This window comes from Streptomyces sp. NPDC101219 (genome assembly GCF_044767675.1).
In the GTDB taxonomy this organism is placed as follows: domain Bacteria; phylum Actinomycetota; class Actinomycetes; order Streptomycetales; family Streptomycetaceae; genus Streptomyces.
Genome location: NZ_JBIWOK010000003.1, coordinates 1 through 55,007 on the forward strand (window position 1 = coordinate 1; position 55,007 = coordinate 55,007).

At 72.9% G+C, this 55,007-nt stretch carries 56 protein-coding genes (1 of these 56 running past the window's edge); 32 read left to right on the forward strand and 24 right to left on the reverse strand.

Features of this window, described 5'->3' with window-relative positions; genetic code table 11:
* Window positions 1-203: 203 nt before the first annotated feature.
* Window positions 204-728 carry a GNAT family N-acetyltransferase gene (locus tag ACIRPP_RS06085; protein WP_403638370.1) on the forward strand — a complete coding sequence of 175 codons (525 nt, stop codon included), beginning with the start codon at window positions 204-206 and terminating at the stop codon, window positions 726-728.
* 16 nt (window positions 729-744) lie between these two features.
* Here ACIRPP_RS06085 and ACIRPP_RS06090 read toward each other — a convergent pair whose 3' ends face one another.
* The 6 genes from ACIRPP_RS06090 to ACIRPP_RS06115 form a co-directional block, all read right to left on the reverse strand.
* Complete coding sequence (locus ACIRPP_RS06090; RefSeq protein WP_403638372.1) at window positions 745-2,253, reverse strand: type VI secretion protein; 1,509 nt, start codon at window positions 2,251-2,253, stop codon at window positions 745-747.
* A 24-nt stretch (window positions 2,254-2,277) separates the two neighbouring features.
* Window positions 2,278-3,687, reverse strand: coding sequence for an ATP-binding protein (locus tag ACIRPP_RS06095; RefSeq protein WP_164344421.1), 1,410 nt, complete (start codon window positions 3,685-3,687; stop codon window positions 2,278-2,280).
* A gap of 12 nt (window positions 3,688-3,699) precedes the next feature.
* The gene (locus ACIRPP_RS06100) at window positions 3,700-5,256 is read right to left on the reverse strand and encodes an SCO6880 family protein (RefSeq protein ID WP_403638374.1); all 1,557 of its coding nucleotides are present in this window, start codon (window positions 5,254-5,256) and stop codon (window positions 3,700-3,702) included.
* Window positions 5,253-6,587, reverse strand: coding sequence for a hypothetical protein (locus tag ACIRPP_RS06105; protein ID WP_403638376.1), 1,335 nt, complete (start codon window positions 6,585-6,587; stop codon window positions 5,253-5,255). The genes ACIRPP_RS06100 and ACIRPP_RS06105 overlap by 4 nt, the downstream gene beginning before the upstream one ends.
* Complete coding sequence (locus tag ACIRPP_RS06110) at window positions 6,577-7,410, reverse strand: hypothetical protein (RefSeq protein WP_403638378.1); 834 nt, start codon at window positions 7,408-7,410, stop codon at window positions 6,577-6,579. The genes ACIRPP_RS06105 and ACIRPP_RS06110 overlap by 11 nt, the downstream gene beginning before the upstream one ends.
* 199 nt (window positions 7,411-7,609) lie before the next feature.
* On the reverse strand, window positions 7,610-7,918 hold the full coding sequence (locus ACIRPP_RS06115) for a hypothetical protein (RefSeq protein ID WP_006136301.1): 309 nt from the start codon (window positions 7,916-7,918) through the stop codon (window positions 7,610-7,612).
* Between the two features lie 344 nt (window positions 7,919-8,262).
* Here ACIRPP_RS06115 and ACIRPP_RS06120 point away from each other — a divergent pair, with 344 nt between their 5' ends.
* From ACIRPP_RS06120 to ygiD, 3 genes are all read left to right on the forward strand, one after another.
* A complete protein-coding gene (locus ACIRPP_RS06120; protein ID WP_403639149.1) occupies window positions 8,263-9,210 on the forward strand; it encodes an NlpC/P60 family protein in 948 nt (315 codons plus the stop codon).
* A gap of 205 nt (window positions 9,211-9,415) precedes the next feature.
* Complete coding sequence (locus ACIRPP_RS06125) at window positions 9,416-10,120, forward strand: phosphatase PAP2 family protein (RefSeq protein WP_403638379.1); 705 nt, start codon at window positions 9,416-9,418, stop codon at window positions 10,118-10,120.
* A gap of 140 nt (window positions 10,121-10,260) precedes the next feature.
* Entirely contained in the window at window positions 10,261-11,154 is an 894-nt protein-coding gene (ygiD, locus tag ACIRPP_RS06130) for a 4,5-DOPA dioxygenase extradiol (protein ID WP_403638381.1), read from the forward strand.
* 79 nt (window positions 11,155-11,233) lie between these two features.
* Here ygiD and ACIRPP_RS06135 read toward each other — a convergent pair whose 3' ends face one another.
* Window positions 11,234-11,404: a hypothetical protein gene (locus ACIRPP_RS06135; protein ID WP_203609718.1), complete on the reverse strand. Its 171-nt coding sequence runs from the start codon at window positions 11,402-11,404 to the stop codon at window positions 11,234-11,236.
* A 105-nt stretch (window positions 11,405-11,509) separates the two neighbouring features.
* On the opposite strand from ACIRPP_RS06135, the gene ACIRPP_RS06140 reads away from it, so the two are divergent.
* Together ACIRPP_RS06140 and ACIRPP_RS06145 are read left to right on the forward strand one after the other, a co-directional pair.
* Window positions 11,510-12,355: a hypothetical protein gene (locus tag ACIRPP_RS06140; protein ID WP_403638383.1), complete on the forward strand. Its 846-nt coding sequence runs from the start codon at window positions 11,510-11,512 to the stop codon at window positions 12,353-12,355.
* 103 nt (window positions 12,356-12,458) lie between these two features.
* The gene (locus ACIRPP_RS06145; RefSeq protein WP_403638384.1) at window positions 12,459-12,659 is read left to right on the forward strand and encodes a hypothetical protein; all 201 of its coding nucleotides are present in this window, start codon (window positions 12,459-12,461) and stop codon (window positions 12,657-12,659) included.
* Window positions 12,660-12,698: 39 nt separating this feature from the next.
* Here ACIRPP_RS06145 and ACIRPP_RS06150 read toward each other — a convergent pair whose 3' ends face one another.
* Entirely contained in the window at window positions 12,699-13,061 is a 363-nt protein-coding gene (locus tag ACIRPP_RS06150) for a metal-sensitive transcriptional regulator (protein ID WP_403638386.1), read from the reverse strand.
* A gap of 260 nt (window positions 13,062-13,321) precedes the next feature.
* Between ACIRPP_RS06150 and ACIRPP_RS06155 the strand changes: the two genes are divergently transcribed.
* Together ACIRPP_RS06155 and ACIRPP_RS06160 are read left to right on the forward strand one after the other, a co-directional pair.
* Window positions 13,322-13,942 carry a DUF47 domain-containing protein gene (locus tag ACIRPP_RS06155; RefSeq protein WP_164333498.1) on the forward strand — a complete coding sequence of 207 codons (621 nt, stop codon included), beginning with the start codon at window positions 13,322-13,324 and terminating at the stop codon, window positions 13,940-13,942.
* Between the two features lie 8 nt (window positions 13,943-13,950).
* Window positions 13,951-14,949, forward strand: coding sequence for an anion permease (locus tag ACIRPP_RS06160; protein ID WP_403638388.1), 999 nt, complete (start codon window positions 13,951-13,953; stop codon window positions 14,947-14,949).
* Window positions 14,950-15,074: 125 nt separating this feature from the next.
* Here the strand turns inward: ACIRPP_RS06160 and pstB are convergent, their stop codons facing one another.
* From pstB to ACIRPP_RS06195, 7 genes are all read right to left on the reverse strand, one after another.
* Window positions 15,075-15,851 carry a phosphate ABC transporter ATP-binding protein PstB gene (pstB, locus tag ACIRPP_RS06165; protein WP_403638390.1) on the reverse strand — a complete coding sequence of 259 codons (777 nt, stop codon included), beginning with the start codon at window positions 15,849-15,851 and terminating at the stop codon, window positions 15,075-15,077.
* Window positions 15,852-15,928: 77 nt separating this feature from the next.
* The gene (gene pstA / locus ACIRPP_RS06170; protein WP_403638392.1) at window positions 15,929-16,981 is read right to left on the reverse strand and encodes a phosphate ABC transporter permease PstA; all 1,053 of its coding nucleotides are present in this window, start codon (window positions 16,979-16,981) and stop codon (window positions 15,929-15,931) included.
* A complete protein-coding gene (pstC, locus tag ACIRPP_RS06175; protein WP_403638393.1) occupies window positions 16,978-17,985 on the reverse strand; it encodes a phosphate ABC transporter permease subunit PstC in 1,008 nt (335 codons plus the stop codon). Before pstC ends, pstA begins: the two co-directional genes overlap by 4 nt.
* A gap of 105 nt (window positions 17,986-18,090) precedes the next feature.
* Window positions 18,091-19,218, reverse strand: a complete 1,128-nt coding sequence (gene pstS, locus ACIRPP_RS06180; RefSeq protein ID WP_403638394.1) for a phosphate ABC transporter substrate-binding protein PstS — start codon at window positions 19,216-19,218, stop codon at window positions 18,091-18,093.
* Window positions 19,219-19,416: 198 nt separating this feature from the next.
* Entirely contained in the window at window positions 19,417-19,827 is a 411-nt protein-coding gene (locus ACIRPP_RS06185) for an NUDIX hydrolase (RefSeq protein ID WP_403638396.1), read from the reverse strand.
* A gap of 58 nt (window positions 19,828-19,885) precedes the next feature.
* A complete protein-coding gene (locus tag ACIRPP_RS06190) occupies window positions 19,886-21,094 on the reverse strand; it encodes a CHAD domain-containing protein (protein WP_403638398.1) in 1,209 nt (402 codons plus the stop codon).
* Window positions 21,075-23,309: an RNA degradosome polyphosphate kinase gene (locus ACIRPP_RS06195; RefSeq protein ID WP_403638400.1), complete on the reverse strand. Its 2,235-nt coding sequence runs from the start codon at window positions 23,307-23,309 to the stop codon at window positions 21,075-21,077. Before ACIRPP_RS06195 ends, ACIRPP_RS06190 begins: the two co-directional genes overlap by 20 nt.
* Before the next feature lie 723 nt (window positions 23,310-24,032).
* On the opposite strand from ACIRPP_RS06195, the gene ACIRPP_RS06200 reads away from it, so the two are divergent.
* From ACIRPP_RS06200 to ACIRPP_RS06220, 5 genes are all read left to right on the forward strand, one after another.
* The gene (locus tag ACIRPP_RS06200) at window positions 24,033-24,578 is read left to right on the forward strand and encodes an RNA polymerase sigma factor (RefSeq protein WP_164441745.1); all 546 of its coding nucleotides are present in this window, start codon (window positions 24,033-24,035) and stop codon (window positions 24,576-24,578) included.
* A 101-nt stretch (window positions 24,579-24,679) separates the two neighbouring features.
* Window positions 24,680-25,498: a zf-HC2 domain-containing protein gene (locus ACIRPP_RS06205; protein ID WP_403639151.1), complete on the forward strand. Its 819-nt coding sequence runs from the start codon at window positions 24,680-24,682 to the stop codon at window positions 25,496-25,498.
* A gap of 175 nt (window positions 25,499-25,673) precedes the next feature.
* Window positions 25,674-26,534, forward strand: coding sequence for an ABC transporter ATP-binding protein (locus ACIRPP_RS06210; RefSeq protein ID WP_164332723.1), 861 nt, complete (start codon window positions 25,674-25,676; stop codon window positions 26,532-26,534).
* Window positions 26,531-28,060 (forward strand): ABC transporter permease, encoded by a 1,530-nt coding sequence (locus tag ACIRPP_RS06215; RefSeq protein ID WP_403638402.1) that lies wholly within the window; start codon window positions 26,531-26,533, stop codon window positions 28,058-28,060. Before ACIRPP_RS06210 ends, ACIRPP_RS06215 begins: the two co-directional genes overlap by 4 nt.
* Window positions 28,051-28,803, forward strand: coding sequence for an ABC transporter (locus ACIRPP_RS06220; protein WP_403638404.1), 753 nt, complete (start codon window positions 28,051-28,053; stop codon window positions 28,801-28,803). The genes ACIRPP_RS06215 and ACIRPP_RS06220 overlap by 10 nt, the downstream gene beginning before the upstream one ends.
* Before the next feature lie 85 nt (window positions 28,804-28,888).
* On the opposite strand, the gene mshD is transcribed toward ACIRPP_RS06220, so the two are convergent.
* Window positions 28,889-29,815, reverse strand: coding sequence for a mycothiol synthase (mshD, locus tag ACIRPP_RS06225; RefSeq protein ID WP_403638405.1), 927 nt, complete (start codon window positions 29,813-29,815; stop codon window positions 28,889-28,891).
* Between the two features lie 227 nt (window positions 29,816-30,042).
* Between mshD and ACIRPP_RS06230 the strand changes: the two genes are divergently transcribed.
* Window positions 30,043-31,872: a bifunctional metallophosphatase/5'-nucleotidase gene (locus tag ACIRPP_RS06230; RefSeq protein ID WP_403638407.1), complete on the forward strand. Its 1,830-nt coding sequence runs from the start codon at window positions 30,043-30,045 to the stop codon at window positions 31,870-31,872.
* Window positions 31,873-32,006: 134 nt separating this feature from the next.
* On the opposite strand, the gene ACIRPP_RS06235 is transcribed toward ACIRPP_RS06230, so the two are convergent.
* The 5 genes from ACIRPP_RS06235 to ACIRPP_RS06255 form a co-directional block, all read right to left on the reverse strand.
* On the reverse strand, window positions 32,007-33,470 hold the full coding sequence (locus tag ACIRPP_RS06235) for a sensor histidine kinase (RefSeq protein WP_403638409.1): 1,464 nt from the start codon (window positions 33,468-33,470) through the stop codon (window positions 32,007-32,009).
* Entirely contained in the window at window positions 33,467-34,213 is a 747-nt protein-coding gene (locus ACIRPP_RS06240) for a response regulator transcription factor (protein ID WP_403638411.1), read from the reverse strand. Before ACIRPP_RS06240 ends, ACIRPP_RS06235 begins: the two co-directional genes overlap by 4 nt.
* A gap of 216 nt (window positions 34,214-34,429) precedes the next feature.
* Window positions 34,430-35,674 carry a trypsin-like peptidase domain-containing protein gene (locus tag ACIRPP_RS06245; RefSeq protein ID WP_403638413.1) on the reverse strand — a complete coding sequence of 415 codons (1,245 nt, stop codon included), beginning with the start codon at window positions 35,672-35,674 and terminating at the stop codon, window positions 34,430-34,432.
* 160 nt (window positions 35,675-35,834) lie between these two features.
* Window positions 35,835-36,857 carry a LacI family DNA-binding transcriptional regulator gene (locus tag ACIRPP_RS06250; RefSeq protein WP_164348447.1) on the reverse strand — a complete coding sequence of 341 codons (1,023 nt, stop codon included), beginning with the start codon at window positions 36,855-36,857 and terminating at the stop codon, window positions 35,835-35,837.
* 127 nt (window positions 36,858-36,984) lie between these two features.
* Window positions 36,985-37,773, reverse strand: coding sequence for a response regulator transcription factor (locus ACIRPP_RS06255; protein WP_403638415.1), 789 nt, complete (start codon window positions 37,771-37,773; stop codon window positions 36,985-36,987).
* Between the two features lie 256 nt (window positions 37,774-38,029).
* On the opposite strand from ACIRPP_RS06255, the gene ACIRPP_RS06260 reads away from it, so the two are divergent.
* The 8 genes from ACIRPP_RS06260 (at window position 38,030) to ACIRPP_RS06295 (ending at window position 44,092) form a co-directional block, all read left to right on the forward strand.
* Entirely contained in the window at window positions 38,030-38,935 is a 906-nt protein-coding gene (locus ACIRPP_RS06260; RefSeq protein ID WP_403638417.1) for an alpha/beta hydrolase, read from the forward strand.
* Window positions 38,936-38,974: 39 nt separating this feature from the next.
* Window positions 38,975-39,229, forward strand: a complete 255-nt coding sequence (locus tag ACIRPP_RS06265; protein WP_192234706.1) for a MoaD/ThiS family protein — start codon at window positions 38,975-38,977, stop codon at window positions 39,227-39,229.
* Window positions 39,230-39,232: 3 nt separating this feature from the next.
* Entirely contained in the window at window positions 39,233-40,510 is a 1,278-nt protein-coding gene (locus ACIRPP_RS06270; RefSeq protein ID WP_403638419.1) for a hypothetical protein, read from the forward strand.
* 721 nt (window positions 40,511-41,231) lie between these two features.
* Window positions 41,232-41,972: a DUF2993 domain-containing protein gene (locus tag ACIRPP_RS06275; protein WP_403638421.1), complete on the forward strand. Its 741-nt coding sequence runs from the start codon at window positions 41,232-41,234 to the stop codon at window positions 41,970-41,972.
* A 283-nt stretch (window positions 41,973-42,255) separates the two neighbouring features.
* Window positions 42,256-42,336: an Ms5788A family Cys-rich leader peptide gene (locus ACIRPP_RS06280; RefSeq protein ID WP_350751515.1), complete on the forward strand. Its 81-nt coding sequence runs from the start codon at window positions 42,256-42,258 to the stop codon at window positions 42,334-42,336.
* Between the two features lie 131 nt (window positions 42,337-42,467).
* Window positions 42,468-43,313 carry a sulfurtransferase gene (locus tag ACIRPP_RS06285; protein ID WP_192230258.1) on the forward strand — a complete coding sequence of 282 codons (846 nt, stop codon included), beginning with the start codon at window positions 42,468-42,470 and terminating at the stop codon, window positions 43,311-43,313.
* 44 nt (window positions 43,314-43,357) lie between these two features.
* Complete coding sequence (locus ACIRPP_RS06290; RefSeq protein WP_403638423.1) at window positions 43,358-43,645, forward strand: DUF1416 domain-containing protein; 288 nt, start codon at window positions 43,358-43,360, stop codon at window positions 43,643-43,645.
* 186 nt (window positions 43,646-43,831) lie between these two features.
* The gene (locus ACIRPP_RS06295; RefSeq protein ID WP_403638424.1) at window positions 43,832-44,092 is read left to right on the forward strand and encodes a DUF3099 domain-containing protein; all 261 of its coding nucleotides are present in this window, start codon (window positions 43,832-43,834) and stop codon (window positions 44,090-44,092) included.
* A gap of 27 nt (window positions 44,093-44,119) precedes the next feature.
* On the opposite strand, the gene ACIRPP_RS06300 is transcribed toward ACIRPP_RS06295, so the two are convergent.
* Window positions 44,120-44,482 carry a DsrE family protein gene (locus ACIRPP_RS06300; RefSeq protein WP_192230256.1) on the reverse strand — a complete coding sequence of 121 codons (363 nt, stop codon included), beginning with the start codon at window positions 44,480-44,482 and terminating at the stop codon, window positions 44,120-44,122.
* A gap of 101 nt (window positions 44,483-44,583) precedes the next feature.
* Here ACIRPP_RS06300 and ACIRPP_RS06305 point away from each other — a divergent pair, with 101 nt between their 5' ends.
* The 6 genes from ACIRPP_RS06305 (at window position 44,584) to ACIRPP_RS06330 (ending at window position 49,746) form a co-directional block, all read left to right on the forward strand.
* Complete coding sequence (locus ACIRPP_RS06305; RefSeq protein WP_403638426.1) at window positions 44,584-45,450, forward strand: hypothetical protein; 867 nt, start codon at window positions 44,584-44,586, stop codon at window positions 45,448-45,450.
* Window positions 45,447-46,292, forward strand: a complete 846-nt coding sequence (locus ACIRPP_RS06310; RefSeq protein WP_403638428.1) for a hypothetical protein — start codon at window positions 45,447-45,449, stop codon at window positions 46,290-46,292. The genes ACIRPP_RS06305 and ACIRPP_RS06310 overlap by 4 nt, the downstream gene beginning before the upstream one ends.
* Complete coding sequence (locus ACIRPP_RS06315) at window positions 46,289-47,449, forward strand: hypothetical protein (protein ID WP_403638429.1); 1,161 nt, start codon at window positions 46,289-46,291, stop codon at window positions 47,447-47,449. Before ACIRPP_RS06310 ends, ACIRPP_RS06315 begins: the two co-directional genes overlap by 4 nt.
* A gap of 231 nt (window positions 47,450-47,680) precedes the next feature.
* Window positions 47,681-48,256, forward strand: a complete 576-nt coding sequence (locus ACIRPP_RS06320; RefSeq protein ID WP_403638431.1) for an FABP family protein — start codon at window positions 47,681-47,683, stop codon at window positions 48,254-48,256.
* A gap of 77 nt (window positions 48,257-48,333) precedes the next feature.
* Complete coding sequence (locus ACIRPP_RS06325; RefSeq protein ID WP_403638433.1) at window positions 48,334-48,771, forward strand: Fur family transcriptional regulator; 438 nt, start codon at window positions 48,334-48,336, stop codon at window positions 48,769-48,771.
* 9 nt (window positions 48,772-48,780) lie between these two features.
* Entirely contained in the window at window positions 48,781-49,746 is a 966-nt protein-coding gene (locus ACIRPP_RS06330; protein ID WP_403638435.1) for a YgfZ/GcvT domain-containing protein, read from the forward strand.
* Window positions 49,747-49,887: 141 nt separating this feature from the next.
* Here ACIRPP_RS06330 and dtd read toward each other — a convergent pair whose 3' ends face one another.
* Window positions 49,888-50,313: a D-aminoacyl-tRNA deacylase gene (gene dtd, locus ACIRPP_RS06335; RefSeq protein WP_164338028.1), complete on the reverse strand. Its 426-nt coding sequence runs from the start codon at window positions 50,311-50,313 to the stop codon at window positions 49,888-49,890.
* A gap of 201 nt (window positions 50,314-50,514) precedes the next feature.
* Here dtd and ACIRPP_RS06340 point away from each other — a divergent pair, with 201 nt between their 5' ends.
* From ACIRPP_RS06340 to ACIRPP_RS06350, 3 genes are all read left to right on the forward strand, one after another.
* Window positions 50,515-51,156 carry an aerial mycelium formation protein gene (locus ACIRPP_RS06340; protein WP_403638437.1) on the forward strand — a complete coding sequence of 214 codons (642 nt, stop codon included), beginning with the start codon at window positions 50,515-50,517 and terminating at the stop codon, window positions 51,154-51,156.
* 73 nt (window positions 51,157-51,229) lie between these two features.
* Window positions 51,230-52,231 carry an asparaginase gene (locus ACIRPP_RS06345; RefSeq protein WP_403638439.1) on the forward strand — a complete coding sequence of 334 codons (1,002 nt, stop codon included), beginning with the start codon at window positions 51,230-51,232 and terminating at the stop codon, window positions 52,229-52,231.
* A 163-nt stretch (window positions 52,232-52,394) separates the two neighbouring features.
* A complete protein-coding gene (locus tag ACIRPP_RS06350; RefSeq protein WP_403638441.1) occupies window positions 52,395-53,651 on the forward strand; it encodes a GNAT family N-acetyltransferase in 1,257 nt (418 codons plus the stop codon).
* A 175-nt stretch (window positions 53,652-53,826) separates the two neighbouring features.
* Here ACIRPP_RS06350 and ACIRPP_RS06355 read toward each other — a convergent pair whose 3' ends face one another.
* Window positions 53,827-54,012 (reverse strand): hypothetical protein, encoded by a 186-nt coding sequence (locus ACIRPP_RS06355; protein ID WP_403638443.1) that lies wholly within the window; start codon window positions 54,010-54,012, stop codon window positions 53,827-53,829.
* A 173-nt stretch (window positions 54,013-54,185) separates the two neighbouring features.
* Between ACIRPP_RS06355 and ACIRPP_RS06360 the strand changes: the two genes are divergently transcribed.
* Window positions 54,186-55,007: the 5' portion of a winged helix-turn-helix domain-containing protein gene (locus ACIRPP_RS06360; protein WP_403638445.1), read on the forward strand. 90 nt of this gene lie beyond the right edge of the window; 822 of the gene's 912 nt are visible here — the first part of the coding sequence; its start codon is at window positions 54,186-54,188; its stop codon lies off the right edge, out of view.

Below are 55,007 nucleotides of genomic sequence, written 5' to 3' on the forward strand. Positions count from 1 at the left end.
TACAGCGCCGATGGTACTGCAGGGGGGACCCTGTGGGAGAGTAGGACGCCGCCGAACAAATTGTGGGGAAGCCCCCGTGTCTGATGACACGGGGGTTTTCTGCGTTGTGGTGGTTTACCGTGGCGGTCATGAATGCCTCGCCCGTCGAAGACCCTGAAGGCCCTGAAGGTTCTGAAGGTTCTGAAGACCCAGTCGTCCGCCCCGTGTTGGCCCACGAATGGTCCAAGGTGAGGGAGCTGCGGCTCACCGCGCTCCGCGACCCCGTGGCGCACCTCGCCTTCCTGGAGACCTACGAGGAAGCCGCGGCCCAGCCCGACACCTTCTGGCGCGACCGCACCGCGAACGCCGCACAAGAGGCGGGCACGTCCCGGCAGTTCGTCGCCGAGGCCGGCGACGGCAGCTGGGTCGGGACGGTCTCCGTCCTGATCGAGGTCCCCGGAACGACGGACTGGGCCGGCATGTCCGTGGAGCGGCGGCAGGGACACCTCGTCGGGGTGTATGTCGCGCCCGGACACCGGGGCGGCGGGATGACCGAAGCGCTCTTCGCTGCGGCCCTGACGTGGGCGTGGGGACGCGGGGCGGAGCGGGTGCGGCTCATCGTCCACCCCGACAACGTGCGGGCGTTGGGCTTCTACCGGAAGGCGGGCTTCGCGGAGAGCGGCGTCACCGTGCCCCTGGCCGGCAAGCCCGACGAGCACGAGTGGGAGATGGTGCTGGCGCGGCCCTGAGGCGGCCGGTAGTCCGTCAGACCGGCAGTTCGTCGTGCGGCCAGCGGGCGCGGGCCTGTTCGCGGGAACGCAGGAGGGCCAGGGTCGGCAGGCCCTGCTCCGCACCGGTGGCGAGGAGCTCCGGCAGCAGGGGCAGCGGGGCCACGGCGGCGACGTCGTCGAGGACGAGGGTGAGTGGTGGGTCGAGCCGACCGGAGGATGACCGTGCGGCCATGCGCCGGCCGTGCTCGACCACGCTTGAGGCGAGGGCCGTCAACAGGGGCATGGCCCCTGGGGTGGTGCGGGGGTCCTCGATGCTTTCACCCACCACATACAGCGTGCCCCCTTCAGCGATGAAGGAATCCAGCGCGAGCGCATCATTTCTGTTCGGGGTGCATGCCTCGCGCACATTGACCGTGGACAGGGCGGACAACGCACGGGCCGTCAGCTGCTGTGCCATGTCCCGGCGTTCGGGATGGGCGGTGAGCGCCGCCTCCAGCTCACCCGCGGCGCCGGGCGCCGCCTTCGGGCTGGTGCGCAGGACCCGGACCGCGTCCTGGACCTGGAGGCCCTGGGCCCAGCGGTGCACGTGACGGACCGTGCGGCCGTCCACGGCGGCGGCGTGCACGTAGCTGCGCAGGAGGAGCTCCGCGGTGTCGCTGACCGCCTGGTCGAGCCGTGAGGCCGGGCGGACGGGGGCCAGGAGGGCCGTGGCCCGCGCGGTCGCCGTCGCCTTGTCCTCGCAGCCGCTGGTGGGTGACCAGTGCAGGCGTGCCGGGGTGTCGCAGCGGTGGGTCGGGTCGTAGAGGTGGGTGGGGCCCAGCTTGCCCCGGGCGTCCTTGGTCTCCTCCCAGAGGGCGGGGTGGGAGGTGAGGACGAGGACCGGGCCCTCCGCGTCCCGTACGGCCTGTGCGGCCGTCGTGTGGCGGGTGTCGGGCGGGCCGTAGTGGACGGTGCTCCCGGAGCGGGAGGTGTCCCAGCCGTTGACCGCTGCGGCCGTCGCCGGGGGCGTCGCCGCCACCGGCTCGGCGGGGTCGGGCGCCGGCGGGACGGCGGCTGCCGCAGCGGGCTCCGGCTCGGGTGTTCTCGGGGTCGGCACCTCGTGGACGGGCGGTGTCTGCGTCAGTGGGGGCTCCGGCTCGGCCGGTGCGGGGGCCGCCGCCCGCTCCGCACGGCGCCGGACGCGTCCCGCTCGCCAGCGGGCCACGGTGCCCAGCACGAACACCGTGAGGACCATGAGGATCATCAGCTGGCCGATGAACAGGCCCCAGAACAGTCCGTAGCCCGACAGGGCGCCGGCCGGGGTGTCGGGCCAGGCGCCCGGGAGGTCGTGGGGTTCGGCGATCAGGAAACGCATCGCGAGGGGCGTGCGGGTGAAGGTGACGCCGGACGGCCAGGCGCCGTGGGCGAGGAGGCCCGCGAGGCCGGTGGCCGTCCACACCAGCGTCGTCATGCCGAGCAGGAACCCCAGGATGCCGATCAGCAGCCCGTCGGGGATGCCGCCCCGGCCGTCCGTTCCCTCGCCGTGGCGGTCGTGCGCTCTCACGTGTTTCCTCCCCGCCCGCTGCGGCTACGCCACCGTCGACTCGGAGTCGCCGACGTGCTGCTCGACGAAGGCCGCGGCCCGCTCCTCCGCCTCCAGCTCGGCCGCGCGCAGGGCGTCGTCGGCCAGGTCGCCGGACGATTCGGTCATCGCGCGGTCGGTGAAGACCAGGGGGCGTTCCGTCTCGGTGACCAGGTGTTTGACCACCTGCACGTTGCCGTTGACGTCCCAGACGGCGATGCCGGGGGTGAGTGTCGGGATGATCTCCACGGCCCAGCGGGGCAGGCCGAGGACCCGTCCCGTCGCCCGTGCCTCGTCCGCTTTCTGGGCGTAGATGGTGCGGGTCGAGGCCATCTTCAGGATGGCGGCGGCCTCCTTGGCCGCCGCCCCGTCGACGACGTCGGACAGGTGGTGGACGACCGCGACGAAGGACAGGCCGAGGCGTCGGCCGAACTTCAGCAGGCGCTGGAACAGCTGGGCGACGAAGGGGCTGTTGATGATGTGCCAGGCCTCCTCGACCAGGAAGATGCGCTTCTTCCGGTCGGGGCGGATCCAGGTGTGCTCCAGCCACACGCCGACGATCGCCATGAGGATGGGCATGGCGATGGAGTTGCGGTCGATGTGGGAGAGGTCGAAGACGGTCAGCGGCGCGTCCAGGTCGATGCCGACGGTCGTCGGACCGTCGAACATGCCGCGCAGGTCACCGTCGACCAGGCGGTCCAGGACGAGCGCCACGTCCAGGCCCCAGGCCCGCACGTCGTCTATGGCCACGTTCATCGCCGCCGCCGACTCCGGTTCGGGGTGGCGCAGCTGCTCCACGATGTCGGTGAGCACGGGCTGCCGGTCGAGGATCGTCTCGGTGACGTAGGCGTGGGCGACCTTCAGGGCGAAGCCGGCGCGTTCGTCGAGGCTGTGGCCCATGGCGACCTCGATGATGGTGCGCAGCAGGGCCAGCTGCCCGGTCGTGGTGATCGCCGGGTCGAGCGGGTTGAGCCGGATGCCGTGGTTGAGGGCGGCCGTGGGGTCGAGCCGGATGGGAGTTATGCCGAGTTCCTGCGCGATGAGGTTCCACTCGCCGACGCCGTCCTCGCCCTGCGCGTCCAGGACGACGACCTGACGGTCCCGGAAGCGGAGCTGACGCAGGACGTACGTCTTCTCCAGGGCCGACTTGCCGTTGCCGGACTCGCCGAGCACCAGCCAGTGCGGTGCGGGCAGTTGCTGGCCGTAGAGCTGGAAGGGGTCGTAGATGTAGCCCTTGCCGGAGTAGACCTCGCGGCCGATGATGACGCCGGAGTCCCCGAGACCGGGCGCGGCGGTGGGCAGGTAGACGGCCTGCGCCTGGCCCGTGGAGGTGCGCACCGGCAGCCGGGTCGTCTCGACCTTCCCGAAGAGGAAGGACGTGAAGGCGTCGGTGACGACGGACAGCGGATCCCGCATCGGACTCAGCCCCTACCTTCGAATGCCGGTGGCGAACGGGAGTGTGTTCACGAAGGCGCGGTGGTGCTCGCGGTCGCACCACTCGAGTTTGAGGTACGACTTGCCGGCCGACGCCCTTATCGTCCGCTTGTCGCGGGCCAGGGCCTCGGGTGAGCGGGAGGAGACGGTGATGTAGCCGACCAGGTTGACCCCGGCCGCGCCGCTGGCGAGGTCCTCGCCGCGCTGGTCGAGGCGGCTGTGGGCGGCGATGTCGCGCGGGTCGACGGTGCGGTTCATCTTGGCGGCGCGGGACGCCTCGGCGTCGTCGTTGGTCTTCTCCGTCAGCATGCGTTCGATGGCGACCTCGGTGGGTTCGAGGTCCATGGTGACGGCGACCGTGCGGATCACGTCGGGGGTGTGGACGAGGAGCGGCGCGAGGAAGTTGACGCCCACCGGCGTCATGGGCCATTCCTTCACCCAGGCCGTGGCGTGGCACCAGGGGGCGCGGGTGGCGGACTCGCGGGTCTTGGCCTGGAGGTAGGTGGGTTCCGTGGCGTCCAGTTCGGCCGGCCAGGCGTTGCGCTTCGTCATCGCCTGGATGTGGTCGATCGGGTGGTCCGGGTCGTACATGGAGTGGATCAGCGAGGACAGTCTGCTCTGGCCGAGCGGCTGCCGGACGCGGATGTCGGCCTCCTGGAGGCGGGAGCAGATGTCGGTGAGCTCGCGGGCCATCACGACGGCCAGGCCGGCGTCCCGGTCGACCTTGCGGCCCTGGGTGCGTACGGCCCGTGCCATGGCGTTGGCCTCGGCGGCCAGGTCGCGGGTGTAGTGCATGCAGGCGACGAGGTAGGCGCGGTGCTGCTCGCTGCTGGTGGACACCATCGACTGGAGCTGGTCGTACGACTGCTGCAGCCATGGCAGGGCCCGGTCGTCGCCGCGGACGGCGACGTCCTTGGCGTGGGCGTCCGGGTCGGCGGGCAGGGTGCGGGCCAGCATCTGGAGGCGGGTGACGAAGCCGTCGCCGTTGGCGACGTGCTTCAGCAGGGTGCCGAACCGGTCGACCAGGGCCTCCTGGTCCTCGGAGTCGCGCAGGCCGACGCCCGGGCCCTCGATCTCGATGGCGGCGGTGACCGTCTTACGGTCGGCGTGCAGCAGGACGGCGATCTCGTCCGGGCCGAACGGCGCGGCGAGCCAGGTGATCCGGCCGATGCCGGGCGGCGGCCCGACCTCCACCTCGCGTCCGTCGAGGCGGGTGCCGGCCTCGACGACCGGGGAGCGGTAGGTGGCGGTGTTGCGCAGGGTGCGCTTGTAGCTGCGGTTGATCTCGAACCACTTGTAGAAGGTGCGGCCCTTGAACGGCACGTACACGGCCGACAGGGCGAGCATCGGCAGCCCGGCGAGCAGCACGATCCGCACGGACAGGACGGGGACGAGGAGCCCGCACATCATGCCGAGGAACGCGCCCAGGACGATGAGCGCGATCTCGCCGGTCTCGCGGTTGCGGCCGATGATCGCGTTCGGCCGGGCGCGGCCGATCAGATATGTACGGCGGGGCGTGACCGGATGGGACACGTGGGACTCGGTCGTCAACGCCCTTCACCTCCCGTGCGGTTGGTACTGCTGTTGCGGGTGTTGCCGGCGTGCGGTGTGTTGACCGGGCTGGCGGCGCGCGGGGCGGGTGCGGCGGAGGGGACAGATCCGCCGCCGTTCGCCGGGCGCGAGCTGTGGGCGGCCACGCCGCCGGAGGCGGGGTTGGACGGGCGGGGGCCGGAGGACTGGCCGCCGCCCGCGTCGTGGCCGGCGCGGGTGCTGTGGGTCTTGATGCCCTGGGCGACCAGGGTCGCGGGCGAGCTGATGACCGCGGCGGCCTTGCCCTCGGCGCCCTGCATGATGCGGTTGTTGCGGGAGCCCGCGATGTCGTCGCCGAAGCCGGGGACGAAGCGGTAGATCATCGCGGACGCGAAGATCGCGAGCAGGATGATGGCCAGGCCGGAGACGACCGCGGAGAACGCGTCGGGTCCCTCGTCGGCGGACAGGGCCCCGGCGAGACCCAGCACTATGACGATGACCGGCTTCACCAGGATCACGGCGATCATGATCCCGGCCCAGCGGCGGACGTGGCCCCACAGGTTCTTGTCGACGAGGCCCGCGTACACGACGGTGCCGAGCAGGGCGCCGACGTACAGCAGGGCGGCCCGGATGACGAGCTCCAGCCACAGCACGCCGGCGGCGATGATCGACACCAGCGACACGACGATCAGCATGATCGGGCCGCCGCCGATGTTCTCGCCCTTCTCCAGGGCGCCGGAGAAGGTGCCGAAGAAGGTGTCCGTCTGGTCGCCGGTCGCCTTCGCGAGCACGTCGGTGACGCCGTCGGTGGCCGAGACGACGGTGTAGAGGATCAGCGGGGTGAACGCCGAGGCGAGCACCGTGAGCCACAGGAACCCTATGGCTTCGGAGAGGGCGGTGGTGAGGGGGACACCTCGCACCGCCCGCTTGGCGACGGCCAGCAGCCACAGCAGCAGGGTGAGGATCGTCGACGCGGCGAACACGACGGCGTACTGCTGGAGGAACCTGGGGTTGGTGAAGTCGACGTTGGCGGTCTCCTGGACGGCCGCGCTGAGCTGCTTGATCGTCCAGGATGCGGCGTCGGCGCAGCCCTGGGCGAGGGAGGCGAGGGGGTCGAGGGCGGAGGTGGGGGAGTCTAGGCGGTTGGCTCCGCCGCCGCCCTCGCCTTCGCGTCCGCGCTCGCAGTACTTCCTGGCCGGTCCGGCGATCAGCGAGCAGGGGTCGTCGCTCTCCGACGGGGTGGGGCTGGGCGTCGGGGCCGCCAACGCGCGTGAGGCCAGCAGGACGGCCGATGCCTGGAAGGCGGCCACGAAGCCCGTCGCTTTGAGCACGAGAAGGCGGTTACCGGGCATAGGTGAACCCTCCGTACTCCTGGACGGCCTTGCTGATCTCTTCGGCTCCCGAGACCGGGTTGTCTCCGGCGACGGGGGTGGGGCCGGTCTTCTGGCTGGTCTCGAGAACCTTCCAGTCGTCCCCGCTCCAGTGCAGCTTCACGGTCACGGTGAACCAACTGCTGGTCACCGGGTTCGTCGACTTCTCTCCGGCGAGGCCGAACAAACCCTGGCACCAGACCTCGACGGTGGCCGCGTCGTCCGCGTAGGCGGTCACCTTGGTGCCCACGGGGAGCGTGCGGTTGACGAACGTGCTGCCCGCTGGGGCCTTGCCGTCCTTGGTGAGTCCGATCGCCGCCAGGAACTCCGCGGTGTAGTCCGCGTCGAAGCCGTTCTGGAGGGTGTCCACCGTGGTCGGATCAGCGATCGCCTGCACGATCTCGTGCCGACGGGGCCTATGGAACATGCCGTCCGAACCGAGTGCCATGGCATAGTTCGCCGCCGCGCTCTCCGCCCCCTGGCGGTCGTGCGCGAACCCCGATGGGATGCCGCCCGTTTTCGTGCCCACCGGCTTCTCCCCCGAGGGTGCTGTCGCCGCCGCCTTGGGGGAGTCGGCCTCCGGGGTGCCGGAGGCCGAGCCGTCTCCGCCGCGGTTCGCGAAGGCGATGGCGGCGATGAGGAGGACCACCACGCCGACCACCGTGACCAGGCTGCGGGACGACGAGCGGCCGGTTCTGCGCGCGCCGCCGTACGGACCGCCGCCCTCGCCCTCGGGCAGGCGGGTCCGGGTCTGGCCCGTGCCACCGTAGCCCTCGGTGGCCTGGTGCTCGTCTCCGAGACTCATGCCGCGTACGCCCCCTCGACGTCGAGCGGAAACACCTCGTACTCCGTGTACTCCTCGTACGACGGTAGCCGTGCTGGTCCCCGCGCGGGCGCGGTGTGGTGACTCGACATCAGGGAAACGCAACCTCAGCCGGTGGGCACGACGGGCGGGTGGGGTGGAGGGGTGCCGGGCGTGCCCGGTGGGGACCGATGGAGCGGTGCTAGACGGCCATGCCGTACACGATGGTGAAGAGGGTGCCGAGTGAGCCGATGATGAACACACCCGTCAGGCCCGCGATGATGAGGCCCTTGCCCTGCTCGGCGCTGAAGGTGTCGCGCAGTGCCGTCGCGCCGATGCGCTGCTTGGCGGCGCCCCAGATGGCGATGCCGAGGCAGATGAGGATGGCGACCGCCATGACCACTTCGATCATGACCTTGGCTTCGTTGCCCAGGCTGCCGAAGGGGCCCCAGTCCGGAGCGATCCCGCCGATAATGGTGTTGATGTCTCCCTCGTCGGCCGCAAAGAGCATGTAAGTCACCGCCCCTGTTGGGTAGTTCCGCACCCTCTGCGGGCATGCAGAGGTCAGGCTTCATTGTCGCCGACAAATGCGCCAACGCATGTCGACTTGGCGTCATTGGCTGGCGTGTTTTGTGTGAATGAAGAGTCGTATCGTCACTCTGTGTATCACGGTATGTTACGCCGGGCAACGAAGCCCGGGTAGGGGTCGGCGGGAGTCCGGCCTTCGAACGGTGCGCGGGGGCCGCCTCTACACTGTCGGCGGCGGTCGGACTCCCTCGGGGTGAAGGGCGGTTGACGGTGCGTAAGGCGTGGGTGGTGGCGGGCGTCGCGCTCAGCTCCGGGCTCGCGTTCGTCATGCTGCTCGTCGTGGGCGTCTACCTCGTCGCCGGGAATCTGGTCAACGGGGTGGGCGGCGGGGCCGCCAAGGCGCTGGCCAAGGGTGCGGTGCCGGCCGCGTACCAGGACCTCGTCGCCAAGTGGGGCAACCTCTGCCCGGCCATCAATCCGGCGCTGCTGGCGGCGCAGCTGTACCAGGAGAGCGGGTTCAATCCGCGGGCGCAGAGCCATGCGGCGGCGCAGGGCATCGCGCAGTTCATCCCGGGGACCTGGGCGACGCACGGCATCGACGGGGACGGGGACGGGGACCGTGACGTGTGGGATCCGGAGGACGCGATCCCGTCGGCGGCGCAGTACGACTGCACCCTGGCGTCCTATGTGAAGGACGTGCCGGGGAATCTGACCGAAAACATGCTGGCCTCCTACAACGCGGGGGCCTATGCGGTGATCAAGTACGGGGGTGTGCCGCCGTACAAGGAGACGCAGAACTACGTCGCCCGGATCACCGCGCTGGAGAAGAGCTTCGCCGCGCCGGTGGGCCGGGTCGACCCCTCGAAGCAGGCCGCGGGGGCCATCGCCTACGCGCAGAAGAAGCTGGGCACGCCGTATCTGTGGGGTGGCAACGGCACCGCTGAGCAGGGCGGACGCTTCGACTGCTCGGGGCTGACGAAGGCCGCGTACGAGAGTGTGGGGATCACGTTGCCGCGGGTGGCGAACGACCAGTACAACGCGGGGCCGCATCCGGAGCGGGATGAGCTGCTCCCGGGTGATCTGGTCTTCTTCTCGGACGACCCGACGGATTCGCGGGCCATCCGGCATGTGGGCATTTATGTCGGTGGTGGGTACATGATCGACGCGCCCCGGCCGGGGGCGGTGATCCGGTTCGACCCGGTCGACACGCCGGACTACTTCGGTGCCACCCGGGTGACCGAAGATGGCGCGAAAGCGCTCCCCACCCCGGCGTGAGCGGAGCGTGAACCCGCCCCCTGAGCTGCGGAGATGAATCTCTCTTCGATAACGTCTGAGTGATCATTCGGTGGAGCGTGGAACGTATGGACGGGGGCCGTGCGTTCCTGTTGGCGTAGCCGGAAGCGGATCTACACACCACGGGGGTGGCAGGAGAGGCGTGCACACCGTGTGCCGCACTACATGACGAAGGGGCCGCAGCACCATGGCTGGACTCGCCGAATCCGGGTCGAACCCCGACGTCGACCTGCTCTACGACATCAACGGCCTGGCCAAGGCCGCCCCGCCGTGGTTCGACCGGGTGATGGAGTTCGTCGGGGAGTACGGGCTGCTGTTCGCCGTGGTCCTGATGGTGCTGTGGTGCTGGTGGGGCGTGCGGCGGCGGGGCGGCGAGGACGCGGCGGTCTCGGTCGCGGCCCTGGTGTGGGCACCGCTCTCGGCGGCCGTGGCGGTCCTGGTCAACGTGCCGATCCGGGGCATCGTCGAGCGGCCCAGACCCTTCCTCGACCATGACGGTCTCGAGGTCCTGGTCTCCGGCAAGACCGACTACTCGTTCGTGAGCGACCACGCCACGCTCAGCATGGCGCTGGCGGTGGGACTGTTCCTGGCCCACCGGAAGTTCGGCCTGGTGGCCATCGTGATGGCCGTGATCGCGGGCTTCTGCCGGGTCTACATGGGCGTGCACTACCCGACGGACGTCATCGGCGGACTCGCGCTCGGTACGGCGGTCGCGCTGCTGCTGTCGCCGGCGGCGATGGCGCTGCTGACGCCGCTGATGCGGGCGATCGAGCGGTCCCCGAGGGCAGGTTGGCTGATCGCGGCGCGCGGCCGGGACGGCGGGCACGACCGGATGACGCCCGGTCCGCACCACGGGTCGTCCGGTCCCGAGGAGCGCGACCTGGCGGCCTGAGCCGTCCGGGCGGGACAACGCCACGCGTCCCCACGGGTGGTGACGTGCCGTCGGGGCGGCCGTGATCGGCAGGTGGCGGGTGACAGGGCCTATGGTCGTCGGTGAAGCAGCCCCGGCGAAGGGAAGCGCCCGTGCACAGCGTGAGCAGTCCGAGCGGTGACAGCGGTCCGGGCGGGGCGGCCGGCACGGTGATGCCGGCCGCGTTCCTCGGCCACGGGAACCCGATGAACGCCCTGGAGCGCAACCGCTACACCGAGGCCTGGCGGCTGTTCGGGGAGTCGGTGCCCAGGCCCCGGGCGATCCTGGTGATCTCCGCGCACTGGTACACCAACGCGACCGCGGTCACCGCGATGCCCCGGCCGCGCACGATCCACGACTTCTACGGCTTCCCGCAGGAGCTGTTCGACGTCCAGTACCCGGCGCCCGGTGCACCCGACGTCGCCGAGCTGGTGGCCGACGTGGTGAAGCCGACCTGGGTGGGGCAGGACATCGACAGCTGGGGCATCGACCACGGCACCTGGTCGGTGCTCGTGCACGCCTTCCCGGACGCGTCGATCCCGGTCGTGCAGCTCTCCCTCAACGCCTTCAAGGACTTCGACCACCACCTGCGCCTGGGCAGCAGGCTGGCGCCGCTGCGGGAGGAGGGGGTGCTGATCATCGGGAGCGGCAACGTCGTCCACAACCTCGGGGCGGTGGACTTCCGGCAGCCGGACGCCGGGTACGACTGGGCGCTGCGCTTCGACGAGGTGGCGCGCGAGCGGCTGGCCAGTGACCCGGCCGGGGTGGCCGCGCTCGACGGGCACCCCGACTTCGGCCGTGCGGTGCCGACGCCGGACCACTACCTGCCGCTGCTGTACATCGCGGGGCTGGCCGACAACCGGCCGCTGGACCTGCTGGTCGACGGGCACGCGGCCGGTTCGATCTCGATGGCGGCCTACACGCTGGGCCTGGACCGCGATCTGAGGGGCGCGGTGGGCGACGAGCCGGCCGCCGATCTCCCCGAGGGTTTCCCGGCGCTCGACGCCAACATCTGAGCCGCCGCGGTCCCCGTTCCGGCGGTCCGGTGGCCCCCGTTCGGGGACCGGTGTCCGCCCGGCGGGGCGGGCCGCCGCGTCACCCTGCCGTGTGCATCTCGGCGTCGGTGCGGGCCCGGCTGCGGGCCCGTCTCGCCGGGCCGCGCCAGCCACAGGTGCAGCGGGCCGCGCAGAAGCGCCCCTGCTCCGCGGTGGTGGTGGTGTGTTCCCTCTGTCCGACGGGTTCGGGCCGGTCCTCCTGCTGCGCCACGCCGACCACGGTACCGGTCGGGCGGCCGCGCGTGACGAGGGCACCTACCGGTCGTTAACCGCAACGACAGCGGCCCGTGGCGGATGGAGCGGGGGTAGGCGGACGATGGCTGGAAGACCACTGCGGGGCGGGCGGGTGCGCCGGGCTGCCGGTGCGCTCGGCACCGTCGGCTGTCTGTGCCTCGGGGCCGCGGGGTGCGCCGAGAGCGGGGCCGCCACGGGCGGTGCCCCCGCCGGGGACCCGGTGACGGTGCTGCACGGCGCGGCCGACGTGCTGGTGGCGGCCGGCAGTGCCAAGGCGCGGACCTCCATGGAGATGGCGAGCGGCGGGACCCGGGTGACCATCCGGGGCGAGGGCGTGTACGACTTCCGGGAGCGGACCGGGCGGCTGAAGGTGCTGCTGCCGCAGGACCCGGCGGGCCAGGAGGTGCGGCGGCCGATCACCGAGCTGCTCGCCCCGGGTGCCCTGTACATGAAGAACCGGGGGGCCGGGGTGCCCGCCGACAAGTGGGTGCGGGTGGACACCGGGACGCTGTCCGACGGCAACCTCGTCACCGGCGGGGCGACCGATCCGCTGGTGGCCGCCGAGGTGCTGCGGGGGACGCGTACGGCCACGTTCGTCGAGCGGACGGAGGTGGCGGGTACGGCGGTGCGCCACTACCGCGGGACGGCGGATCTGGCGGCCGCCGCCCGGGCCGCCTCGGAGGGGAACCGGGGGCCGCTGGGCGCGGCGGCGAAAGGGTTCGCCACGGGGGATGTGCCGTTCGACGTGTATCTGGACGACGAGGGGCGCATCCGCAAGATCCGGCACCGGTTCAGCTTCGTGAACGGGGTGCAGGAGCGGCCGGTGGCGGTGGCGTCCACCACGCTGCTGTTCGGCTTCGGGGCGCCGGCGCGGGTGCGGCTGCCCGCCGCGGGCGACATCTACGCCGGCCGGATCGCCGAGGAGTGACCGGCGGGAACTAGCCCTTACGTGCCATGCGCGGTGCGTAGGCCGCTGCCTACCCTAGGTCCTGTCCGACTGGCCCCGGGACGTCGGTGACGGCAGAGATGAGGTGACGCGCGTGGCTCCCCTCGGGATGGTCCAGGACCATGTGGCTCTCGCCGAGATAGAGCTGTGCGGAGATCTGATCATCGCCGCGTCCGCCGCCGAGGAACGTCTGAGTCTGGAGAGCATCGACGAGGTGCTCCGGGTGGCCGAGGTGCGGGCGGCGGCACGCGAGTCCGGGCGGCGCGGCGGGCCGGGGCGCCGCTGACGCCCCGCCCTGTGCCGCCCTGTCGCGTCGGTCCGGTGGTCAGGTGCGGAGCATGCGGGCGATGGCCTGGGTGGCTTCCTTGACCTTGGCGTCGATCTCGTCGCCGCCCTTGACGGCCGCGTCTGCGACGCAGTGGCGCAGGTGCTCCTCCAGCAGTTGCAGGGCGAAGGACTGCAGTGCCTTGGTGGAGGCGGACACCTGGGTGAGTATGTCGATGCAGTAGACGTCCTCGTCGACCATGCGCTGCAGGCCGCGGATCTGTCCCTCGATGCGGCGCAGGCGTTTGAGGTGTTCCTGCTTCTGGTGGTGGTAGCCGTGGATCCCGCGGTCGTGGTCGGTGACGACGTCCGTCGCCTGAGCCTTGGAGGAGGGCGCTCCGGCGCCGGCCTCGGTGGTCGTCATCGCGTCCTCCTGTGGTGTGCTGCCGGTCGTGGTCCGGTCCTCGGTCCCCTATATACCCCTGGCGGGTATATGGTACCGAATTTTCCTGGGTATAGGCCCAGTGGCCGGTGTCGTGCGCGGCGGCCGGGTACGGACCTCGGACGGCCCCCGTGCGGAGCGCGAAGCCCGATGCGCGACACTGGGGGACGGCCCGTTAGTCGTGGCCGGATGATGCGCCTAGCATCAGCCTGACCGAACCCTCTGCACCCCGAGGACCCCACGTGCGCTTTCGTCTGACCCCCAGGGAGACGAGCTTCTATGACATGTTCGCCGCATCCGCGGACAACATTGTCACGGGCTCCAAACTCCTGATGGAACTGCTCGGGGCGGACTCCTCCGCCCGGGGCGAGATCGCAGAGCGTATGCGGGCCGCGGAACACGCGGGTGACGACGCCACGCACGCGATCTTCCACCAGCTGAACTCCTCGTTCATCACGCCCTTCGACCGCGAGGACATCTACTCCCTCGCCTCGTCCCTCGACGACATCATGGACTTCATGGAGGAGGCCGTCGACCTGGTCGTCCTCTACAAGGTCGAAGAACTGCCCAAGGGCGTCGAGCAGCAGATCGAGGTGCTCGCGCGGGCCGCGGAGCTGACGGCCGAGGCCATGCCGAACCTGCGGACGATGGACAACCTCACCGAGTACTGGATCGAGGTCAACCGCCTGGAGAACCAGGCCGACCAGATCCACCGCAAGCTGCTGGCCCACCTCTTCAACGGCAAGTACGACGCCATCGAGGTGCTGAAGCTGAAGCAGATCGTGGACGTGCTCGAGGAGGCGGCGGACGCCTTCGAGCACGTGGCGAACACGGTGGAGACCATCGCGGTCAAGGAGTCCTGACCCCTTCCATGGACACCGTCGCACTGGTCGTGACCATCGGGGTCGCGCTCTTCTTCACCTACACCAACGGCTTCCACGACTCGGCGAACGCGATCGCCACCTCCGTGTCGACCCGCGCGCTGACGCCCAGGGCGGCGCTCGCGATGGCCGCCGTGATGAACCTGGCCGGCGCCTTCATGGGGTCCGGCGTCGCCAAGACGGTCAGTGAGGGGCTCATCCAGACGCCCGAGGGCTCGACCGGCATGGGGATCCTGTTCGCCGCCCTGGTCGGCGCGATCGTCTGGAACCTGATCACCTGGTACTTCGGGCTGCCGTCGTCGTCCTCGCACGCCCTGTTCGGCGGCATGGTGGGCGCCGCGCTCGCCGGGGGGACGGCCGTGTACTGGGACGGCGTCCTCGACAAGGTCGTCATCCCCATGTTCGTCTCGCCGCTGGTCGGTCTGCTCGCCGGTTACCTGGTCATGACGGCGATCATGTGGATGTTCCGGCGGGCCAACCCGCACAAGGCCAAGCGCGGCTTCCGCATCGCGCAGACGGTGTCGGCGGCCGGCATGGCGCTCGGACACGGTCTGCAGGACGCGCAGAAGACGATGGGCATCGTGGTGATGGCCCTGGTCATCGCCGACGTCGAGGACTACGGCGACCCGATCCCGGTGTGGGTCAAGATCGCCTGTGCGGTGATGTTGTCCGCGGGCACGTACGCCGGTGGCTGGCGGATCATGCGGACCCTCGGCCGCAAGATCATCGAGCTGGACCCGCCGCAGGGGTTCGCGGCGGAGACCACCGGCGCGACGATCATGTTCGGCTCGGCGTTCGTGTTCCACGCGCCGATCTCCACCACCCACGTGATCACCTCCGCGATCATGGGTGTGGGGGCGACCAAGCGGGTCAACGCGGTGCGCTGGGGCGTCGCCAAGAACATCGTCATGGGCTGGTTCATCACCATGCCGGCCGCCGCGGCCGTGGCCGCGCTGTCGTTCTGGGTGGTGCGGCTGGCCTTCCTGTAGCCGACGCCCGGCGCGGGGTGCCCGCGGCTCGGCAGGAACGGATGAGGGCCCGCCCCCGGCAGCCGGGGGCGGGCCCTTGTGCTCCTCACGGTGGCACCGCCATGCAGCACCGCGAGGGGACCGGGTCAGCCGAAGCGGCCGGAGATGTAGTCCTCCGTGGCCTGGACCGACGGGTTGGAGAAGATGCGCTCGGTGTCGTCGATCTCGATCAGCTTGCCGGGCTTGCCGACCGCCGCGAGGTTGAAGAACGCGGTGCGGTCGGAGACACGGGCCGCCTGCTGCATGTTGTGCGTGACGATGACGATGGTGAACCGCTCCTTCAGATCACCGATCAGGTCCTCGATGGCGAGGGTGGAGATCGGGTCCAGGGCCGAGCACGGCTCGTCCATCAGCAGCACCTTCGGCTCGACGGCGATGGCGCGGGCGATGCACAGCCGCTGCTGCTGGCCGCCGGAGAGGCCCGAGCCCGGCCTGTTCAGGCGGTCCTTGACCTCGTTCCACAGGTTCGCGCCGCGCAGGGACTTCTCGACGATGTCGTCCAGTTGCGCCTTCTTGTACTTGCCGTTCAGCCGCAGGCCCGCCGCCACGTTGTCGTAGACCGACATGGTGGGGAAGGGGTTCGGACGCTGGAAGACCATGCCGACCTCGCGCCGCACGGCCACCGGGTCGATGCCGCTGCCGTACAGGTCCTCGTCGTCGAGCATGACCTTGCCCTCGACCCGGCCGCCCGGCGTGACCTCGTGCATGCGGTTCAGGGTGCGCAGGAAGGTGGACTTGCCGCAGCCGGACGGGCCGATGAAGGCCGTCACGGAGCGGGGCTCGACCGTCATCGAGATGTCCTCGATGGCGAGGAAGGAGCCGTAGTAGGCGTTCAGGCCGCTGATGTCGATGCGCTTGGCCATGGGGATCACTGCTTCTTTCGGGTCGCTGGCGGGGTCGCCGTGGCCGCGTCCGGCCGCGCGGCGGGGCCGCAAAGTCGTTAACGCGGGGCCTTCCAGCGGGCGATGCCGCGGGCCGCCAGGTTGAGGATCATGATGAACGCGATGAGCGTCAGGGCCGCCGCCCAGGCACGGTCGTAGGCCGCGCCGGCGCCGCCGCTGTTGGCGTACTGCAGGTAGATGTACATGGGCAGCGACTCCTGCGGACCCTGGAACGGGTTGGCGTTGATGAAGTCGGTGCCCCACACCAGCAGCAGCACGGGGGCGGTCTCGCCGGTGATGCGCGCGACGGCCAGCATCACCCCGGTGGTGATGCCGCCGATCGACGTCGGCAGGACCACCTTGAGGATGGTGCGCCACTTCGGCACGCCGAGCGCCAGGGACGCCTCGCGCAGCTCGTTCGGCACCAGTTTCAGCATCTCCTCGGTGGACCGGACGACCACCGGGATCATCAGGATCGACAGGGCCATGGAACCGGCGAAGCCGGAGGGGCCCATGCCGAGGATCAGCACCCACAGGCTGAGGATGAACAGGCCCGCGACGATCGACGGGATGCCCGTCATGACGTCGACGAAGAAGGTGACCGCCTGGGCGAGCCGGCCGCGCCCGTACTCGACGAGGTAGATCGCGGTGAGCACGCCGACCGGCACGGAGATCAGGGCGGCGAGGCCGACCTGCTGCAGGGTGCCGAGCATGGCGTGGTAGATGCCGCCGCCGGTCTCGGCGTCGGCGACCGTGCCCATGGAGTGGGTGAGGAAGTAGCCGTCGAGGACCTTCACGCCCTGCTTCACCGTCTCCCACAGCAGGGAGGCGAGCGGGATCACGGCCAGCAGGAAGGCCACCCACACCAGGCTGGTCGCGGTGCGGTCCTTGGCCTGGCGGACGCCCTCCACCTTGGCGGCGACGGCGAACGATCCGGCGACGAACAGCACGGCGGCGATCAGGGCCCACTGGATGTCGCTCTGCAGTCCGGCGGCGGCGCTGATGCCGTAGCCCAGCGCGGCGGAGGCGCCGGCGACCGCCCAGGGGAACCACTTCGGCAGCGTCGCGCCGCGCAGGGAACTGCGCTCGGGGGTCAGGGTCGCGTGGCTCATGCGTTGGCCCCCGAGTACTCCTTGCGGCGGGCGATGATCAGCCGCGCCGCGCCGTTGACCAGCAGGGTGATGACGAACAGCACCATGCCGGAGGCGATCAGGGCGTCCTGGCCCATCACGTTGGCCTCGTTGAACTTGCTGGCGATGTTCTGGGCGAAGGTGCCGCCGCCCGTGTCGAGCAGGCTGAGGTTGATGTCGAAGGACGGCGACAGGACCATGGCCACGGCCATGGTCTCGCCGAGCGCGCGGCCGAGGCCCAGCATCGACGCGGAGATGACACCGGAGCGGCCGAAGGGCAGCACCGACATGCGGATGACCTCCCAGCGCGTGGCGCCGAGGGCCAGGGCCGCCTCCTGGTGCATCCGCGGGGCCTGGCGGAACACCTCGCGGCTGACGTTGGTGATGATCGGCAGGATCATGATGGCCAGCAGGATGCCGATGGTGAACAGCGAGCGCGGGGCGCCGTCGTTCCAGGCGAAGACGCCGGTCCAGCCGAGGTAGTCGTCGAGCCAGCCGTAGAGGCCGTTGAGGTGGGGGACGAGGAAGAGGGCGCCCCACAGGCCGTAGACGATGGAGGGGACGGCGGCGAGCAGGTCGATCACGTAGGCGACGATGCCGCCGATGCGGCGGGGCGCGTAGTGCGTGATGAACAGGGCGATGCCCACCGACACGGGCACCGCGATGATCATGGCGATGACCGACGAGACGACGGTGCCGAAGGCCAGGACGGCGATGCCGAACTCCGGCGGCATCCCGGTCGGGTTCCACTCGAAGGTGGTGAAGAAGTTCGCCTCGTCCTTGGCTATGGCCAGGGACGCGCGGTAGGTGAGGAAGGCCGCGATGGCGGCCATGAGCACCAGCACGAAGATGCCGGAACCCCGGGAGAGCCCGAGGAAGATCCGGTCACCGGGGCGGGTGGCGCCCCGTGCCGCGCGCTTCTGCTCGGGCGTCACCGGCGGTGGTGCCTCAGGACTGACGACGGGTGTCTTTGTCATGGTTTTCATCGGGTTCTCCGGTCTGCGGAGCCTCCGGGGGCCGGGGGCTCCTGATGGCGGTGCACCGGACGGTGGGCGGACCGGCCCCGGTCGGGGCCGGTCCGCCCACGCGGGTCAGCTCAGGGCCGAGATGGTCTCGCGGACCTTGGTGATGATCTCGTCGGGCATCGGGGCGTAGCCGGCGTCGGCCAGCAGGCCCTGGCCGTCCTCGGAGGCCATGTAGTTCAGGAAGGCCTTGGTGGCGGGCAGGGTCTCCGCCTTGTTGCCCTTGTCGCAGACGATCTCGTAGGTGACCAGGACGATCGGGTAGGCGCCCTCGGTGGACGGGGTGTAGTCCAGCTCCAGCGCGAGGTCCTTGCCGGTGCCGACGACCTTGGCGGCGCCGATGGCCGCGGTGGCGTTGTCGACGGTGGCCTCGACCGGCTCGGCGGCCTCGGTCTTGAGGTCGACGGTCTTGATGCCGTCCTTGGCGTAGGACAGTTCGAAGTAGGAGATGGCGCCCGCGGTCTGCTTCACCTGCTGGGCCACACCGGAGGAGCCCTGCGCGGACTGGCCGCCCTGGGCCTCCCACGACTTGCCCGGCTCGTACTTCCAGTCCTTCGGCGCGGCGGCCTTGAGGTACTTGGTGAAGTTGTCGGTGGTGCCGGACTCGTCGGAGCGGTGGAACGCCTGGATCTTCAGGTCGGGCAGGTCGGCGTCGGGGTTGAGCTTCTTGATCGCCTCGTCGTTCCAGTTGGTGATCTTGTTGTCGAAGATCTGGGCCATGGTCGCCGCGTCCAGGGTGAGCGTGTCGACGCCCGGGACGTTGAAGCCGACCGCGATCGGGCCGCCGACCATCGGCAGGTCGATGCCCTGGCCGTCGGTGCAGATCTTCTTCGACGCCTCGACCTCCTCCGGCTTCAGCGCGGAGTCCGAGCCGGCGAACGCGGTCTGGCCCTGCGTGAAGGCGGTGATGCCCGCCCCGGAACCGGTCGGGTTGTAGTTGATCTGCACGTCCTTGCAGGCCGCGGTGAACTGCTTCACCCACGCGTCGATCGCGTTCTTCTGGGCGGAGGAGCCCGACGCCTGGAGCTGCCCCCGGGCGTCGTCGCACGAGATGTTCCCGGCCTTCGCTGCGGCGGACGCGTCGCCGCCGTTGCCGCCCGAGGTGTCGTCGGAGCCGCACGCCGTGAGGGCCAGGGCGCCGGAGACGGCGAGAGCGCCGAGAGCGAGGGCCCGCCGGTTCTTGCGCTGAAGCTTCACTTGAGTTCCTTCCAGGAGCCGCCGTCCTGATTTCGGCGGCGTGCGCGAAGTGTGGGTGACGCGGTCGCCCGGGCGCCGGGCCGGCGGGCGGATCGCATCGCGTAAGGCCGAAATTAGGCAGAACAGGTGAAGCCGCCGATGGCCGTGCATGAACGGGGGGTGAACCCCTGAGGACGGTGCGGTGAGGTCACGGAACGCTTACGTCAGGTGGGCCAGCAGGGCGTCCACGAGGTCGGCGTCGCGGGGCGCGGTGAGGCGGCGGCGGGCCCGGTCCGGGGGGAGCCACAGGACGCGGTCGACCTCGTCGTTCGGGCGGAAGCGGCCGGACAGGGCCTCGGCGGCCCAGTAGCGCACCCGCTTGGGGCGGCCGTTCGCCAGGTAGTGCGCGGAGGGCAGCTCGGCGCTCGGGACGGCCGTGTGGCCGGTCTCCTCGGCGACCTCGCGCAGCGCCCCGGCGAGCGGGTCCTCGCCGCGCTTGAGCTTGCCCTTGGGCCAGGACCAGTCGTCGTACTTCGGCCGGTGGACGAGGCACAGTTCCAGCTCGCCGGTGACGGGCGAGCGCCGCCACAGGACGCAGCCCGCCGCCTGGACCGTGAGGGTGCCGTCCACGGCTGCCCGCCTCCCTGTCCTCGTCGGTCCCGGGCACCCCGGGCGGGTGCGCCGGGGGCTACGACGTCCCGAGGTCCTCCTTGTGCCAGCAGCGCTGGAACGCGTACCGGGCGGCCTCCACCTCGTGCCGCTGGTCGGCGTGGAGCACGCCGAGCGCGTACGCGGTGGCCGGGGCGATGCGCGGGGTGCGGGCCGCCTGCGCCGCGGCGGCCGCCGCCTCGGAGGCGTCACGGTGCCGGTCGAGGGCCTCGCCGGCGGTCCGCAGGGCCGCGTCGACGGCGGACGGGGCGGCCGCCCGGGTGGGTCCGTCGGCGCCGGAGCGCAGCACCTCGCGGGCGTAGCGGTGCAGGCGCAGCAGCAGCCGCACCTGGTGCCAGGGGACGTCCTGCGGGTGCGGAGCCGGGTCCGGGGAAAGCCCGTGGATGAGCGCCGCCGCGTTGTACGGGCTGCCCGCGGTGACGAGCGGCAGCGCGGCCACCGCGTCGGTGAGCCGGTCGCGGGCGGCGGCCGCCGGCGGGCGCAGGTCGGCGTGGGCCGCGCCCGGGGCCAGCGGGACCTCGCTGGCCAGCACGGCGACCTGGTCGGCGACCGCGTGGAAGCGGGAGGAGCGCAGGGCCTGCAGGGCGGTGGAGTGGGCCCGGGTCCGCGCGAGGGTGAGCTGCCGGTCGAGCAGGGCGCCCGCCTTGGCGGCGCCCACGGTGAGGTGGCCCCGGTCGGGTGCGGTGAGCACGGCGGGCGGGGTGGCCGGGGTGGTGGTCGTGGCGGTGCGGGACCGGGCGGGGGCGTCGGCGCCGGGCCGGGCGGGCGCCGGGCCGGCCGGGGCGGGGGAGCCGCCGGCGGCCACGGAGCGGGCGGGCACCGCCGGTGCCGTGGGGGCCCCGGACGCGGTGGCCGCCTGGACCGGGAACACCGGGGCGCCCGACAGGCGGTGCAGGGCCAGCAGCAGCCGCTCCAGGCGGGCCGTGCAGCCGTGTTCGACGGCCAGGGTGCCGGAGACCCAGGCGAGTTCCGGGCTCAGGGCCTGCGCCCAGTCCCGGTCCAGCAGCGGCTGGAAGGTGTGCAGCCCGGCGCTGAGGCGGCGGGCCGAGCGGCGCAGTGCCCGGGCCGCCTCGGCGGACTCCTCCGGCGCCGCGCCCGCCCCGGCCTCCCGGTGCGCGCGCAGCGCGCGGAGGAACTCGGTGGCCCAGGAGCGCAGATGGCGCTCCAGGGCGGCGGCCGGCACGGCGCCGGCCGCCGGGTGGGTCGGGTCAGGGGGTCGCTGTGCCACGCCGGCGCCTCCGGGCGTCTATGAGCATCTCCTGGATGTTGCGCAGGGGGCGGCCGTCGGGGTCGGTCGCGTGCCGGGTCCACTCGCCGTCCGGCCCGAGGTGCCAGGAGGCGGTGGCGTCGGACATGCCCGTCTCCAGGAGCCGGTTGAGCGAGCCCCGGTGGGCGGGGTCGGTGACCCGTACCAGGGCCTCTATGCGGCGGTCGAGGTTGCGGTGCATCATGTCCGCGCTGCCGATCCACACCTCGGGTTCGCCGCCGTTGCCGAAGGCGAAGACGCGGGAGTGCTCCAGGAAGCGGCCGAGGACGGAGCGCACGCGGACGTTCTCCGACAGGCCCGGCACGCCCGGCCGGATGGCGCAGATGCCGCGCACCCAGATGTCGACCGGCACGCCCGCCTGGGACGCGCGGTAGCAGGCGTCGATGACGGCCTCGTCGACCATCGAGTTGACCTTGATGCGCACGTAGGCGGGACGCCCGGCGCGGTGGTGCTGCGCCTCCTTGTTGATCCGTGAGATCAGGCCGTCGCGCAGCGACTTGGGGGCGACGAGCAGCCGCCGGTAGGTCTCCCGGCGGGAGTAGCCGGAGAGGCGGTTGAACAGGTCGGAGAGGTCCGCGCCGACCTGCGGGTCGGCGGTGAGCAGGCCCAGGTCCTCGTACAGGCGGGCCGTCTTGGGGTGGTAGTTGCCGGTGCCGACGTGGCTGTAGCGCCGCAGGGTCTCGCCCTCCTGGCGGACCACCAGGGACAGCTTGCAGTGGGTCTTCAGCCCGACCAGGCCGTAGACGACGTGGCAGCCGGACTCCTCCAGCTTGCGGGCCCACTTGATGTTGGCGTGCTCGTCGAAGCGGGCCTTGATCTCGACCAGGACCAGCACCTGCTTGCCGGACTCGGCGGCGTCGATGAGGGCGTCGACTATCGGGGAGTCGCCCGAGGTGCGGTAGAGGGTCTGCTTGATGGCGAGGACGTCCGGGTCGGCGGCGGCCTGCTCCAGGAACGCCTGCACGGAGGTCGAGAAGGAGTCGTACGGGTGGTGCAGCAGCACGTCGCGGCTGCGCAGCGCGGCGAAGATGTCGGGGGCGGAGGCGGACTCCACCTCGGCCAGGTCGCGATGCGTGCCGGCGATGAACTTCTGGTACTTCAGCTCCGGCCGGTCCAGGCTGTGGATGCGGAAGAGACCGGTGAGGTCGAGCGGGCCGGGCAGCGGGTAGACCTCGGCCTCGCTGATCTTCAGTTCGCGCACCAGGAGGTCCAGCACCTCGCGGTCGATGGACTCCTCCACCTCCAGGCGCACCGGCGGTCCGAAGCGGCGCCGCATGAGTTCCTTCTCCAGGGCCTGGAGAAGATTCTCCGTGTCGTCCTCCTCGACCTCCAGGTCCTCGTTGCGGGTGAGCCGGAAGGCGTGGTGCTCCAGCACCTCCATGCCGGGGAACAGCTCCTCCAGGTGGGCGGCGATGACGTCCTCCAGCGGGACGTAGCGGCCGGGGGAGCTCTCCAGGAAGCGGGACAGCAGCGGCGGCACCTTCACCCGGGCGAAGTGCTTGTGCCCGGTGACGGGGTTGCGCACGACGACGGCCAGGTTCAGGGACAGGCCGGAGATGTACGGGAAGGGGTGCGCCGGGTCGACCGCGAGCGGGGTCAGCACGGGGAAGATCTGGTGCCGGAACAGGGTGAAGAGGCGGGCCTGCTCCTTCTCCGTCAGCTCGTTCCAGCGGACCAGGTGGATGCCCTCCTCCGCGAGCGCGGGAGCGACGTCCTCGTGGTAGCAGGCGGCGTGCCGGGCCATCAGCTCGCGCGAGCGGGCCCAGATCATCTCCAGCACCTCGCGCGGCTGGAGACCCGAGGCGGAGCGGGTGGCGACGCCGGTGGCGATGCGGCGCTTCAGACCGGCCACCCGGACCATGAAGAACTCGTCCAGGTTGCTGGCGAAGATCGCGAGGAAGTTCGCGCGTTCCAGCAGCGGGGTGTCGGGATCCTCGGCCAGTTCGAGGACGCGCTCGTTGAAGGCGAGCCAGCTGCGCTCCCGGTCGAGGAAGCGGCCCTGCGGCAGCGGGGCGGCGCCGTCCGCCTGCATCTCCTCGTAGCCGTCCAGGTCGGCGTCGATGTCGGGTTCCAGATCGGAGACCACGCCCGCCACCGTGTGCGGTCGGTGCGCGGCGATGGAGCCCACGGAGGGCTGCGGGTGCTGTACCTGTGCCTGGGCATTCGGCTGGCTCATGGACCCATTGTTCCGTGCGGACCCCGTCCCGGGCGCGTCGGAAACCGCGCGGGGGACGGACCGGGTCACGGAGTGCCCGTTCCTCCCGGTCGTCCCCGGGGGCGGCGTCGGCTGCGGCGCGGCGGGATCCATGGGCCCGAGGGTCCCAAGCCCGTCTGAACCCGCGGTTACGGAGACATGACGTCCGGGACAGCGGGAGGGGGACCCGGGGGGCGCCGCCGGTGCGGGCGCAGCAGCCGGCGCAGCCGGCGCGGGGCGGCGGCGAGGGCCGGTGCGGCGGGGCCGGGGGTGTGGCCGGGGCGGCGGTCACGCGGCGGCCTCCGTGGTGCCGGCGCCGTCGGCCAGGGCGGCCGGCGCCGGGGCCGCGGGGGTGGCGGCCGCCGGGTTGCCGCAGGTAGGACAGGACGGGTTCGCCGAGGGAGGGAGCGCCGCTGCGCCAGTCGGCGGGCACCGGGCCGGTGGGGCGGACCAGCGCGCCGAGCCGGCGGGCGGGCGGTGCGCGTCTCGGCGACGTCGGGCGGGGTGAGGCCGGTGGCCGCCGGCGCGCGGAGGCCGGCGTGTGTGCGGGCGGCGGCGCGTGCGGAAGGCGGGCGTGAGGGGGGCGGGCGTGAGGGGGGCGGGCGTGAGGGGGCGGGCCGGTGTGCGGAAGGCCGGGGCGGGACGCCCCAGGACACTCCGGGAACTGCGGTGAACCGATCGGCCCCGCTCGTGCGATGAGGGGATGTGAGCGAAACGAGAAGCGACGGTGAGCTGCTGGCCGCCATCGCCGAGGACGGGGACCGGCGCGCCTTCGAGGAGCTGTACCGGCGGTACGCGCCGTGGCTGACCGCCCGGATGCGCAGCCGCTGCGCGGACGCGGGTGTCGTCGACGACGTGGTCCAGGAGACCTTCCTGGCCGTCTGGCGCGGCACGGCCCGCTACCGCGACTCCGGCGCGGACGCCGCCGGCTGGCTGTGGCGGATCGCCTCCCGGCGGCTGATCGACGCCCTGCGCGGCGCCGGCGCCCGGGGCCGGCTGCGGCAGACGCTGGCCCGGCTGCGGCACCGGGACGAGGCGTCCGCGGAGGAGCGCGTGCTGGCCGGGGTGGAGCACGGGGACCTGGCCGGTGCGCTGGTCCGGCTCTCCCCGGAACTGCGCGCGGTGCTCCAGGCGACCGTGCTGGACGGGCTGACCACCCGGGAGGCCGCCGTCCTGCTCGGCATCCCGCCGGGCACGGTCAAGACGCGGGCGATGCGGGCCCGCAAGCAACTGCGGGAGGCGCTGGCATGACGTACACACCTTCGGACGGCGCGGCCGGCGACGACCGGGACGGCGGGACGCGGGGCCCCTCCGGCGCGACGGGCGGCTGGCACGTCCCCGAGGAGGACCTGATGGCCTACGCGCGCGGCGAGCTGACCGCGCCGATGCTGTGGTCCGCCGACAGTCACCTCACCGCCTGCGCGGCCTGCCGGGCCGTGCTCGCCGAGGCCGGTGACCCCGTCGCCCTGGACGCCGGCTGGGAACGGCTCGACGCCGCCCTGGACGCGCCCCGCCCGGGCCTGCTGGAGTCCCTGCTGCTGCGCATGGGCGTCGCCGACCACACCGCGCGCCTCCTCGCCGCCACCCCGGTGCTGCGGCGTTCCTGGCTGGGCGCGGTCGGGGCCGTCCTGCTGCTCACCGTCCTGGCGAGCCACGCGATGCGCGGCGCCACCTCGCCCACCCTCTTCCTCGCCCTCGCGCCGCTGCTGCCGCTCGCCGGGGTGGCGTTGTCCTACGGGCCCGCGCTGGATCCCACGTACGAGATGGCCGTGGTCGCCCCGATGCACGGCTTCCGCCTGCTGATGATCCGCACTGTGGCGGTCCTGACCGCCGCGCTCGGCCTCAACGGGCTGGCGACGCTCGCCCTGCCCGGGTACGGGCCGCGGGCCCTGGCCTGGCTGCTGCCCGCGCTCGCGCTCACCGCGAGCGGACTCGCCCTGACCCCCCGGCTCGGCCCGGTCCTGGCGCCGTCCCTCGCTGGGGGCGGCTGGGTCGTGCTGCTGGTCGCCGCGGACGTCGTGCGGGCGGGCGCCGACGCCCCGCTGGCCCCGTTCACCGCGGCGGGGCAGGGCGCGGCGGCCCTCGTCGCGGGCGTCGGCACCGCGCTTGTCTTCCTGCTGCGCGAACGCTTCGACCTGGGCGGCGGGACGGGGCCGGCGGCCATCGGATGACCGCCCGCCCCGTACCGCCGTCCCCCGTCCCGCTGCCCCCCGTACCGCCGTCCCCCGTCCCGCTGCCCCCCGTACCGCCGTCCCCCGTCCCGCCGCCCCCCTTCCCCGCCGTCACCGGGCCCGCTCCGGCGGCCCCATCCTTCGGCTTCTGCCGCCCCACCCACGGGAGTTCCGCATGATCCCCTCCGTCTCCGCCTCCGGGCTGAGCCTCCACTACGGGGGCACCCGCGCCCTCGACGACGTGTCGCTGACGCTGTCCGCCGGCGTCACCGGGCTGCTCGGCCCCAACGGCGCGGGCAAGACCACGCTGCTGCGGGTGCTCGCCACCGCCGTGCCCCCCGACCGCGGTGCCTTCACCGTGCTGGGCCACGACCCCGCCACCTCGCGCGGGCGCCAGGAGGTCCGGCGCGCCCTCGGCTACCTGCCGCAGACGCCGGGCTTCCACCCCGACTTCACCGCCTTCGAGTTCGTCGACTACGTGGCGATCCTGAAGGAGCTCACCGACCGTGCCGCCCGGCACCGCGAGGTGCGGCGCGTCCTGGAGGAGGTGGGCCTCGGCGATGTGCGCGGCAAGCGCATCAAGAAGCTGTCCGGCGGGATGCGGCAGCGCGTCGCCCTGGCCGCCGCGCTGGTCGGCGACCCCGGGTTCCTCGTCCTGGACGAGCCGACCGTCGGCCTCGACCCCGAACAGCGCATGCGGTTCCGCGAGTTGATCGCCCACGCGGGTGAGGGCCGCACCGTGCTGCTGTCCACGCACCAGACGGAGGACGTGGCGATGCTCTGCCACCGGGTGGTGGTCATGGCGGCCGGCACCGTGCGCTTCGACGGCACTCCGGCCGAACTGACCGCCCGGGCCGACGGCCGGGTGTGGAGCAGCGCCGAGCGCGCCCCCGGCGCCAAGGCCGGCTGGCGCACCGGTCTGGGCACCTACCGCAACGTGGGCGATCCGCCCTCCGGTGCCGACCTCCTCGAACCCACCCTGGAGGACGGCTACCTGCTCACCCTCGACGACGCGGGCGTGGAGGTGACGGCGTGACCACCGTGACCGAGAACCCCGCCCCCGCCCGGCCGGCCGCCCAGGAGCGGCACGGCGGCTCCTGGGCGGCCGTGTTCGCCCTGGCCCGCTTCGAGACCCGCCGACTGCTGCTGCGGGTGCCCGTCCTCGTCGCCCTCGCGCTGTACGTGTCCCTGACCGTGTGGAGCACCCGCACCTCCTGGGACGGCTTCCCCGCGCTCCAGGACGCCGACCGCGCCACCCAGAACGGCCCGCTGCTCGTCGGCCTCGCCGTCCTGCTGTGCGTCAACCAGGCGATGCTGCGGGACGGTCGGCACGACACGGAACGGCACCTGTCCGTCCTGGTGCTCCCGCGGTGGCGCCGCACCGTCGCCCACCTGCTGTCCGTCGGCGCGCTGACCCTGGTCACCGCCGGGGGTGTGGCGGCCCAGTTCACCTGGGAGGCCCTCAAGCCCGGCGCGGTCGGCCAGGGTTCGCCCGGCGAACTGCTCGTGGGACCGCTGTGCGTGCTGCTGCTCGGATCCTTCGGCGCCCTGCTGGCCCGGCTGGTGCGGTCGGCGCTCGCCGCCCCGCTGCTGATCGTCCTGTTCCTGTTCTTCGGCATGTTCGCCTCCGTCGGCACCGACGAGGACAGCGCGACCCGCTGGCTGGTGCCGATCGTCGCGGAGGGCAGCGCGCACACGCTGCCGTCCGGCCTGATCGGCCGCCCCGCCGCCTGGCACGCCCTGTACCTGGCCGGGCTGGGGCTGACCCTGGCGTGTGCCGCCGTCCTGCTGTCCGGCGCCGGACGGGTGCGGACCCTGCAGGCGGCCTCCGCCGGCGCGGTCCTGCTGACCCTGGCCGGCGCGGTGGGGCAGGCGGGCGGGGTGTCCCCGGAGACGAAGGACGCCCGTACGCGCTACTCCGCCGTCCCGCAGCAGGTGCAGGAGTGCACCGGCCGCGACGGCGTGCGGTACTGCGCCTTCCCGGAGTGGACCGCGCGCACCGGCGACTGGGCGGGCGCCCTGGAGTCGGTCACCGCGCTCGCCGGTGACGCGGTGGCGGACCGGCCGCTGGTCGTCCGGCAGCGCGTGGAGGCGCGGTACGGCCTGACCGGCGACTCGTCGATCCCCGCGCTGACCCGGCCCGGTGAGGTGACCGTCGGCACCTCCTGGGGCGGCAACCGCGTCCCGGAGTTCACCACCGCCGTGGCCGGCGTGCTGGTCGCCGGCACCGAGAAGGACGCGGCCGCGTTCTGCGACGGCCGGACGGTCACCGTCATGTGGCTGGCGCTGGCCGGCCGGCCCGACCCGGTGGCCGACCTGCGCCGGGTCCGCCTGGACGACAGCGACACCGGCAGCGCCCTCGTCATCTCGCAGACCGAGCCGACGTACATGACGGCCGCGCACACCGAGGTGGTCCGCGCGATGCTGGACCATCCCCGCTCCGACATGGCCGCGAAGGTGCGGGCGCACTGGGACGAGCTGACCGCACCGAAGGTGACGACCGACCGGGTCGCCGAGGTGCTGGGGCTGCCGTCGCCGGAGGGTGAGGACACGTGCCTGTGACGGGACGGCGCATGCCGCCGGCGGCCGGGCCGGAACGGGCGGCACCGCCCGCGGAACACCCGGCCGGATGGCGGGCGCTGGTGCCCGGGCTGGTGCGGCCGATGGCGCGGACCGTGCCGTGGCGGGCGATCGGCGCGGGGAGCGCGGTGGGCCTGCTGCTCGCCGTGTCGCCCCGGCTGACGCAGACCCCGGACGCGTGGTTCACCGTCCAGGTGCTCAGGGCGGCCACCGTGGCGTTCGCCGTCGGCCTGGCGTTCCTCCTGGACGACCCCGCCCGGCACACCATCGCCGCCGTGCCCGTCCGGCGGGCCGTCCGGCACACCCTGCGCCTGGCGCTCGTCGCCCCGGTCGCCGCCCTGTGGTGGACGGCCGCGCTGCTCCTCGTCCCGCCGTCGGTGCGGCCCCCGGCCGCCGGCATGACCCTGGAGGCGGCCACCGCCGCCGCCCTCGCCCTGGCCGGCGCCGCCTGCGCGGTCCGGTGCTCGTACAGTGCCCGGCCGGGGCAGGCCGTCGCCGGCGGACTGATCGCGGCGGCCGTCGTCGCGCCGCTGCTGTGGCCGGAGCGCCGGCCCCTGTTCGTCGTGCCCGGCGACGAGCGGTGGGCGGCCGCGCACGACCGGTGGGCGGTGTTGCTGGTCGCGGCCGTCGCGGTGTGGATCGCGTGCGCGCCGGAGCCGCTGCGGCGGCGGGCGTGGCGGCCGTCCCCCGGGCGGGCGGGCCGCCCGAGCGGGGAGCGGCCGTGACGGCGGCCCCGGGAATCCCGCCCGGCGGGGATTCCCGGGGCCGCCGTGAGGTCTCCGTGCGGTGGGTCGGGTCTCGTGCGGTGGGTCAGGTCTCCGTGCGGTACATGAGGTCGGTCTCGTGGGTGGTGAACCCCAGCCGCTCGTACACCGACACGGCCGCCTTGTTGTCGGCGTCCACGTACAGCATCGCCGTGGGCAGGCCCCGGTCGGCGAGGTGCCGCAGGCCGATCGTGGTGAGGTACTTGCCGAGCCCCCCGCCCTGCGCGTCCGGGCCGACCCCGACGACGTACACCTCGCCGAGGCCCTCCTCCCGGTGCTCCTTGGTCCAGTGGAAGCCGACGAGCCGGCCGTCCCGTTCGGCGAGGAAGAAGCCCTCGGGGTCGAACCACGGCTCGGCCTTGCGGTCGTCCAGGTCGCGCTGGGTGAGCGAGCCCTGCTCGGGGTGGTGGGCGAAGGCGGCGGCGTTCAGCGCGAGCCAGGCGGCGTCGTCCTGCCCGGGCACGAAGGTGCGCACGCTCACCCCCTCCGGCGGTGCCGCGTCGGGCAGCGGGAAGCCGGTCAACGGCCGCCGCATCTGCCGCAGTTCCCGGAACAGGGTGAGCCCGAGGACCTGGGCGAGATGACGGGCCGCGGAGTGGCCGCCGTGCGCCCAGACCCGCAGCCGCTTGCCGGAGGCGGCAAGCAGCGCGGTGCCGAGGGCCCGCCCGTGTCCCCGGCCGCGGTGCGAGGGGTGCACGACCAGTTCGGCGGCGGGCGGCTCCACCGGGTCGGTGTCCTCCAGCTGGGCATAGCCGACGAGTTCACCGTCGACGGAGAGCAGCAGGTGGGACACGCCCTCGCGCTGTCCGCCGCGCAGCTGCAGCCGCCCCTGCTCGGACACCGCCTGCTGCCCGTCGGTCCGGGCGGCCTCCGCGAGCAGGGCGAGCACCGCCTCGGTCTGCTCCGGGGAGAGGGTGTCGAGGGTCTGGAGCGAACGGGGGCTTGAGGGCCGTGCGATGTCGTCGCTGGTCATGCGTACGAGGGTAAGGGGCGGGGCCGGGAACCGGCGGGCGGCGGGCGGGGCCGGCGGGCCCGCGCTGCGCACCGCCGGGACGGCCGGGTCCACCCGGCGCGCGAAAGATAAACCAGGCTGTAACCGGAAACCCCTGTCGCGCTACGCGCGTTGACTCTAGGCTGCGCCGGGCGGTCCGCCGTGTCCCACGGCCCCGTCCAGACCCACGTTGACCCACAGGGGGGCGTATGCCAGCCACATCCCCGGCGCACCAGCCGCGCCGCAGACGCCGTACGAACCGTCTCCTCGCCGCCGCCGGTGTGCTCACCGCCGGGGCGCTGGCCGCAGCGGCCCTGCCCGGGTCGGCGAGCGCGGGCGAGCACCACGGCGGCAAGGGCGGCTCGCACGGCCACCACCACCCGAGCCGCTACCAGGACGTACAGCTGCTGTCCTTCAACGACCTGCACGGCAACCTGGAACCCCCGACGGGTTCCTCGGGCCGGGTCACCGAGCAGCAGCCGGACGGCACCACCAAGACCATCGACGCGGGCGGCGTCGAGTACCTCGCCACGCACCTGCGCGAGGCCCGCAAGGGCAACCGGTACTCCATCACCGCGGCCGGCGGCGACATGGTCGGCGCCTCTCCGCTGCTGTCGGGCCTCTTCCACGACGAGCCCACCATCGAGGCGCTGAACAAGCTGGACCTCGACGTCACCTCGGTCGGCAACCACGAGTTCGACGAGGGCGCGCGCGAGCTGCGCCGCCTGCAGAACGGCGGCTGCCACCCCACCGACGGCTGCTACACGGACAAGAAGTTCAAGGGCGCCGACTTCCCCTACCTGGCGGCGAACGTCATCGACGACAAGTCGAAGAAGCCGCTGCTGAAGCCCTACTGGGTGTGGAAGAAGCGGGACGTCAAGGTCGGCTTCATCGGCGTGACCCTGGAGGGCACCCCGGACATCGTCTCCGCCGAGGGCGTCAAGGGCCTGTCCTTCAAGGACGAGGTCGACACCATCAACAAGTACGCCAAGGAGCTGCGCCGCAAGGGCGTGAAGTCCATCGTGGCGCTGATCCACGAGGGCGGCTTCCCTGCGTCCCCGGACTACAACTACGACTGCGACTCCCCGGGCGCCGGCGACGGCATCTCCGGCCCGATCGCGGACATCGCGAAGAACGTCACGTCCGACGTGGACGCCCTGGTCACCGGCCACACGCACGCCGCGTACGCCTGCACCATCCCCGACCCGTCGGGCAAGCCCCGCACGGTCACCTCGGCCGCGTCCTTCGGCCGCCTCTACACGGACACCACGCTCACCTACGACCGCCGCACCGGTGACATCGCCCGCACGGCCGTGAAGTCCGCCAACCACGTCGTCACCCGGGACGTCCCCAAGGCGCCCGACATGACCCGCCTGATCGGCAAGTGGAACACCCTCGCGGCCCCCATCGGCAACCGTCCGATCGGCTACATCTCCGGCGACATCGTGCGGGACGGCACCGAGTCCCCGCTCGGCGACCTCATCGCCGACGCCCAGCTGGAGTACGGCAGGACGCTGGACCCGGAGACCGACCTGGCGCTCATGAACCCGGGCGGCATCCGCGCCTCCCTCACCCACGCGGCGAGCGGCAGCGAGGGCGACGGCGTGGTCACCTTCGCCGAGGCGTTCACCGTGCAGCCCTTCGCCAACACGGTCAACCTCCAGACCTTCACCGGCGCCCAGCTGATCCAGGCGCTCAAGGAGCAGGTCAGCGGCCCGAACGAGGCCGCCCCGAAGATCCTCCAGGTCTCCTCCGGCCTCACCTACACCCTGGACCTGACCAAGTCGGGCGCGGACCGCGTGGTCACGGACTCGATCGAGCTGGGCGGCTCCCCGATCGACCCGTCCGCCACCTACCGCGTCGCCACCAACAGCTTCCTGGCAGGCGGCGGCGACGGCTTCCCCACCCTGGGCGAGGGCACGGGCGACCTGGTCGGCGCGGACGACCTGACGGCCCTGGAGCAGTACCTGACGGCCAACTCCTCGGCCTCCTCCCCGCTGGCCCCGCCGGCCGCGGACCGCATCACCATCGTGCAGTGACCGCTTGACCCCGCCGGGGCCGGTACCGGGCGCAACCGCGCCCGGTACCGGCCCCGCGGCATGTCCGGCCCCGCGGCATGTCCGGCCCCGCGGCATGTCCGGCCCCGCGGCATGTCCGGCCCCGCCGGGCGTGCCTACGGCACCTCCGGCGGAGGCGTCGGTGCCCCCGGCAGCCGGATTCGGGCCACCATGCCGTCGCCGTCCGCGGCGGGCGTGAGGGAGACCTCGCCGCCGGCCTGCTGGACCGTGCGGGCCACGATGGACAGGCCCAGGCCGGAGCCGGGCAGGGCGCGGGCGGTGGGGGAGCGCCAGAAGCGGTCGAAGACGTGGGGCAGTTCGTCGGCGGGGATGCCGGGGCCGTGGTCCCGGACGGTGAGGACGCCGTCGGCCAGGCGGACGTCGACGGCCGTGCCGGGCGGGCCGAACTTCACCGCGTTGTCGAGGATGTTGACCACGGCGCGTTCCAGCGCGCTGGGTTCGGCGCGGACGTACCAGGGGTGGAGGTCCGCGTCGAGGGTGAGGCCGGGTCCGCGCAGCCGGGCGCGTCGCAGTGCCGCCTCGACGGTGTCGTGCCAGGCGACGATCCGGGTGCGGCCGGAGTGCTGGCCGGTGTCGGGGCGGGACAGCTCCTGCAGGTCGCCGATGAGGGCGGCCAGTTCGGTCATCTGCGCCTTCACCGAGGCGAGCAGGGCGGCGCGGTCGGCCGGCGGGATCGGGCGGCCGGTCTCCTCGCTGCGGGTGAGGAGTTCGATGTTGGTGCGCAGCGAGGTCAGGGGCGTGCGCAGCTCGTGCCCGGCGTCCGCGATGAGCTGCTGCTGCAGGTCGCGGGAGCTGGCCAGGGCGGACGTCATGGAGTTGAAGGAGCGGGACAGGCGGGCGATCTCGTCGTCGGACTCCTCGTCCACGGGGATGCGCACGCCCAGGTCCTCGGTGCGGGCCACGTGTTCGACGGCCTCGGTGAGCCGGTCCACGGGCCGCAGGCCGGCGCGGGCGACCGCGAGACCGGCGGCGGAGGCGCCGACCACTCCGACGCCGGAGACGAGCAGCAGGATCAGGGCGAGGTCGTCGAGCGTGGACTCGGTGCCCTTCAGGGGGACCGCCACGAGGACGGCCGCCTTCGAACTCGTCAGCGTGGTCGGGTTGTTGATCACCAGGGGCAGGGTCAGTACGCGGACCGGGTCGCCGTTCTGGTCGGTACCGTCGCGGTGCACGCCGGACGAGGCGCTGCCCGCGCTCGCGATGACCTCCCGGTCGGAGCGGGTGACGTCGATCCGGCCCGCCGAGCTGGGGAACAGGCAGACGGTGCCGTCGGCGCGGACCACCTGGGAGTAGGTGTCCTGGAAGCTGCCGTCGACGGTGTCCCGGGGCGTGGCCGTGCAGGTGTTGAGGGCGCTGCGGATCTCGCCCTCGCGCTGCGGGCCCTGCAGGACGGTGGCCTTCTCCAGGTCCTTGTCGAGCTGCTCGTACAGCTTGCCCTGCACGATGAACCAGCACGTCACCGACACCGCCGCCACGGCGGTCGCCACCGCGGCCGCCACCAGCAGCGACAGCCGGGCCCGCATCGGGAGCGTGCGGAAGCGGCGCAGGAGACCGCTCACTCCGCGCCGCCCTGCCGCAGCACGTACCCCACGCCCCGCACGGTGTGCACCAGGCGCGGCTCGCCGCCCGCCTCGGTCTTGCGGCGCAGGTACATCACGTAGACGTCGAGCGAGTTGGACGACGGCTCGAAGTCGAAGCCCCACACCGCCTTGAGGATCTGCTCGCGGGTGAGCACCTGACGCGGGTGCGCCATGAACATCTCCAGCAGGGTGAACTCGGTGCGGGTCAGCTCCACCGTCCGCCCGCCCCGCCGCACCTCCCGCGTCACCAGGTTCATGCTGAGGTCCGCGAAGGTGAGGACGTCGTCCGTCTCCGCCGAGGCCGCCACGGCCGCCGCGTACGAACTGCGGCGCAGCAGCGCCCGGATGCGGGCGAACAGCTCGTCCAGCTCGAAGGGCTTGACGAGGTAGTCGTCCGCCCCGGCGTCCAGTCCCGTGACCCGGTCGCCGACGGTGTCACGGGCCGTCAGCATCAGGACGGGAGTGGTGTCGCCGGTGGCGCGGATGCGGCGGGCCGCGGTCAGGCCGTCCATGCGGGGCATCTGGATGTCGAGGACGAGCAGGTCGGGCCGGTAGGACGCGGTCTTCTCCAGCGCGTCGGCGCCGTCGACGGCGACCTCGGTGTCGTAGCCCTCGAAGGCCAGGCTGCGCTGGAGCGCCTCCCGCACGGCCGGCTCGTCGTCGACGATCAGGATGCGCTGCGGGTCACGGTCACGGTCGCCTTCGGCGGGCACGGGGCTCATGGAGTCGGGTTCCTCTGTCGGCGGGACGGGGGGAGGGCGGGGCGTCCGGCCGCCCGGGCGGCCGGGCCGATGACCGGCGGCGGGAGCGGCTGTGTGCCGTCCGCCGGCGGCCGTCACGCCGGGCGGCGGGCGCGCGGGGCCGGGGTCCCGGGGCCGGTCCCGTTGCCGGTGCGCGGCCCGGGGTCCCAGCCTCGCACGTCCCGCGGCCGCCGCGGCTCAGCCGGTGGTACCCGCGCGCAGGGCGGGCAGGTCCGCCTTGAGGGTGTTCACCGGGATGGCGAAGCCGAGGCCCGCGCTGCCCGCGTCGGAGGACGAGCCGCCCGCCGAGTACATCGCGGAGTTGATGCCGATGACGGCGCCGTTCATGTCGATCAGCGCGCCGCCGGAGTTGCCCGGGTTGAGGGAGGCGTCGGTCTGGATGGCCTGGTAGGTGGTGGTGGAGCCGCCGGTGTCGCCGTTGAACTGCCGGCCGCCGTACTCGAAGGGCCAGCCGTCGCCCTGCTGCCACTGCTGCTGTTCTTGGCCCTCGTCCCTCGCGACGGTCACGTCCCGGTCGAGGGCCGAGACGATTCCGCTGGTCACGGTGCCGGTCAGGCCCTCGGGGGAGCCGATCGCGACGACCTGGTCGCCGACCTTCACCCGGTCGGAGTCGCCGAGGGTGGCGGCCTTCAGGCCCGAGGCGTCCTGGAGCCGGATCAGCGCGAGGTCCTTCCCGCTGTCGGTGCCGACGACCTTCGCGGTGTATGTGGTGCCGTCGCTGGTGCGCACCTTGACCGAGGAGGCGCCCGCGATGACGTGGTTGTTGGTGACGACCTCGCCGTCCTCGCTGATGATCACGCCGGAGCCGGTGGAGGACCCCGCGCGCGAGGTGGCGTTGATCTCGACGATGCTCGGGCTCACCGCGTCGGCGACGCCGGCCACGGTGCCCTTCTGGGCGGCCGGGACCGCGTTGGGCTGCCCGGAGCCGCCGTCGGCGACCGTCCGCGGGCCGGCGAGCTCCTGGATGCCGTAGGCGGTCCCGCCGCCGACGGCCGCCGCGACGATCGCCACGGCGGCGAGGAGGGCGGCCGGGCCGCGCCGGCGCCGGCGCCCGGTGCGCCCGGGCGGCTGGGCGGGGGGCGGGGGCCCGGCCGCGGGCGGCTGCGCCGCCGAAGGGGGCTGCGGGGGCTGCGGGGGCGCGGGCGGCCACTCCGGGTGCGCCGCACGCTCCGCGGGCGCCTGCGCGCCGCTCGTGCCCTGCGGGTACGGGCCCTGCGCGCCGCCCGGGCCGTGCGGGAGGTACGGGCCCTGCGCGCCGCTCGGACCGTGCGGGAGGTACGGGCCCTGCGCGCCGCTCGGACCGGGCCGGCCGTGCGCATCCTGCTGACCGGGGGGAACGGTGCCGTACTGCGCGCCGTACTGGTCGGCGGACGCGGGCCGGGGCTCGTCGGGGGTGCCGGGGCTGCGGAAGGTCTCGTTCATGTCAAACAGGCTCGCGCCCCACGATGAGAGCTTCCTGAGGGCCGTCTGAGAAGTCCGGCAGAACCGTGTATGCCCGATATAAGGATGTGCGGGGGTCGAGCATGTGGACGGACGGGCAGGTGCACGGACGCCCGGTGCTTCTGCGGCGCCCCCGGACCGGCTATCCGCAGCCGCAGGAGCGGCGTACCACCAGGCGGGACGGGAACACCTTCAGGCGCTCGCGGCGCGACCCGGCGACCCGCAGACCGTCGTCGAGGACCAGGTCCACGGCCGCACGGGCCATGGCCGAACGGTCGGAGGCGACCGTGGTCATCGGCGGGTCGGTGAGCGCCGCCTCCTTGATGTCGTCGAACCCGGCGACCGCCAGCTCGCCCGGCACGTCGATGCGCAGCTCGCGCGCCGCCCGCAGGACGCCGATCGCCTGGTCGTCGGTGGAGCAGAAGATGGCCGGCGGGCGGTCGGGCCCGGAGAGGATGTCGAGCCCGATGCGGTAGGCGTCGTACCGGTTGTACGGGGCCTCGAAGAGGCGGCCGTCGGTCGGGACGTCGGCCTCCTTCATGGCCCGGCGCCAGCCCTCCACGTGGTCGGAGACCGGGTCGCCGACGGCGGGGGTGTCCGCGGTGCCGCCGAGGCAGGCGACGTACGGGTAGCCGTGTTCCAGCAGGTGGCGGACGGCGAGCTGGGCGCCGCCGAGGTCGTCGGTGACGACGGCGACGTCGTCGATCGCCTCGGGGCGTTCGTGGAGCAGGACGACCCGGGCGTCCCAGGCGTCTATCTCGGCCGCGGCCAGGTCGTTGAGGGCGTGGCTGACGAGGATCAGGCCGGAGACGCGCATCCCCAGGAAGGCGCGCAGGTAGTGGACCTCGCGCTCGCCGATGTAGTCGGAGTTGCCGACCAGCACCATCTTTCCGCGCTCGGACGCGGCCTGTTCCACGGCGTGCGCCATCTCCCCGAAGAAGGGCTGGCGGGCGTCGGGCACGATCAGACCTATGAGGTCCGTGCGCCGGGACGCCATCGCCTGGGCGACGCGGTCGGGCCGGTACCCCAGTTCCTTGATCGCGGCGAGGACACGCTCGCGCGTGGCCGGGGCGACCGGCCGGGGTCCGTTGTTGATGACGTAGCTGACGACGGCGGTGGAGGTGCCCGCCAGCCGCGCCACGTCATCCCTGGTTACCTTGGCCACGCGCGGAGTCTACGCGGATATACCGGCCGTGGGCAGGGCGTGCGACGGGCTCCGGGTCCCCCGGACGGGTGCGTCCGTCCGGGCGCCCCGCTCGTCGGCGGGTGCGGCCCGCTCATGCGTGCGCCGCTCATGCCCGGGCCCGCGCCTCGGCGGCCTCACGCGCGGTCGTCCCGTCCGCATCCGCCGCCTTTTGCGGAGCGCCGGCGGCCTGCGCGGCCTTCGGCTCTTCCGTGGAGCGGTCGCCCTTCTCCGGCGTAACGAATCGATAACCGACGTTCCGGACGGTGCCGATCAGGGATTCGTGCTCCGGGCCCAGCTTGGCGCGCAGCCGCCGCACGTGGACGTCGACCGTCCGGGTGCCGCCGAAATAGTCGTAGCCCCAGACCTCCTGCAGCAACTGGGCCCGGGTGAAGACCCGGCCGGGGTGCTGTGCGAGGTATTTCAGCAGCTCGAATTCCTTGAACGTGAGATCGAGGACGCGGCCCTTGAGTTTGGCGCTGTAGGTCGCCTCGTCGACGGAGAGATCACCGTTGCGGATCTCCATCGGGGAATCGTCGTTGACGATCTGCTGGCGGCCCATGGCGAGCCGCAGCCGCGCCTCGACCTCGGCCGGGCCCGCGGTGTCCAGCAGGACGTCGTCGATGCCCCAGTCGGCGGTGACGGCGGCCAGACCGCCCTCGGTGACCACCAGCACCAGGGGGCAGCCGGGCCCGGTGGAGCGCAGCAACTGGCACAGGCTGCGCACCTGCGGCAGGTCGCGCCGGCCGTCGACGAGGATGACGTCGGCGCCGGGGGTGTCCACCAGGGCGGGGCCCTCCGCCGGGGCCACCCGCACGTTGTGCAGCAGCAGGCCGAGGGCGGGGAGCACCTCCGCCGACGGCTGGAGGGCGTTGGTGAGGAGCAGGAGGGAGCTCATCGCGTCCCACCTCCCCAGTCCGGGGCCGTTCGTTCGTGCACGGTTCGCTCGCCCATGACGTCTGGTTCCTCCTCGGCGGTCCCTGCGGTGGGGGCACCTCCCGCGCCGTTGAGGCAGCGGGGGAGTTTGCGGCTTGCTTCGTGCGTTCGACGCCCCGTACGTCGGCGGTTTCCCGCGTCGTATACAACGCTTCCGAAAGCACAAAAGGACCCGGGGGCTTCGCTGCCCGAGTCCTCTTCCCAGCAGAATAGCGGACATGAGCAGCGGTTCGGCAGGTCATGTGGGATGTACCACCCATCGTCCGTATTCCGAGACGCCCGGGAGGACGAACGGCGGTCCGGGCGGGGCGAAAGGACGGACGTTCCTGCGGACCACGGACGGCGTACTGATCGACCACCGCTACGAGCCCGCGCGGGCGCCGGAACCCGGCTCGCCGGGGAGCGCCGGGGACGGCCCCGAGGACGTTCCGGTGTTCGTGGTCGCGCACGGCTTCACGGGGGACGTGGACCGGCCGCACCTGCGCCGGGTGGCGCGGGCGCTGACCCGGCACGGGGCGGTGCTGACCTTCTCCTTCCGCGGCCACGGCGCCTCCGGGGGACGCTCCACGGTCGGCGACCGGGAGGTGCTGGACCTGGCGGCGGCGGTCGCCCGGGCCCGGGAACTGGGGCACACGCGCGTGGTGACCGTCGGCTTCTCCATGGGCGGCTCGGTGGTCCTGCGGCACGCCGCCCTCGGCAGCGGGGCGCCGGGGGAGGACCCCCCGGGTTCCGCCGGGCCCGACGCGGTGGTGTCGGTGAGCGCGCCGGCCCGGTGGTTCTACCGGGGGACGGCTCCCATGCGGCGGCTGCACTGGCTGGTCACCCGTCCCGAGGGGCGGCTGGTGGGCCGGTACGGGCTGCGCACCCGGATCCACCACCGCGGCTGGGACCCGGTGCCGCTGTCCCCCGTCCAGGCGGTGCCGCGGATCGCGCCGACCCCGCTGCTGATCGTGCACGGCGACCGCGACGGCTACTTCCCGCTCGACCATCCGCGGATGCTGGCCGCGGCGGCCGGTGACCAGGGGGAGCTGTGGATCGAGCCCGGCATGGGGCACGCGGAGAACGCCGCGTCCGAGCAGCTGGTGCACCGGATCGGGGACTGGGCGGTCACCCGGGCGGGCTAGCCTGACGGTGTTCACCGTCAACGATTGAGGAACCAGCAGATGGCAAAGGTCACGGTGCGGTACTGGGCCGCCGCCAAGGCCGCGGCCGGGGTGGCCGAGGAGCAGTTCGAGGCGGACACGCTCGCCGAGGCGCTCGACGCGGCCCGCGGGCGACACCCCGGCGAACTCCCGCGTGTCCTGCGGCGATGCTCGTTCCTCGTCGACGGTGACCCCGTGGGGACCCGCGCACATGAGACGGTACGGCTGGCCGACGGCGGCACGGTCGAGGTGCTCCCGCCGTTCGCAGGAGGGTGAGCGATGACCGACCAGCCGCACGAGGGACACGACCCGTACCACCCGTACGGGCAGCCGCAGCCGTACCCGCCGGCCCACCAGCACCCGCAGCACCCACAGCACCCGCATCACCCTGAGGCCTATTCGCAGCCCCAGCAGTACCCGCAGCCGCAGGCCTGGCCCGGGCAGCAGGGGTACGCGGGCGACCCGTACGCCGACCAGCAGCACACCCAGCAGTGGCAGGGCCAGACGTGGGAGACGTCCGTGCAGCCGCCGGTGCCGGCCGCCGCCGTCGACGAGACCGCGTACCTGCCGCCGCAGGGCCATCCGGAACCGGTGAGCGGACCCACCGTGCACCCGGGCTACGGCGAGGCCGTCACCTACGGCACCCCGCCGCCCGGGCCCCTGCCCGCCGCAGCCCCCGTACCGCCCGCGTCCGCGCACCAGGCGGCCGCCACCGTCGCGCCCGGCCCCGCGCCGGCCGCCCCGGGCGCCGCCCCCGACGCCGACGGGCCGGCGTATGGCCCGGCCACGCTGGCCGGGAACTCGCGCGTCACCGACGCGCAGCGCGCGCGGGCGGAGGGCCGGTCCCCGGTCATCGAGCCCGGCATGCAGCCGGCGGCGCTCACCGCCCTGCTGGGGCTGCTGCTCGCGGGCGGGGCGGCGCTGGGCACCTACGCACTGCTCGTGCCGCTGATCGCGCTCCAGGGGCTCACGGCGGCCGGCTGGTTCCGGCTGAACGGGATGTGGCCGGCCCGCCAGGGCATCGCGCTGGGCTTCCTGGGCGCGCTGGCGGCGGACGTGGCCCTGCTGGCGTCGGACCGGGCGCCCGGTGCGATCCTCGGGACGCTGGGCGTCTGGGTGCTGCTCTCGCTGGTCCTGCAACTGCGGTCGCACGCGGATCCCGACGAGCGGATGTACGGCCTGATGGCGACGGTCGCGGCGGCGGCGCTGGCGATCCTCGCAGGCGGTCACCTGGCCGCCGACGCGGACGCGGTGACGGTCGGCGCGGGCGCCACGGCCGTGGCGATGGTGGTGCGGGCCCTGCCGCTCCCCACGCCCGCTTCGGTGGCGGCGGCGCTGCTCGCGGCGGCGGGCGCCGGTGCGGCGCTGGGCGCGGCGGCCGGCCCGGGCGCCTCGGGCGCGCTGCTCGGCGCCGGGGTGGCGGCCTGCGCCCTGATCGGCCACCGGGTCGCGAGCTACGACTACCCGTCCCGCTTCGTCCACTTCACGGCGGGCGTGGCCCTGCCCCTGGCCGCGGCGGCCCCCGCGGTGTACGTCCTGGGCCGCGTGTTCGCCTGACCCGGGGCCTCGGACCCCTGAGACCCCGGCCTTGCCCTGGGCCCGGAGTCCCGACCCGGGAGCCCTCGGCCCGGCACCCGGTCCAGGGCCCTCGGCCCCGCAGCCCCGGATCTCGGAGGCTTTGGCCTTGGCCCTGGCCCCGGCCTGGCCCTGACCTGGGCCCCGGAGCTGGAGCCCTGGGCCGGAGTCCGAAGCCCGGCCCCGGAGCCCCCGATCCGGCACCCGGTCCCAGGCCCTCGACGCCGCAGCCCTCGGCCCCGGTGCCCCCCGGGCCGGCCCGGTCCCGGGTCCTCGGCCCCGCAGCCTCGGATCCCGGATTTCGGCCCTGGCCCAGGCCTGGCCCCGGCCCGGCCCAGGCCCGGCCCTGGCTCCGGTCCGGCCCCGGCTCTGACCAGGGCCCCGGAGCTGGAGCCCTGGGCCCCGGAGCCCGAAGCCCGGCCCGGGAGCCCCGGCGCAGGAACCCCCGGATCCGGTACCCGCTCCCGGGACCTCGATCCCGCAGCCCTCGGCCCCGGAGCCCCCGGAGCCCCCGGAGCCCCCGGGCCGCTCCGTCCCGTGCCGGGGCCGGAACGGGCTCCGGCGCCCCGCGGCTGCGGTCCCGTGCGTCACAGGTGATCCACAATTCCCGGGAGCGCACTCCTGTGCGGGTTACGCTCGCGCTGGACGGCCTACCGGTCGTCGGGGAATGCCGTCGGACACGCCTAGGTGGGGGAATCACCGCATGCGCGCACTGCGAATACTGCTCGTCGTCGTCGTGATACTCGGCGGGCTCTTCGTCATCGTGGACCGCGTCGCGGTGAACTTCGCCGAGGGCGAGGCCGCGGACCGGCTGAAGGCCACCGAGAACCTCACCTCCACGCCCGACGTGTCCATCAAGGGTTTCCCCTTCCTCACCCAGGTCGCCGGCGGCGCCCTCGACGACATCGAGGTCGGCATCCAGGACTACGAGGCCACCACCGGGGACGGCGGACAGAAGATCCGCATCGCCGATCTGCACGCCGACATGAAGGGCGTCGAGTTCTCCGGCAACTTCTCCTCCGCCACCGCCGCGACCGCCACGGGCACCGCGACGGTCGCCTACGACGAACTGCTCAAGACCGCGCAGTCGGAGCCCCAGCGGGTGGCCCCGGGTGTGACCGCGAACGTGGTCGGGCTGTCGGACGGCGGCAACGGCAAGATCAAGGTCGAGGTGGAGGCCACGGTGCTCGGAGCCAAGCTGCCCGAGCCGGTGTTCGTGCTCAGTTCCGTCACCGTGGTGGACGGCCACACGGTGCGCGTCAAGGCGGACGCGCTGCCCAAGTTCGGGGGGATGACGATCGCCGAGTCCCGGGTGCGGCAGATCACCGACTTCGAGCAGAAGATCGACGGCCTGCCGGGCGGGATCCGGCTCGACAAGGTGGAGGCGTCGAAGGCCGGCGTGGGCATCACGGTGAAGGGTTCGGACGTCCGCCTGGCCGGGTAGGCAGGCATCGGACGTCCGCCTGGCCGGGTAGGCAGGCGGAGGGCTCCGGCCCCTTCGACGACGGCGGCCCCGCATCCGCGGGGGGCACGTTCACATCCGTCCGACTGGCGAGACGACGGCGTCCGCCGAGTGAAGGTGACACCGGCCACATCCGGCCACGGGGAGCCCGGAACCGGCCTGAAATGGCCCCACAGCCCTCTCTGATCCCAGTATGCGGACGATCGTGTCTCATCATGCGACACGCCGGTGACACGCCCGCCCTGCTCTCCCTACCATCGGGGCCATGAAGCGACAGGCGGATCTCACGAAGCGGCGGGCAGTAGACCTGTGCCGTGTCGCCGCCATGCTCTGTCGCCCGTTCTGAGCCGACGTCGTCGTCGACGTCCGCGTTCCCCCTCGCCCTGCTGAAGGGCACCCCCGCGCCCGGCGCCCGTACCGCCGTGCGCTCTGCCTCACCCCGCACGCCCCGCCGCAACTGCCCCGGAGGAGAAAAACATGAGCCGCAGCGACGTCCTGGTCGACGCCGACTGGCTCCAGGAGCACCTGGACGACCCCAGCATCGCCATCGTCGAGGTGGACGAGGACACGTCCGCCTACGAGAAGAATCACATCAAGAACGCCATCCGGATCGACTGGACCCAGGACCTGCAGGACCCGGTCCGCCGTGACTTCGTCGACCAGGAGGGCTTCGAGAAGCTCCTGTCCGACAAGGGCATCGCCAACGACCACACCGTCGTCCTCTACGGCGGCAACAACAACTGGTTCGCCGCGTACGCGTACTGGTACTTCAAGCTGTACGGCCACGAGAACGTCAAGCTGCTCGACGGCGGCCGCAAGAAGTGGGAGCTGGACGCCCGCGAGCTGGTCCCCGGCGACGAGGTGCCCGAGCGCCCGAAGACCGACTACAAGGCCAAGCCGCAGGACACGTCGATCCGCGCCTTCCGCGACGAGGTCGTGGACGCGATCGGCAAGAAGAACATCGTCGACGTGCGCTCGCCCGACGAGTTCTCCGGCAAGCTGCTCGCCCCGGCCCACCTGCCGCAGGAGCAGTCGCAGCGTCCCGGCCACGTGCCGAGCTCGCGCAACATCCCGTGGTCGAAGAACGCCAACGACGACGGCACCTTCAAGTCCGACGACGAGCTGAAGAAGCTCTACGAGGACGAGCAGGTCGACCTCGCCAAGGACACCATCGCCCTGTGCCGCATCGGCGAGCGCTCCGCCCTGTCGTGGTTCGTGCTGCACGAGCTGCTCGGCGTGGAGAACGTCAAGAACTACGACGGCTCCTGGACCGAGTACGGCTCCCTGGTCGGCGTGCCGATCGAGCTCGGCCCCGCCAAGTAAGTCCCACCCGACCGACCTCTCCAGACCCCTTCAGGAGTTGACACATGTGCGGTGCGAAGGCCGGCGGCCCGGACGCCTCGACGATCAAGCCCGGTGAGACCACCATCCAGGGCCAGGTGACCCGCGACGGCGAGCCGGTGACGGGCTATGTCCGTCTGCTGGACTCGACCGGCGAGTTCACCGCGGAGGTGCCGACCTCCGCCACCGGTCAGTTCCGCTTCTACGCGGCCGAGGGCACCTGGACCCTCCGTGCGCTGGTGCCCGGCGGCACCGCCGACCGCAAGGTCGTCGCCCAGCAGGGCGGACTGGCCGAGGTCGCGATCGCGGTCTGACGGCCTCCGACAGGAGCCCGGCCGCCCGGCCGCGTTCCTCGGGGCACGTGACGGCTGAAGGGCCGCATCCCACGGGTTGGACACCCGGGGTGCGGCCCTTCGGCATGCCCGGGCGCGGTGCGGGGCCCTGCCCGAACGGCCCGCCCGCCCTGCGCCGGGCGGGCCGTTCGGACCTACGCTGGAGGCATGTACGCGCGCAGGCGGCACGTCTACTTCGCCCTGATGGGCACGTGCGTCGCGCTCTTCGTCCTGGCCTGGGCCGTCGTGCGGCTCTGGTCGGTGCCGGTGGCCGTGGGCATGTGCGTCGTCGCCATGGTGATCCCGCCGGTCGCCGCGATGATCGCCAACCGGCGCGGCCCCGACGACCGCTGGTGGGACGACCCCTCGGGCGACCCGCAGTCGGACGAGTGGTGGGACGAACTCGACGGCAAGAAGCGGCCCCGGTGAGGCGCCGCCCGGTGGGCGGGCGGCGCCTCAGTAGACGAGCGCCTGGGTGTCGTCGGCCAGCGCCTCCTGCACGAACACCTGCGCGCCCGCGATGCGGACCCCCTCCAGGACGTCCTTCTCCGTGATGTCGCGCCGGGCCGCGCACTGCGTGCACAGGGTGACGCGGCCGCCCGCGAGGAGCGAGTCGAGCAGGTCGGGCAGCGGGGCGGCGTGCGGCAGCTCGAACTCGGCGGCCCGGTCCGGGAGCGCGAACCAGGCGGACTCCCCGGTCAGCCACAGCGACACCTCCACCCCGCTGGCCACGGCCACCGCCGCCACCGTGAAGGCCTGCGAGCAGCGTTCGGGGGCATCGGCCCCCGCGGTCACCTTGATCACGAGCTTCTTCGCCATGGCTGAATCGTAATCACCTCGCCTACAACTCCCGGTGTGACGTATGAGTCTCCTGGGGAGCGCGATACGGAACGCGCCCTTCACGTTCTGAGGGGGACTGTGTGGAAGACGCCGATAGACCCGACAAGGCCGGTTCCGGCCCGGTGACGGGCGCGGTGGGCGAGATCGGGGAGATCGAACTCGCCGGGGAGGACCAGGAGTCCGGCCCCGCGCATGCGGATACGGGGGAGCCGGGCGACGGAGCGGGGGCGGCGGCCCGGCGGCCCCGCGGCCGGACCACGCTGATGATCGCGGCGGCCGCGGTGCTGGGCGTGGTCGCCGGTACCTGCACCGGGTACCTGATCCAGGCCGAACGGCCGCCCACCGAGCTGCCACCGCTGTCGCAACCCGTCGTCCCGCAGGCGAAGGGCGAGGCGGAGCCGCTGCCGGCGTCCCAGGACCGTCAGATCCGGCTGGACGGCGACCTGCGTGAGTTCCTGATCGACCGGCCCAAGAAGGCCCGGGACGTCGAGGACCCCCCGGGCCGTGACGGCTGGATGGGCCTCTCGGCGTACGCGAGCCGGTACAAGGGGCCGTCCGACACCTTCGCCAACCTCCTCGCCGACGGCTTCCGCCGCTCCGCGACGACGTCCTGGCGGTTCGGCGAGAACGGCGGCGTCTACATCAACCTGACGCAGTTCCGCCAGGTGGACACCATGGGCGCCTCCCTGTGGGCCGACAACGGCGTCTACTGGGCCAACCGCGAGAGTGGCACCCGCAGTTGGCCCATCGCCGGGACCGGGGAGCACGCCGGCACGGTGTACGTCCACGACACCCCCGACCGGAAGCCGGGATACCTCCCGCTGTACTCCGCCGAGGCGCACGCCTGGCGCGGAGACGTCTACGTCGAGATCTTCGTCTACGACAGCGGACCGATCCCCAAGTCGAAGATCATGGACCTGGCGAAGCGACAGGTGGGCAAGCTGTGACCGAGCCATCCGAGAACACCCCCGAGGTCATCGAGGGGACCGTGGCGGAGTCCGCCGCCGACGGCGCCACCGCCCGGGTGGCCCGCAGGGCGCGCAGCCGCCGGGCCGCCATGATGGGCGGATCGGTTCTGCTGGTCTGTGCGCTGGCCGGCGCCGTCGGCTTCACGGTGATCACCGTCCAGGACGCCGACCGCAGTCCCGGCAAGCCGGTCTGGAAGCTCCCGGCCGCGGGCAAGTCGAAGGAGAAGGACGGCGCGGAGACGGCGGCGGAGAAGGCGAAGGGCCTGAGCGCCCTGCTCCTGCCGTTCGAGAAGGACGGCCGCTCCCCGGGCCCGGACGTGCGGGACTTCGGTCACGACACCGAGCTCAGCGGCGCCGCGGCCACGGCCCTGCGCAAGGAGTCCCTCAAGGGTCTGCCCGGACGCGTCCAGCGCGAGCTGGAGAAGCTGGTCGAGAGGCAGGACCTCAAGGGCATGGCCCTGCGGAGCTACGCCGTCCCCGCCCACGGGGAGGAGGACAACGGCTTCACGGCCGAGGTCACCCTCCAGCAGATGGGCAACCGGAGCGCGGTGCGGGACATGGCCAACTCCGCCCAGCGGTTCCTGTCCACCGCCGACGTGTTCCGCAAGGGCCCGAAGATCAAGGGCCACAAGGACGCCCGGTGCTTCCTGTCGCCCAAGGCGAAGAAGGACGGGCTGGAAGGCGCGTTCTGTGTGGGGCACGTGGGCGACGTCCTGGTCAACGTCGTGGTGGACACGCCCGGGCCGATCGACCGGCGGGGCGTCTCGGCGTTCTTCACCGCACAACTGGACCGCATCGACACCCCGGGGCTGGCCGTATGACCGAGCAAGCACAGACGACGGATCCGGCCGACCGGGCGACGGACTCGGCCGACCGGGCGACGGTGCCGGCGGAGGCCGTGGAGCCGGCGGGGGCTGTCGAGTCGGCGGAGGCCGTGGGGCAGCCGCCGGCCGCGGACGCGGCCGAGGTGCCTGAGGCGATCGAGGTTGCCGAGGCGCCTGAGGCGATCGAGGTGGTCGAGGCGCCTGAGGCGATCGAGGTTGCCGAGGTGTCTGAGGCATCTGCGGCGCCCGAGGTGCCGACGCCTGAGCGTCCTGAGGCACCCGCGGCACCCGCGGCACCCGCGGCACCCGAGGCACCCGCGGCGCCTGATGCCGTCCCGCCGGAGGCCGCCGACGCCCCTGTGGGCCCGGCTGCCGCCCCCGTGCGCGTCCCGTTCCGGGACCGGCGCCGCCTGCGGGCGGCCCTGCGCTGGACCGCCGTGGTCACCGTGTTCGCCGCGCTCGGCGCGGGGACCGCCTACGGGATCACGCGCATGGAGCGCACGGACGTCCTCGGCCTCGCCACCGAGTCCGACGGCCGCTGGGACTACCCCCGGATCACCAAGCCGCCCCTGCCCGCCGGCGCCCGCCCGTACGACTCCGAGGACCCGGCGAGCGGCCACGCGGCCGACCTGCGGGCCCTGCTGCTGCCCGCCCCCGCGGGGGCCACGGAGGACAAGGCGCTGCGCGGCAAGGACGGCTGGCTGTCCACCGAGGACTTCACCGCCGTGTTCGCGGAGAAGAAGGACCGGACCGAGGCCGGGCAGCTGATGACGGACCACGGCCTCCGCCACACGGCCGCGCGCGGCTGGACGACCCAGGACGGCACCCGTACCCGGATCTACCTCCTGCGGTTCGCGACGGCCGAGGTGGGCGACGCGGTCTTCGGGAAGTTCGTCGCCTACGGGTCGCCCTCGTACGCCCTGGCCGGCGCGGAGCACGTCCAGTTCGACGACAACCACCCGTCGGCCGCGGACCCCCGCGGGGTGTCCCGCTACTCCTACGACGAGGTGAAGCCGCGCGGCGCGGAACACGTGCGGCAGGCGTACGTCCGCGCCGGGGACGTCGTCGCCCTGATCGTCCAGTCCCGCAAGGGCACCGCGGCAGCGATCCCCTTCCAGCAGACGGTGACGCTGCAGAGCCAGCTGCTGAGCTGACCGGCCGGGAGGGGAGACCTCACACGAAGGACCGGGCCCCGGCCGCGTAAGCTGGGGCCCGGTCCTGTGCACAACCGCACCCCCCGCTCAAGGAGCACCCCGTGGTTATCTTCTTCGAAGCCCTCCTGGTCCTCGTCGCCGTCGGCGTACTCGCCTTCGCCGGGCTGACCGTGAAGAAGCTGTACCAGGGCCAGCGCTGACCTGCCCGACCACGTCCAGGAACTGCCTCTCATGATCGAGATCCCGTCCGACCTCCACAAGGACCTCGTCCCGCTCGCCTTCCTGCTGGGCAACTGGGCGGGTGCGGGCGTGCACGACTTCCCCGGCGCCGAGAAGTGCAACTTCGGGCAGGAGGTCTCCTTCACCCACGACGGCCGGGACTTCCTGGAGTACTCCTCCCACACCTGGGTGCTGGACGGCGACGGCAACAAGGTGCGGCCGCTGGAGTCCGAGCACGGCTTCTGGCGGATCGACTCCGGCCGCAAGGTCGAGGTGACGATGACCCGCGACGACGGCGTCATCGAGATCTGGTACGGCGAGCTGGCCGACCAGAAGCCGCAGATCGACCTGGTCACGGACGCGGTGGCGCGCACGCCGGCCGCCCGCCCCTACAGCGGCGGCAAGCGGCTGTACGGCTACGTCAAGAGCGACCTGATGTGGGTCGGCGAGAAGCAGACCCCCGAGGTCGAGCTGCGCCCCTACATGTCGGCGCACCTGAAGAAGGTCGTCACCCCGGAGGAGGTCGAGCGCTGGGCCAAGGCCCTGCCCGACGACATGCCGGACGACGGCATCGCCTTCTTCAAGTAGACCCGGCTCCGACCGGTTCTCCCCGCCTTGAAGCAGGCCCGGCCCGAACCGGCCGGGCCCGCTCTAGACTCGTCACTGTGGTGAGCACCGACTGGAAGAGCGACCTCAGGCAGCGCGGCTACCGGCTGACGCCGCAGCGCCAACTCGTGCTCGAAGCCGTGGACACCCTGGAGCACGCGACCCCCGACGACATCCTCGTCGAAGTGCGCAAGACCGCGTCGGGGGTGAACATCTCCACCGTCTACCGCACGCTGGAGCTCCTGGAGGAGCTCGGCCTGGTCAGCCATGCCCACCTCGGGCACGGCGCCCCGACCTACCACCTCGCCGACCGGCACCACCATCTCCACCTGGTGTGCCGCGACTGCACGGACGTCATCGAGGCGGACGTGGAGGTGGCCGCGGAGTTCACCGCGAAACTGCGGGAGACCTTCGGCTTCGACACCGACCTGAAGCACTTCGCGATCTTCGGGCGCTGCGCGACCTGCACCCTGAAGGCTTCAACTACCGAGTCGTAGGCTAGAGGCATGAAGAGCCCCCTGCTGACCCTGCCGGGCGCCGTCCCCGCCGAAGGCGTGGACGAGGGCGTGGCCGCCCACTACGGCGACCTGTTCCGCGAACAGCGCGCCCTCGCCGACGGCACCGGTTTCGTCGACCTGTCCCACCGCGGGGTCGTGACCGTCTCCGGGGCGGAACGGCTCACCTGGCTGCACCTGCTGCTCACCCAGCACGTCAGCGAGCTTCCGCCGCACCGGGCCACCGAGGCGCTGATCCTCTCCGCGAACGGCCACATCGAGCACGTCCTGTACCTGGTCGACGACGGCGAGACCGTCTGGGCCCACGTCGAGCCCGGCACCCAGGAGGCCCTGATCGGCTACCTGGAGTCGATGAAGTTCTTCTACCGGGTCGAGGTCGCCGACCGTACCGCCGACTACGCGGTGGTGAGTCTGCCGGCCGGTTCCATCACCGAGGTGCCCGAGGGCACCGTCGTGCGGGAGACCCCGTACGGCCGCGACGTCTTCCTGCCCCGGGCCGACCTGGAGCGGTTCGCCGAGCAGGCCGGGCCGCCCGCCGGCATCCTCGCCCACGAGGCGCTGCGCGTGGAGCAGCACCGCCCCCGGCTGGGCTTCGAGACCGACCACCGCACCATCCCGCACGAGCTGGGCTGGATCGGCGGCGCGGTGCACCTGGAGAAGGGCTGCTACCGCGGTCAGGAGACCGTCGCCCGGGTGCAGAACCTCGGCAAGCCGCCCCGCCGGATGGTCTTCCTGCACCTGGACGGCAGCGAGGTCCACCTGCCGACGCCGGGCACCGACATCCGCGTCGCGGACGACGGCCCCGAGGGCCGCCGGATCGGCTTCGTCACGACGTCCGTGCGCCACCACGAGCTGGGGCCGGTCGCGCTCGCGCTGATCAAGCGCAACGTGCCGGTCGATGCGCGGCTGCTGGCCGGGGACACGGCCGCGGCCCAGGAGACCGTGGTCGAGCCCTGAGCACACCGGTCCCGCCCCGCGCGGGACCGTTCCGGCCCGCCGGGGAGGTGCCCCGGCGGGCTCGGGCCTCCAGCAGGCCGGGTGTTCAGCAGGCCGGATCTCCAGCAGGCCGGGCGTCCAGCAGGCCGGATCTCCGGCAGGTCAGATCTCCAGGAGGACGGTGAACGGGCCGTCGTTGGTCAACGACACCCGCATCCGCGCCCCGAAGCGTCCCGTGGCCACCGTCGCGCCCAGCGCGCGCAGCTGTGCCACCACCTCGTCGACCAGCGGCTCGGCCACGTCACCGGGCGCGGCGGCGTTCCAGGTGGGGCGGCGGCCCTTGCGGGCGTCGCCGTAAAGGGTGAACTGGCTGATCACCAGGAGCGGGGCGTCGATGTCGCTGCACGACCGCTCGTCCTGCAGCATCCGGATCGACCACAGCTTGCGGGCGAGCTGCGCCGCCTTCTCCTTGGTGTCCTCGTGGGTCACCCCGACCAGGACGCACAGGCCCTCGCCCTCGATGGCCCCCACCGTCTCGCCGTCCACGACGACGCTCGCGCCGTCCACCCTCTGCACCACTGCACGCATACGACCATGATGCCGGGTGCCGGACCGCCCCCCGACCGCCCCCCGACCGGCCCCCGGACGCGGTCCGCGGGGCCCCCCGGTCGGGCTATTTTTACTCCTTAACCCCCCATCTGGGGCTGATCGGGAGCACTCGGTCACGCAGCGGCCGTGAGGGGTGGCACGATGCTTGGCACACGCCGGTCGAGGGGACGGTAGAGGCACATGAGCACACGAGGGACCGGGCATCCGGTCGGGGCCGGCGCGCCGACCCACGCGGGGGCCGGGGAGCCGGAGTTCCACCGGCCGCCCATGCAGCGAACGGACAGCCCTGTGATGCCCGAGAACCAGCCCGAGCACGACCTGACCGCGCTGGGCCTGCCCGAGCTGCGCACCCTGCGCCGGGACGCGCAGCGCGACGAGGCCGACCTCAGTTACGTACGGCGGCTGCTCCAGGGACGGATCGACATCCTGCACGCGGAACTCTCGCGCCGCACCCCTGCGGGGGCCGCGGCCGGCACAGCACCGCCCCGGATGCCTCCGGCGTCCGTGGTGGAGCGGCTCCCGGAGATCCTGCGGGACGCGCCGACCCGGCACCGCTCCTCCGCCCGCCACGTCACCCTGGGCACCCCGCAGAGCGAGGAGTACGGGCGGCTGGCGGCCGAGATGCTCGCCGAGGTGGAGCTGTCCGACCTCGGGGCCCGCACCGACGGGGAGCTGAACGCGGCGATGGGCCGGCTGGTGCGCTACGAGCAGCAGGTGTCCCGGCGGCGGCAGCGGCTCCAGCGGACGGCCGACGGGTGCAGCGCGGAAATCGCCCGCAGGTACCGTGAGGGAGAAGCTCAAGTCGACGACCTGCTCGTGTGAGGCGAAGGCAGGCCCGGTGATCCCGGGCCCTCGCGGTGCGCGGGTCGTCCCGCGCCCCGGAAGGCCACCGCCGATGCCCGCACCGTCCCCCTCGCCCCGCTCCTCCTCGACGACGCCGTCGTCCCCGCCCTCGTCCGCGCCGCCGGTGCTGGCGGAGGTGGTGCGCTCCGGCTTCGTCGAGGGACGGCACCGGGGGAGCCTGGTCCTCCTCGGCGCCGACGGGGCCGTGGAGCTGGCGCTGGGCGAGGTGACGGCGCCCGTCTTCCCGCGCTCCAGCAACAAGCCGATGCAGGCGGCCGGGGTGCTGCGGGCGGGCCTGGACCTGTCGGGTGAGCGGCTGGCGCTCGCCGCCGCCAGCCACTCCGGAGAAACCTTTCACCGGGATCTGGTCCGCAAGATGCTGGCCGAGCACGGACTGACCGCGGAGCAGCTGGCCTGCCCGCCCGACCTGCCGCTGGACGCCGAGGAACGGGAGACGTACCTGGCGGCGGGAGGCGTACGGGACCGGGTGACCATGAACTGCTCCGGCAAGCACACCGCGATGCTGGCGGCCTGCGCGCGCAACGGCTGGCCGCTGGAGGGCTACCTCGACCCCGGCCACCCGCTCCAGCGGCTCATCCACCAGGGGGTGGAGGAGGCGGCGGGCGAACCGGTGGCGGCGACCGGCACAGACGGCTGCGGTGCCCCGCTGCTCGCCATCGGCCTCACCGGCCTGGCCCGCGCCTACCGCTCCTTCGTCCTGGCCGCGCCCGGCACGCCCGAACGCCGGGTCGCCGACGCGATGCGGGCCCACCCCGAGTACGTCGCCGGGACCCGCCGGGCCGACACCTGGCTGATGCGGGACGTTCCCGGAGCCCTGTCCAAGATGGGCGCGGAGGCCGTCCAGGCGGTCGCCCTGCCGGACGGCCGGGCCCTGGCCTTCAAGGTGGAGGACGGCTCCCTGCGCGCCCTGGGCCCGGTCCTGGCGCGGGCGCTGCGGCTGATGGGCGTGGACGGCCCGGTGGTCGACCGGATCGGCGCCGCGCCGCTGACCGGGGGCGCGGAGGTGGTGGGGGAGGTCCGGGCGGTCTTCTGACGGCAGGCCGGGCGCCCGGCAACGACGGGTCGGGCGCAGGACGGCCGCAGGTCGGGCGCGATCAAGCGCCGGCGGGCGCCACGACGGGCACCCGGTGGAGGCCTGGCGGGCGGCCGGGAAAATGCCACGACAGCGTTTCCCCGGCGCCCCTACCGTGGGGCGCATGACGTCCCGCTCCGCCATCGACGTACGCCCGGTCACCGAGCCCGAGTTCCCGGACTGGAACCGGGCCCTCAACACCGGCTTCCTGCGCGAGCCCACCTCGTCCGACGACGTCCTGGAGGCGCGCCGCCTGCAGTTCCGGCCCGGCCGCTCGCTGGGGGCCTTCGACGACGGGCGCTGTGTGGCGACCCTCCGGTCCTTCCCGCAGGAGCTCACCGCGGTCGGCGGCACGGCGGTGCCCGCCGACGCCGTCTCCAACGTCACCGTGACCGCCACCCACCGCCGGCGCGGACTCCTCAGCCGGATGATGGCGCAGGACCTGGCCGCCGCGAAGGAACGCGGGGACGTGGTCGCGACCCTGATCGCCGCCGAGTACCCGATCTACGGCCGGTACGGCTTCGGTCCCGCGACGTCGGCCACCGAGTGGTCGGTCGACGTGCCGCGCAGCGGCCTGGACCCGCGCTGGGCGGGCCCCGACGACGGCGGCCGGATCGACCTGGTGGACGGGGCGGACGTCCGCAAGCTGGGCCCGGAGCTGCACGAGCGGCTGCGCCGGAACCAGCCGGGCGCGGTGAGCCGCGACGACCTGTGGTGGCAGCTGGCCACCGGCGCCGTCCGCTTCCACGCGTCCTGGGACGAGCCGTACTTCGCCGTGTACCGGGCGGCGGACGGCGAGGTGCAGGGCATGGTCTCCTACCGGGCGGACGACACCTGGGGCGACGCCAAGCAGCCGTTGAACACGGCGAGCGTGAAGTGGCTGCTCGCCGTGAGCCCGGCCGCCGAGCGGGCGCTGTGGCGGTACCTGTGCTCGATCGACTGGGTGGTGCGGGTCAGGAGCGGCTGGCGGGCCCCCGACGACCTGCTCCCGCAATTCCTGCCCGACCCGAGGGCGGCCGCGGTCACCACCCAGGCGGACTGGTTGTGGGTGCGGATCCTGGACGTCGTCCGGGCGCTGGAGGCGCGGACGTACCAGGCCGCGGGCGCGCTGGTGCTGGAGGTGACGGACGGCGGTGGACTGACCGGCGGCCGGTACCGGCTGGAGGCGTCCGCGGACGGGACCGGCCGGTGCGAGGCGTCCACCCGGCGGGCCGATCTCACGCTCGGCGTGGCCGAGTTGGCGACGCTCTGGCTGGGGGACGAGTCGGCGGTGCGGCTGGCGGCGCTCGGCCGGGTCCGGGAGGAACGAGCGGGCGCCGCCCGTGAGGCCGACGCCCTGCTGCGTACGTCCCGGCGACCGTGGTGCCCGGACCTGTTCTGAGCGCTGTCGCGGTCGCGCTCCTGGTGCTGTCCTCCTTCCGGCGGTGACGGGTGGGCGCTCATCCGTAGCGAGCTGTTCAGTTGTGGTTGTGGTGGTGCGGGCGGTGCCTGCTGACGGGGCTCCCGGCTCCCCTCCGGAAGGGGGCCCGGTCAGCGGTCCGGCCGGGGGTGCCCGCTCAGCCGGGCTGGGCGAGCAGCATCACGAGGATGACCGCGCCGATGCCGCTGACCAGGTTGTTCTTCGCCTTGATGCCCACGGTGAGGGCGACGAAGGCAATGATCCCCATCGGCCCGAACTTCCATTGCAGGATCTGTTCGAACCCCACGGCCAGAGCGGCGAGGACGAGGGCGATGAGCGGCATGGCGGTCCCCCTTGGCGTCGTGGTCCCCAACCGTCACCCAGGTGGCCAACCCCTCGTTGCGTCGACCATATTGCTCAAGTTGGTCACCAACTTGTTCTGAGTTATCTCCACTTGTGGACGACTCATAACCACCCTTCCCTGAACTGCCCAAAGATGGCGAGAAGTTGTAGGGTTTGGTTGTGGAGCCGGAACACGTCTCCGTCGCAGGACGGAAGAGGTCACAGCGGCCACAGAGGACACATCGCGAGGTGGCCGACGCGTTGCGCGACCGGATCAGCACCGGGGCGCTGCGACCGGGCGACCGCATGCCCACCCAGGCCCAGTTGGCCGACGAGTTCGGTGTCGAACGCGGCACCGTGCGCCGTGCGCTGCGCATCCTGCAGTCCGAGCACCTGCTCACCAACGTCTCCAAGGGCGCCCCCGCTACCGTCGCCGCAGGTCCGGCGCCCGTCCCGGCCGGCCCGGCGGCACCGCCCCAGCCCACTACCGTCGCCCTGGCGTCCCGCGTCACGGCGGCCTTCGAGGCGGAGCACGTCGAGATCGACGCCGTCTGCCTGACCGCGATCTCCCTCACCCTGGCCATCGGGGAACCACTGCGCCGCATCCACGCCGGACGGCAGAAACCGGCCAAGATCGACGTCCGCGTTCTGCTGCCCAGCCGGGACATCGACCTGGCCTTCCCGGTCCCGGTCGAGCGGCACCCCGGCGGCGACCCGGTGCACGAGCGGTGGCTGGCCCAGCGGAACGCCCAGGGCCAGGTGCTGCGGCACAACCTGCTCGCCCTGCGGGCCACCCACGGCATCGACGTGCGGGTCTCCTTCCGGGCCCTGCCGTTCACCCCGCCGGTGAAGCTGTACCTGCTGAACGGGACGGAGGCGCTCTTCGCCTACTACACCCTGTCCCGCCACGAGACCCGCATCGACCACGAGAGCCTGCAGATGTACGACGCCCAGGGCATCCGGTCGATGCTGTTCTCGTTCGGGCAGGGCGCCGGC

Bases quoted from the DNA above. Each gene is read 5' to 3' on its own strand.
- ACIRPP_RS06095 (WP_164344421.1), bottom strand. From the start codon at position 3,687: ATGCGGGATCCGCTGTCCGTCGTCACCGACGCCTTCACGTCCTTCCTC.
- ACIRPP_RS06105 (WP_403638376.1), bottom strand. From the start codon at position 6,587: ATGCCCGGTAACCGCCTTCTCGTGCTCAAAGCGACGGGCTTCGTGGCC.
- ACIRPP_RS06110 (WP_403638378.1), bottom strand. From the start codon at position 7,410: ATGAGTCTCGGAGACGAGCACCAGGCCACCGAGGGCTACGGTGGCACG.
- ACIRPP_RS06115 (WP_006136301.1), bottom strand. From the start codon at position 7,918: ATGCTCTTTGCGGCCGACGAGGGAGACATCAACACCATTATCGGCGGG.
- ACIRPP_RS06120 (WP_403639149.1), top strand. From the start codon at position 8,263: ATGCTGCTCGTCGTGGGCGTCTACCTCGTCGCCGGGAATCTGGTCAAC.
- ACIRPP_RS06125 (WP_403638379.1), top strand. From the start codon at position 9,416: ATGGCTGGACTCGCCGAATCCGGGTCGAACCCCGACGTCGACCTGCTC.
- ACIRPP_RS06140 (WP_403638383.1), top strand. From the start codon at position 11,510: ATGGCTGGAAGACCACTGCGGGGCGGGCGGGTGCGCCGGGCTGCCGGT.
- ACIRPP_RS06150 (WP_403638386.1), bottom strand. From the start codon at position 13,061: ATGACGACCACCGAGGCCGGCGCCGGAGCGCCCTCCTCCAAGGCTCAG.
- ACIRPP_RS06160 (WP_403638388.1), top strand. From the start codon at position 13,951: ATGGACACCGTCGCACTGGTCGTGACCATCGGGGTCGCGCTCTTCTTC.
- pstB (WP_403638390.1), bottom strand. From the start codon at position 15,851: ATGGCCAAGCGCATCGACATCAGCGGCCTGAACGCCTACTACGGCTCC.
- pstA (WP_403638392.1), bottom strand. From the start codon at position 16,981: ATGAGCCACGCGACCCTGACCCCCGAGCGCAGTTCCCTGCGCGGCGCG.
- pstC (WP_403638393.1), bottom strand. From the start codon at position 17,985: ATGAAAACCATGACAAAGACACCCGTCGTCAGTCCTGAGGCACCACCG.
- ACIRPP_RS06195 (WP_403638400.1), bottom strand. From the start codon at position 23,309: ATGAGCCAGCCGAATGCCCAGGCACAGGTACAGCACCCGCAGCCCTCC.
- ACIRPP_RS06205 (WP_403639151.1), top strand. From the start codon at position 24,680: ATGGCCTACGCGCGCGGCGAGCTGACCGCGCCGATGCTGTGGTCCGCC.
- ACIRPP_RS06210 (WP_164332723.1), top strand. From the start codon at position 25,674: ATGATCCCCTCCGTCTCCGCCTCCGGGCTGAGCCTCCACTACGGGGGC.
- mshD (WP_403638405.1), bottom strand. From the start codon at position 29,815: ATGACCAGCGACGACATCGCACGGCCCTCAAGCCCCCGTTCGCTCCAG.
- ACIRPP_RS06230 (WP_403638407.1), top strand. From the start codon at position 30,043: ATGCCAGCCACATCCCCGGCGCACCAGCCGCGCCGCAGACGCCGTACG.
- ACIRPP_RS06240 (WP_403638411.1), bottom strand. From the start codon at position 34,213: ATGAGCCCCGTGCCCGCCGAAGGCGACCGTGACCGTGACCCGCAGCGC.
- ACIRPP_RS06245 (WP_403638413.1), bottom strand. From the start codon at position 35,674: ATGAACGAGACCTTCCGCAGCCCCGGCACCCCCGACGAGCCCCGGCCC.
- ACIRPP_RS06255 (WP_403638415.1), bottom strand. From the start codon at position 37,773: ATGAGCTCCCTCCTGCTCCTCACCAACGCCCTCCAGCCGTCGGCGGAG.
- ACIRPP_RS06260 (WP_403638417.1), top strand. From the start codon at position 38,030: ATGAGCAGCGGTTCGGCAGGTCATGTGGGATGTACCACCCATCGTCCG.
- ACIRPP_RS06265 (WP_192234706.1), top strand. From the start codon at position 38,975: ATGGCAAAGGTCACGGTGCGGTACTGGGCCGCCGCCAAGGCCGCGGCC.
- ACIRPP_RS06270 (WP_403638419.1), top strand. From the start codon at position 39,233: ATGACCGACCAGCCGCACGAGGGACACGACCCGTACCACCCGTACGGG.
- ACIRPP_RS06275 (WP_403638421.1), top strand. From the start codon at position 41,232: ATGCGCGCACTGCGAATACTGCTCGTCGTCGTCGTGATACTCGGCGGG.
- ACIRPP_RS06280 (WP_350751515.1), top strand. From the start codon at position 42,256: ATGAAGCGACAGGCGGATCTCACGAAGCGGCGGGCAGTAGACCTGTGC.
- ACIRPP_RS06285 (WP_192230258.1), top strand. From the start codon at position 42,468: ATGAGCCGCAGCGACGTCCTGGTCGACGCCGACTGGCTCCAGGAGCAC.
- ACIRPP_RS06290 (WP_403638423.1), top strand. From the start codon at position 43,358: ATGTGCGGTGCGAAGGCCGGCGGCCCGGACGCCTCGACGATCAAGCCC.
- ACIRPP_RS06295 (WP_403638424.1), top strand. From the start codon at position 43,832: ATGTACGCGCGCAGGCGGCACGTCTACTTCGCCCTGATGGGCACGTGC.
- ACIRPP_RS06300 (WP_192230256.1), bottom strand. From the start codon at position 44,482: ATGGCGAAGAAGCTCGTGATCAAGGTGACCGCGGGGGCCGATGCCCCC.
- ACIRPP_RS06315 (WP_403638429.1), top strand. From the start codon at position 46,289: ATGACCGAGCAAGCACAGACGACGGATCCGGCCGACCGGGCGACGGAC.
- ACIRPP_RS06320 (WP_403638431.1), top strand. From the start codon at position 47,681: ATGATCGAGATCCCGTCCGACCTCCACAAGGACCTCGTCCCGCTCGCC.
- ACIRPP_RS06330 (WP_403638435.1), top strand. From the start codon at position 48,781: ATGAAGAGCCCCCTGCTGACCCTGCCGGGCGCCGTCCCCGCCGAAGGC.
- dtd (WP_164338028.1), bottom strand. From the start codon at position 50,313: ATGCGTGCAGTGGTGCAGAGGGTGGACGGCGCGAGCGTCGTCGTGGAC.
- ACIRPP_RS06340 (WP_403638437.1), top strand. From the start codon at position 50,515: ATGAGCACACGAGGGACCGGGCATCCGGTCGGGGCCGGCGCGCCGACC.
- ACIRPP_RS06345 (WP_403638439.1), top strand. From the start codon at position 51,230: ATGCCCGCACCGTCCCCCTCGCCCCGCTCCTCCTCGACGACGCCGTCG.
- ACIRPP_RS06350 (WP_403638441.1), top strand. From the start codon at position 52,395: ATGACGTCCCGCTCCGCCATCGACGTACGCCCGGTCACCGAGCCCGAG.
- ACIRPP_RS06355 (WP_403638443.1), bottom strand. From the start codon at position 54,012: ATGCCGCTCATCGCCCTCGTCCTCGCCGCTCTGGCCGTGGGGTTCGAA.